This window comes from Kitasatospora sp. NPDC127116 (genome assembly GCF_042677365.1).
GTDB classification, from domain to species: domain Bacteria; phylum Actinomycetota; class Actinomycetes; order Streptomycetales; family Streptomycetaceae; genus Kitasatospora; species Kitasatospora lactacystinica.
In genome coordinates this window covers 1-42914 of sequence record NZ_JBHXTL010000090.1, presented here as the reverse complement: position 1 = coordinate 42914, position 42914 = coordinate 1, and the positions used below count along the sequence as shown (strand labels likewise).

Annotated in this window: 32 protein-coding genes; 19 read left to right on the top strand and 13 right to left on the bottom strand. The window is 74.4% G+C overall.

Features of this window, described 5'->3' with window-relative positions; translation table 11 throughout:
* Nucleotides 1–138: 138 nt before the first annotated feature.
* Entirely contained in the window at nucleotides 139–1908 is a 1770-nt protein-coding gene (locus ACFVHV_RS29945; protein ID WP_380355095.1) for a hypothetical protein, read from the bottom strand.
* A gap of 259 nt (nucleotides 1909–2167) precedes the next feature.
* Between ACFVHV_RS29945 and ACFVHV_RS29940 the strand changes: the two genes are divergently transcribed.
* The 8 genes from ACFVHV_RS29940 (at nucleotide 2168) to ACFVHV_RS29905 (ending at nucleotide 13343) form a co-directional block, all read left to right on the top strand.
* The gene (locus ACFVHV_RS29940; RefSeq protein WP_380355092.1) at nucleotides 2168–6334 is read left to right on the top strand and encodes a hypothetical protein; all 4167 of its coding nucleotides are present in this window, start codon (nucleotides 2168–2170) and stop codon (nucleotides 6332–6334) included.
* 150 nt (nucleotides 6335–6484) lie between these two features.
* Nucleotides 6485–6907 carry a hypothetical protein gene (locus tag ACFVHV_RS29935; protein WP_359905463.1) on the top strand — a complete coding sequence of 141 codons (423 nt, stop codon included), beginning with the start codon at nucleotides 6485–6487 and terminating at the stop codon, nucleotides 6905–6907.
* Nucleotides 6904–7746 (top strand): nucleotide exchange factor GrpE, encoded by an 843-nt coding sequence (locus tag ACFVHV_RS29930; RefSeq protein WP_380355089.1) that lies wholly within the window; start codon nucleotides 6904–6906, stop codon nucleotides 7744–7746. Before ACFVHV_RS29935 ends, ACFVHV_RS29930 begins: the two co-directional genes overlap by 4 nt.
* 31 nt (nucleotides 7747–7777) lie before the next feature.
* Nucleotides 7778–10354 (top strand): Hsp70 family protein, encoded by a 2577-nt coding sequence (locus ACFVHV_RS29925; RefSeq protein ID WP_380355087.1) that lies wholly within the window; start codon nucleotides 7778–7780, stop codon nucleotides 10352–10354.
* Nucleotides 10351–10719, top strand: a complete 369-nt coding sequence (locus ACFVHV_RS29920) for a hypothetical protein (protein ID WP_359905469.1) — start codon at nucleotides 10351–10353, stop codon at nucleotides 10717–10719. The genes ACFVHV_RS29925 and ACFVHV_RS29920 overlap by 4 nt, the downstream gene beginning before the upstream one ends.
* A gap of 99 nt (nucleotides 10720–10818) precedes the next feature.
* Nucleotides 10819–11058 carry a chaplin gene (locus ACFVHV_RS29915; RefSeq protein ID WP_359905472.1) on the top strand — a complete coding sequence of 80 codons (240 nt, stop codon included), beginning with the start codon at nucleotides 10819–10821 and terminating at the stop codon, nucleotides 11056–11058.
* A 140-nt stretch (nucleotides 11059–11198) separates the two neighbouring features.
* Complete coding sequence (locus ACFVHV_RS29910; protein ID WP_380355083.1) at nucleotides 11199–12830, top strand: AMP-binding protein; 1632 nt, start codon at nucleotides 11199–11201, stop codon at nucleotides 12828–12830.
* 81 nt (nucleotides 12831–12911) lie between these two features.
* Nucleotides 12912–13343 (top strand): SRPBCC family protein, encoded by a 432-nt coding sequence (locus tag ACFVHV_RS29905; RefSeq protein ID WP_359905476.1) that lies wholly within the window; start codon nucleotides 12912–12914, stop codon nucleotides 13341–13343.
* Between the two features lie 45 nt (nucleotides 13344–13388).
* Here ACFVHV_RS29905 and ACFVHV_RS29900 read toward each other — a convergent pair whose 3' ends face one another.
* From ACFVHV_RS29900 to lxmK, 3 genes are read right to left on the bottom strand one after another with little or no spacing between them, the layout of a single operon-like run.
* Nucleotides 13389–14402, bottom strand: coding sequence for an LLM class flavin-dependent oxidoreductase (locus tag ACFVHV_RS29900; RefSeq protein WP_380355076.1), 1014 nt, complete (start codon nucleotides 14400–14402; stop codon nucleotides 13389–13391).
* Nucleotides 14403–14412: 10 nt separating this feature from the next.
* Complete coding sequence (locus tag ACFVHV_RS29895; protein WP_380355074.1) at nucleotides 14413–15450, bottom strand: T3SS effector HopA1 family protein; 1038 nt, start codon at nucleotides 15448–15450, stop codon at nucleotides 14413–14415.
* 52 nt (nucleotides 15451–15502) lie between these two features.
* Nucleotides 15503–16675 (bottom strand): class V lanthionine synthetase subunit LxmK, encoded by a 1173-nt coding sequence (gene lxmK / locus ACFVHV_RS29890; RefSeq protein ID WP_380355071.1) that lies wholly within the window; start codon nucleotides 16673–16675, stop codon nucleotides 15503–15505.
* A 300-nt stretch (nucleotides 16676–16975) separates the two neighbouring features.
* Between lxmK and ACFVHV_RS29885 the strand changes: the two genes are divergently transcribed.
* Nucleotides 16976–17143, top strand: coding sequence for a hypothetical protein (locus tag ACFVHV_RS29885; protein ID WP_380355068.1), 168 nt, complete (start codon nucleotides 16976–16978; stop codon nucleotides 17141–17143).
* A 175-nt stretch (nucleotides 17144–17318) separates the two neighbouring features.
* Complete coding sequence (locus ACFVHV_RS29880) at nucleotides 17319–17480, top strand: hypothetical protein (RefSeq protein ID WP_380355066.1); 162 nt, start codon at nucleotides 17319–17321, stop codon at nucleotides 17478–17480.
* 65 nt (nucleotides 17481–17545) lie between these two features.
* Here ACFVHV_RS29880 and ACFVHV_RS29875 read toward each other — a convergent pair whose 3' ends face one another.
* The 5 genes from ACFVHV_RS29875 to ACFVHV_RS29855 all read right to left on the bottom strand — a co-directional run bounded on the left by ACFVHV_RS29875 (nucleotide 17546) and on the right by ACFVHV_RS29855 (nucleotide 23500).
* The gene (locus ACFVHV_RS29875) at nucleotides 17546–19984 is read right to left on the bottom strand and encodes a LuxR C-terminal-related transcriptional regulator (RefSeq protein WP_380355063.1); all 2439 of its coding nucleotides are present in this window, start codon (nucleotides 19982–19984) and stop codon (nucleotides 17546–17548) included.
* 49 nt (nucleotides 19985–20033) lie between these two features.
* The gene (locus ACFVHV_RS29870; RefSeq protein ID WP_380355060.1) at nucleotides 20034–20675 is read right to left on the bottom strand and encodes a TetR/AcrR family transcriptional regulator; all 642 of its coding nucleotides are present in this window, start codon (nucleotides 20673–20675) and stop codon (nucleotides 20034–20036) included.
* A 243-nt stretch (nucleotides 20676–20918) separates the two neighbouring features.
* Nucleotides 20919–21320 carry a YccF domain-containing protein gene (locus ACFVHV_RS29865; protein WP_380355058.1) on the bottom strand — a complete coding sequence of 134 codons (402 nt, stop codon included), beginning with the start codon at nucleotides 21318–21320 and terminating at the stop codon, nucleotides 20919–20921.
* A 177-nt stretch (nucleotides 21321–21497) separates the two neighbouring features.
* On the bottom strand, nucleotides 21498–22466 hold the full coding sequence (locus ACFVHV_RS29860; protein ID WP_380355055.1) for a helix-turn-helix domain-containing protein: 969 nt from the start codon (nucleotides 22464–22466) through the stop codon (nucleotides 21498–21500).
* A 23-nt stretch (nucleotides 22467–22489) separates the two neighbouring features.
* Nucleotides 22490–23500 (bottom strand): helix-turn-helix domain-containing protein, encoded by a 1011-nt coding sequence (locus tag ACFVHV_RS29855; RefSeq protein WP_380355052.1) that lies wholly within the window; start codon nucleotides 23498–23500, stop codon nucleotides 22490–22492.
* Nucleotides 23501–23699: 199 nt separating this feature from the next.
* Between ACFVHV_RS29855 and ACFVHV_RS29850 the strand changes: the two genes are divergently transcribed.
* The 5 genes from ACFVHV_RS29850 (at nucleotide 23700) to ACFVHV_RS29830 (ending at nucleotide 33154) form a co-directional block, all read left to right on the top strand.
* The gene (locus ACFVHV_RS29850; protein ID WP_380355050.1) at nucleotides 23700–26447 is read left to right on the top strand and encodes a helix-turn-helix transcriptional regulator; all 2748 of its coding nucleotides are present in this window, start codon (nucleotides 23700–23702) and stop codon (nucleotides 26445–26447) included.
* 477 nt (nucleotides 26448–26924) lie between these two features.
* The gene (locus ACFVHV_RS29845; protein WP_380355048.1) at nucleotides 26925–27788 is read left to right on the top strand and encodes a helix-turn-helix domain-containing protein; all 864 of its coding nucleotides are present in this window, start codon (nucleotides 26925–26927) and stop codon (nucleotides 27786–27788) included.
* A gap of 177 nt (nucleotides 27789–27965) precedes the next feature.
* Nucleotides 27966–29048: an LLM class flavin-dependent oxidoreductase gene (locus ACFVHV_RS29840; protein ID WP_380355045.1), complete on the top strand. Its 1083-nt coding sequence runs from the start codon at nucleotides 27966–27968 to the stop codon at nucleotides 29046–29048.
* 17 nt (nucleotides 29049–29065) lie between these two features.
* Nucleotides 29066–29689 carry a CE1759 family FMN reductase gene (locus ACFVHV_RS29835; protein ID WP_380355042.1) on the top strand — a complete coding sequence of 208 codons (624 nt, stop codon included), beginning with the start codon at nucleotides 29066–29068 and terminating at the stop codon, nucleotides 29687–29689.
* Between the two features lie 777 nt (nucleotides 29690–30466).
* The gene (locus ACFVHV_RS29830) at nucleotides 30467–33154 is read left to right on the top strand and encodes a LuxR C-terminal-related transcriptional regulator (protein WP_380355039.1); all 2688 of its coding nucleotides are present in this window, start codon (nucleotides 30467–30469) and stop codon (nucleotides 33152–33154) included.
* Nucleotides 33155–33287: 133 nt separating this feature from the next.
* On the opposite strand, the gene ACFVHV_RS29825 is transcribed toward ACFVHV_RS29830, so the two are convergent.
* The 4 genes from ACFVHV_RS29825 to ACFVHV_RS29810 all read right to left on the bottom strand — a co-directional run bounded on the left by ACFVHV_RS29825 (nucleotide 33288) and on the right by ACFVHV_RS29810 (nucleotide 37104).
* Nucleotides 33288–34226 carry an aegerolysin family protein gene (locus ACFVHV_RS29825; protein ID WP_359905519.1) on the bottom strand — a complete coding sequence of 313 codons (939 nt, stop codon included), beginning with the start codon at nucleotides 34224–34226 and terminating at the stop codon, nucleotides 33288–33290.
* Nucleotides 34227–34327: 101 nt separating this feature from the next.
* The gene (locus ACFVHV_RS29820; RefSeq protein WP_359905522.1) at nucleotides 34328–34636 is read right to left on the bottom strand and encodes a hypothetical protein; all 309 of its coding nucleotides are present in this window, start codon (nucleotides 34634–34636) and stop codon (nucleotides 34328–34330) included.
* Nucleotides 34637–34881: 245 nt separating this feature from the next.
* The gene (locus tag ACFVHV_RS29815) at nucleotides 34882–35841 is read right to left on the bottom strand and encodes an aldo/keto reductase (RefSeq protein ID WP_380355034.1); all 960 of its coding nucleotides are present in this window, start codon (nucleotides 35839–35841) and stop codon (nucleotides 34882–34884) included.
* Nucleotides 35842–36003: 162 nt separating this feature from the next.
* The gene (locus ACFVHV_RS29810; protein ID WP_380355031.1) at nucleotides 36004–37104 is read right to left on the bottom strand and encodes a YncE family protein; all 1101 of its coding nucleotides are present in this window, start codon (nucleotides 37102–37104) and stop codon (nucleotides 36004–36006) included.
* Nucleotides 37105–37248: 144 nt separating this feature from the next.
* On the opposite strand from ACFVHV_RS29810, the gene ACFVHV_RS29805 reads away from it, so the two are divergent.
* The 4 genes from ACFVHV_RS29805 to ACFVHV_RS29790 all read left to right on the top strand — a co-directional run bounded on the left by ACFVHV_RS29805 (nucleotide 37249) and on the right by ACFVHV_RS29790 (nucleotide 42869).
* On the top strand, nucleotides 37249–38157 hold the full coding sequence (locus ACFVHV_RS29805) for a LysR family transcriptional regulator (protein ID WP_359905530.1): 909 nt from the start codon (nucleotides 37249–37251) through the stop codon (nucleotides 38155–38157).
* Nucleotides 38158–38271: 114 nt separating this feature from the next.
* Nucleotides 38272–38730: a hypothetical protein gene (locus ACFVHV_RS29800; protein ID WP_380355029.1), complete on the top strand. Its 459-nt coding sequence runs from the start codon at nucleotides 38272–38274 to the stop codon at nucleotides 38728–38730.
* 148 nt (nucleotides 38731–38878) lie between these two features.
* Nucleotides 38879–40576 carry a multicopper oxidase family protein gene (locus ACFVHV_RS29795; protein WP_380355026.1) on the top strand — a complete coding sequence of 566 codons (1698 nt, stop codon included), beginning with the start codon at nucleotides 38879–38881 and terminating at the stop codon, nucleotides 40574–40576.
* Between the two features lie 481 nt (nucleotides 40577–41057).
* On the top strand, nucleotides 41058–42869 hold the full coding sequence (locus tag ACFVHV_RS29790) for an amino acid transporter (protein WP_359905574.1): 1812 nt from the start codon (nucleotides 41058–41060) through the stop codon (nucleotides 42867–42869).
* Nucleotides 42870–42914 lie beyond the last annotated feature (45 nt).

Here is a 42914-nt window from a genome sequence, read left to right as displayed (position 1 = left end):
GGGCCCCCGGGGGCCGTCGGGGCGCGGCGGCGCCGAGGACCCGACCCACCCCCCACCGCCGGGCCGCGGCCCGGTAACCCCGCAACGGGTGCCGGGGCCTCGGCGTCGGTCCGGCCGATCGGGCGTCGGTCCGGCCGATCAGTCCTCCGGCAGCCCCACCGCCTGCCAGCGGTACGCCGCGTCCTCCTGCCACACCTGCAACTCGCCCTCCACCACCGCCGCCAGGCACAGCCGCCAGTCGTCGCCCATGGCCAGCGCCACCCGGGTGGCCGGGCGCAGCGTGGGCCGCCACCAGCGCGGCCGACGGGAGGCGCCGCCGGCCGGCAGCCGCAGCCGTACGCCGCCCGCGCCGGCCAGTGCGACGGTCGGGCCGCCGCGGTGGCCCACCATGGCGATGCCGAGCGAGGGCTCGCCGTCGCCGATCTCGGTGCCCGCCCCGGCCGCGCCGAGGGTGTGCAACTGGACCGAGCCGTCCGCCCGCAGGGTGGCGGCCTGCGGTCCGGCGGAGGTGCGGGCCAGCGCCCCGGCGCGCAGCGGACCGGCCGGGCCCACCGGGACGGGCGGCCGCGCGGCGCCGGGCCGCCAGCTCAGCACCCGCTCGCGGTGCTCGACCAGCAGCAGCCAGGCGCCGGGCCGCTCCTCCTCGGCGGCGAGCACCCGGTCGGCCGGGCAGCCGGGGTGTTCCTGCCCGGTCAGGGTGCGGCCGGGGGCCCAGCGGTAGGAGCGCAGTGCGCCGCCGGCCGCCGTCCAGACCGTCATCTCCCCGGTCGAACCGACCCCGCCCGCCAGGCCGTTGACCCCACGGGCCGCCTCCCACCAGCCGGTCGCCGTACCGACCCACAGGGTGCCGCCGCGGTCCTCGGCGCAGACCACCAGCTCGCCCTGGGGTCCGGCCCAGCCGGCGCTCAACTCCCTTACGGCGGAAAGACCCTGGCCGGCCGGAAGGCGCCGGTCGCGGCTGCCCGGCCCGGCCAGCGCGGTGCCGTCGGCGCCGCCGGTGACCACCAGCGGCCCTCCGGCCGGGTCGGGCAGCACGGCCAGACCCGCGGTGCGCGCCACCGGCCGGTGGCCGCGCAGCAGTTCGCGGCCCCGGGCGGCCCACGGGCCGAGCGGGGAGGGACGGCGGTCCGGCTCGCGGGCCAGCGGCTCGCAGGCCCAGCGCGCCAACTCCTCGCCGTAGCCCGCGGCCAGCAGTTCGGCGCGGGCCTGCTCGGCGGCCAGCCGGTGGTCCAGCCGGCCGTGGTCGGGCAGCAGCAGGGTGCGGGCGAGGGTGCCGACCGCGAACAGGTCCTTGGCGGTGGTCGGGAAGCCGCCCACCTGCTCGGCCTCCGGCGGGACGTGCCCGGGGGTGAACACCGCGACCGTCAGGGTGTGGTCCAGCGGGGCGAGGAAGGTCAGGTCGATCAGCTTGACCTGCCCCTGGCCGTCCACCAGGACGTTGGCGGGGGAGATGTCGCGGTGCACCCAGCGCTTGCGGTGCAGCTCGTCGACGATCCGGCAGAGCCGGGTCAGCACCTCCGCCACCGCCGACGGGCCGCCGCGCTGGCCGCGCGCCCAGGTGTGCAGCGGCGCGCCCTCGACCCAGGGCGAGATCTGGTAGCCCAGCAGCGCCCCGCCGGGCGGGGTTCCGGGCCGGTGCGGGGAGGGGCCGAGCAGGAAGCTGGGCACCACCAGGTCGGTGACGCCCAGCCGGTGCGCGTTGTGCGAGACGTCGTCCCAGCGGCCGAGCCAGCGCCGCACCTCGGTCGGGTCGCGCTCCAGCATGATCTTGGCGGCGACCAGCTCCTTGCGCCCGTTGTGTCCGGTGCGAACCGCCCGCCACACCTCGGCCTCACCGCCCCGGTGGTGGAACTCCAGGAGTTCGTACTGCTCCGGGTCGAACTCCGGCCCGAACCGGAGCCCGGGCACCCAACGCGACTCCGACACACGACCCCCGAAGCTACTGACCGCTGTGGACGCGCTGTTGGCGCGCTGCTGTTGAGCCGCTGCCGTGCTGCCGTTCCGCCGGCGACGCGATGCCCAGGATAGTGCTCTTTCCTGTTCGTCCGTCCGATCGAGGGCCTATTCTGATGGCGCCCGGGCAACATCACGACACGACGTCAACTCATGATCGCCCAAAGGCAGTTGATCATGCGATGGTCGGTGTCCGAACACAGGGGGACGGTGCATGGCACTGATAGCGGTGCTGCTGGTCGTGCTGGCGCTGGCCGGTGTGGCCGCCGTCGTCCTGGCCCGCCGCCGACGGACCCTGGACGCCGCGACGGTGACGAAGGCGCTGGCCGCGGCCGCCGAACGGCTCGCCGCCGGCCGGGCCGCCCAGGCCCGCCGCCGCTACGCCCGGCTGGCCCGCCGACTCGCCGACGCCCCCGAGGAACTGCGCCCGCAGCGCGGCCTCGCCCTGCTCGGCCAGGCCGAGGCCACCGCCCCCACCGGCGACCAGCAGGCCACCTTCGCCCTGCACCGCGAGGCCTACCCGCTGCTCGCCGACCCGGCCCGGCAGCTGCCCCGGTGGAGCCTGCGCCGCCTCGCCGAGGAACGGATGCGGGCCCCCGACGGCGACCTCGGCCCGCTGCTCGCCTTCCTCCGGGCCACCGCCGCGGGCGCCGAGCCCGGCGAGGAGGCCGAAGCCGCCGCCCGCACCGTCGACTGGCTGCAGCACCGCTGCCGCGAAGGCGCCCCCGACCAGCGCGAACACGTCACCGCCGCCGCCCTCGCCGCCCTGCCCGGCCGGGACTGGCCCGTGCTCGCCCGGGCCGCCCTGCTGTGCGCCACCGACCGGGCCGCCGACGCCGAGGCCCTGCTCGCCGCCGCCGCCCCCACCGGCAGCGGCGAACTCTGGTTCCGCTGGGGCGCCCAGCTCTACACCCTGCACCGCGACCGACCCGCCGTCACCGCCTTCGACGAGGCCCTGCGCCGCGGCCCCGGCGAACCCTCCCCGTGGGGGCGCGGCCCGGCCCTGCGCACCGACAGCCTGCTCTTCCGCGGCCTGGCCCGCCAGCGCCTCGGCGCCACCGAGGAGGCCTGGGCCGACCTCGCCGCCGCCGGCGGCGAGAGCCCGACCGACCCCCGCCCCCGCTACGCCCTCGGCCGGCTCGCCCTGCTGCTCGGCGCCGACGAACCGGCCCGGGAGCAGTTCACCGCCGCCCTGACCGTCCGGCCCGACTTCGCCCCGGCCCGGTTCGGCCTCGCCCTGGTGCACGAGCGGGCCGAACGCCCCGCCGAGGCCGCCGCCGACTACCGGGCCGGCCTCGGCGGGGCCCCCGACTGGCGCCCCGCCAGGGTCCGGCTCGGCGCCGCCCTGCTCGCCGCCGGCCAGGCCGAACAGGCCGAGCCGGTCCTGCGCGCCGAGGCCGACACCGAACCCGGAAGCCGCTGGACCGCCGTCGCCGCCTTCCACCACGGCCTCGCCCGCGCCCGCGCCGACGACCCGGCCGGCGCCCTCGCCCGCTGGGAATCGCTCGACGACGAGGACCTGGGCCCCCGCCGGGCCCTGGCCCGCGACCGGCTCGCCCGCACCCGCCTGGCCACCGACCCGACCGCCGCCCGCGAACTCTGGCAGCAGGCCACCGCCGAGCACCCGGCCGCCCCCGGCTACCGGGCCGCCCTGCGCGAAGCCGCCCTGCGCGAGGCCGCCCACCTGCTGGTCACCGGCCGGGACCACGCCGAACCGCGCGCCCGCGCCGCCGCCGCGCTCGCCCTCGCCGACACCCTGCCCGGCGCCCTCACCCACCGCCAGGCCCGGCTGCGGGCCGCCCTCGCCCTGGCCGAGGGCACCCCGGAGCCGGTCACCGCCCTGCTCGACGCCGGCAGCGGCCTGCGCGACCGCTACCACCTGGCCGCCGTCGCCCTGCTGGCGGGCCGCCCGGCCCGGACGATCGCCCTGCTCGGCCCGCCCGACCCGGCCGGCGACCCGGCGACCGCCCGACTGCGCGCCCTGCTCGCCGAACGGGCCGGCAACTGGGCCGCCGCACTGGACTGGTACCGGTACTTCCTGGCCTCGGGCACGGCGGCGGGCGCGGCACCCACCGGCGACTGCGCGCTCTGCGACCGCCCCGCCGCCGGCACCTGCGGCGGCTGCGGCCGCGAGGCCTGCACCGACCACCAGCACACCCCCGAGGCCGCCGGCTCGGCCCGCTGCGTGCGCTGCGCCGCCCCCGCCCTGCGCGCCGTCCTCGACTGCGCCCGGCGGGCCGGCACCCCGGAAGAAGCCGAACCCGTGCTCGCCCGCTGGGCCGAGGCGCTCGGCGAGGGCGAAGCCGCCGCGCCCGTCCGGCTCGACCTGGCCCTGCTGCGCGCCGAACTCGGCCGGCTGGACGACGCCCTGGCCGGCCTGCCCGCGGACGCCGGGACGGCCCGCGCCGCCGTCCTGGTCCGCCGGGCGGGCGCCGCCCTCGCGGCCGGGCGGCTCGGCCCGGCCGCCGTCGACCTGCGCCAGGCGCTCCGACTCGCCCCCGGACACGAGCTGCCGGGCCGCGAGCGGGCGGCCGGCGCGCTCGTCCTGCTGGCCGAGCACGAGGCGCACCAGGCCGCCCTCGACGGCCGCCACCGCGAGGCCTGGGAGGTCTACCGCGAGCTGCTGGTCAAGGACCCGGCCCACCCCCGGCTGCTGCACGCCCTCGGCCTGGCCGGCTACCGGCTCGCCGCCGCCGCTGCCTCCGGCACCCCTGATGCCCCTGATACCCCTGGCGTCCCCGAGGTCCCCGAGGTCCCCGACGCCCCCGGCGAAGAGGTCTGGGCCTGGACGCTCGGCTGCCTGGTCGCCGCCCTGCACCAGCCCGAGCTGTGGACCGAGTCCGCCCGGATCACCGGCCGCACCGCCGAACCCCAGCGGCTGGCCGCCGCCCGCGCCGCCCTGCTCGACCGCCTCCGCGACGACCTGCGCGCCCTGGACCGGGCCGCCGGACGCAGCGGCGACGAGGTCACCGCCTGGACGCTGCGCCTCGGCATGGAGGCGCACTGCGCGGACGCCTTCGCCCAGGAGGACATCCGGATCACCCTGCCCGGCCGCCCGGCCCGCCGTCTCGCGCTCGGCCCCGCCCTCGAAGGGCTGCTCCGCGACGACCCCGAACTCCCGGGCTGGGCCGAGGCCTTCGAACAGGCCGTACGGGCCTGGCGGCGACCCGCCGGCCCCGACGCGCCCGCGCCCACCCGGGCCCTCGGCCTGTTCGGCGACCTCGGCGCACAGCGCTACCTGCAGCTCCAGGGCCGGCAGGCCGCCGCCGTCGCCGCCCTGGACGCGGTGCCCGAACAGCGGCGCGGCGAGGACTGGCAGTCGCTGCTCGGCGAGTCCCTGGTCAGCCAGGCCCGCGAGCACCACCGCAACCAGGACTGGCGCGAGGCCCTGGAGAGCCTCACCCGCGCCCGGTCCGTCCCCGGTGCCAGGCTGCCCGCCGACGCCGCCGCCATCGCCGCCGAGTCCGGCCTGCGAGCGGCCCGCGCGCTGCTCAAGAACAACCTGGACGACCAGGCCGGGGCCGCCGAACTCCTGGAGAAGGCCCTGGCGTTGGCCCCCGACGACCCCGAGGTGCAGGGCGACCTCGGTGCCACCTACGCCCAGTGGGCGCGCAAGATCAACAACGAGGACAAGGACTACCCCCGCGCCCTCGCCCTGCTGGAGAAGAGCCTGGAGCTGGCACCCGGCGACCCGACCGCCCGCCACTTCCTGGAGGCCGCCCTCGGCAACCGGGCCGGCCAGCTCAGCCATGCCGACGCCACCGACGCGGAACTCGTGGAGGCCGCCGAAGCCTGGCGGGCGCTGATCGAACTCAACCCCGATCCGGACCACCGGCTCGGCCTCGCCTTCGTGCTGCGCCAGCTCGCCCGCTCGGCCGCCTTCGCCGACGACCGCCGGCGCGCCGTCGAGTGGATGGCCGAGGCGCTGCGCGCCGACCCGGAATGGGAGGGCGGGGTCGAACAGGAGGCCCCGCGCCGGGTCTCGGTGATGCTCGCCAACCACGTGGTGGACGGCATGGAGGACCAGCCGTTCACCGACCAGGCCGCGATGCTCCAGAAGGCCAGGTCCTACGACGACTCCACCGACATCCGCCGGCTGATGGTCAGCGTCTGGCGCGGCAAGGCCATCAGCCACTACGAGGGCCGCCGCTACCGCGCGGCGATCCGGCTGCTGGAAGAGGCGCTCGAACTGTCCGGCACCGCGGAGGACACCGACAAGCTGCGCCGCGAACTCGGCATCGTCTACGGCTCCTTCGCCGTCCAGCAGGCCAATGCCCGGAAGCTGCGCGAGGCCCGGGACCTGGCCCGCAAGGCCGTCGAGTACAGCCCGGACGACGTCGAGCTGCACGTCATGCAGCGGCGGATCAACTCGCTCTACTGACGGCAACCGCAGGGAAGTTGGCGTCGTCCTAGACCGTACGCCGCAGACCGCAGACCGCAGACCGCAGACCGCAGACCGCAGACCGCAGGCCGCCACCCGGGCCGCCGCCCCGAGCCGTCCCCGACACCGTGAGGAGAGAGACCGCCCGCCATGCCACTGAACGAACCGTCGCCGTACGAGGTCCTGGGCATCCCGCTCACGGCCGGCGTGCGCGAGATCAACCTCGCCGTCGGACCGGCGATGCGGGCCGGCCGGTACACCCGCCAGCAGATCCAGGAGGCCGCCGCGCTGCTGCGCAACCCGGACCGGCGCCTGGAGGCGGACCTCCAGCAGCCCCTCCCGCCCGAGCCGGTCGACCAGGCCGCCGAGCTGCTCGCCCCCGCGCTCGCCGAGCCGCTGCTGGTGATCGAGCGCCCACCGCTGCCGCCGGCCGCCCTGCCCGCCCTCCACCGCGCCGAGCTGGCCGCCGACTTCGCCGAGCCCGCTCCCGGCGGCGCCGACCCCGAACCGCCCGTCCCCGCCCGCTACGCGGCGGACCTGTCCGTGCTGCCGCAGATCGAGGTTCCCGAATGACCGACGCACCCACTCACGTACCTACTGACGCTCCCACTCTCGCGCCCGCCGCAGACCCGCTCGACGGCCGCCGGCGGCTGGAGATCCCGCCCGGCGTCGAGGACGTCGACCTGGAGCAGGCGTTCGGCCGGCTGCTCTTCCGGGCCTCGCTGCTGGGGAGCAAGCTGACGGAGCAGAAGCAGGCCGCCCGGGCCGAGCAGCGCGAACTGCTGGGCATCCTGGTCGAGGTGGACGACGCGCTCGCCGCCCTCGGCCTGGACCGCGAGCTGGTGGCGCTCGGGCGCGGCGCCGGACTGGAGGCCACCCGGCGGCGGCTGCTCGGGCAACTCGCCAAGGCCAGGGTGCGGCCAATGCGGCTGGAGGGCATGACGGCGGACCCGGACCTGACCGAGATCGTGGGCACCGAGCCCCGCGCCGGGGTGGCGCCGGAAACGGTGGTGCGGACGGTGGTGACCGGGTTCTTCTGGGGGGACGAAGTGCTGCGCCGGGCCCAGGTGGTGGTCGCCGCGCCGGAGCCGGATCCGCGGCCGGAGCTCGGGGACGGGCCGGTGGGGGCCGCGGCGGAGGACTTCCCGCCGCCGCTCCCGGAGCCGGAGCTGCCCGAAGCCACCGAGGCCACCGAAGCCGCCGAGACCGCCGGGACCGCCGCACCCGCCGAGACCGAGGCGCCGGACACGCCCGGGGTCGCCGAGGCCGTCCCGCCCGCCATCGCCGCCGCGTTCGCGACCGCGCCCGCCGCCGCCGTCGACCCGATCACCCGGGCCCAGCCCAAGGCGGCCCCGCCCCGGGCCCGCCGCCGGGGCAAGGCCGTGGCCAAGCAGGCCAAGCGCAAGAAGTAGCCAGGACCACGAGGGGCAAGAGGGGAACGACATGTACCGCACACTCGGCATCGACCTGGGCACCACCAACTCCGTGGTCGCCCACCTGCGCCGGGGCGAGCCGGAGATCATCTTCAACCGGCAGAACCAGGAGGCCACGCCCTCCGTGGTCGGCAGCGGCCGCAAGGGCGAGCTGCTGGTGGGCTCCACCGCGCGCAGCCGGATCGCCGTCGACGGCGTCAACGTGATCCGCTCGGTCAAGCGCTTCATGGGCCGCAAGTTCAAGGACTCGCAGGTGCAGGCGGCCCTGAAGGAGGTGGACTACAAGGTCACCGCGGGCACCGACGGCGACGTCAACGTCTGGTTCAACGGCCGCTCGTACACTCCGATCGAGATCTCCGCGATCATCCTGCACCGCCTCAAGGAGGACGCCGAGCAGCGCTTCGGCGAGCCCTTCCACCGCGCCGTCATCACCGTCCCCGCCTACTTCGGCGAGCGGCAGGTCGCCGCCACCCAGGAGGCGGGCCGGATGGCCGGCCTGCACGTGCTGCGGATCATCAACGAGCCGACCGCCGCCGCCCTCGCCTACGGCATCACCTCCGAGGCGGGCGACGAGGGGCGGACCGTCCTGGTCTACGACCTCGGCGGCGGCACCTTCGACATCTCCATCCTGCTGCTGGTGCCCGGCTCGGTCTCGGTACTCGGCATCGAGGGCGACAACCTGCTCGGCGGCGACGACTTCGACCGCGGGATCACCACCGCGCTGCTGGAGGACATCCGCGAGGAGTACGGCGCGGAGTACCAGCCCGACCTGCGCGACCGTCCGAAGATCGCCGCCACCGCCGAGACCATCAAGATCGAGCTCTCCAACCAGGAGTCCTCCGAGGTCATCCTGCCGGGCCTGGGCGCCGGGCAGCTGGTGCTGGAGACGGAGTTCGAGCGGGCCCGCTTCGAGGAGCTGATCGAGGCCCGGATCGAGCGCACCATCGAACTGACCCACAAGGCCATCATGCAGGCCAACCTGACGGTCGGGGACATCGACGAGGTGGTGCTGGTCGGCGGCTCGACCGCGATCCCGCTGGTCGCCCGCCGGCTCGGCGAGGTATTCGGCCCGCGCCGGATCCGGCGCGGCGTCAACCCGATGCAGTGCGTGGCGCTCGGCGCGGCCGTCCAGTCCGCGCTGGTCGGCGAGGTGGAGTGCCCCGAGTGCAGGGCCCCCGGCGACCTGTCCGCCTCCAACTGCGCCAACTGCGCCACCACCCTGCTCGGCGGCGCCCGGGTCTCCTGCCCGACCTGCCACATTCCGGTCGACGCCGACGCCGCCGCCTGCCCCAAGTGCGAGCGGGCGCTGGACGGTTCGGGCGCCACCGGGTCCGGTGCGACGGTCCCGCAGCAGACCCGGGCCACCGCCGTGGTGCACGGCGGCAACTGCCCGCGCTGCGGCACCCCGGCCGCCCCCGGCGTCACCGCCTGCGAACTGTGCGGCGAGCCGCTCAACTCGGCCGCCCCCGGCCACACCAAGGTGGCCGGCACCGCCGCCGAGGACGTGGGCCTGCGCTGCGCCTCCTGCGGCCTGGTGAACCCGCCCGGCTGCGAGGTCTGCCCGGGCTGCGGCGAGCTGGCGCAGGTCACCAACCCGTTCGACATCACCCCGAAGAACCTCGGCATCGAGCTGAACGACGGCCGCCTCGCCGTCATCATCCCCAAGAACACCAGCTACCCGACGAGTTCGCCGGTCAGCCGGGAGTTCGTGGTCTCCGGCAGCGGTCGGCAGCGGCTGGAGATCGCGGTCTACGAGGGCGAGCACGAGATCGCCCAGCAGAACGAGTTGATCGGCCACCTCACCCTGCGGCTGCCCGAGGGCCTGGGCGGCCGCACCCCGGTGGAGGTCTCCTTCGGCCTCGACCGGGACCGCACCATCACCCTGTCGGTGCGGATCCAGGGCGGCGCCGAGAAGACCGTCAAGCTGGAACGGGTCACCCTCGACCCCGAGTTGAAGGTGCAGGTCGAGGAGCAGCAGCGGCAGATCGAGTCCTTCACCGACCGCTGGGGCGGCGAGCTGACCGAGGCCGAGATGCGCGAGGCGCAGCGGCTGATGGACAGCCTGGACGACCTGGCGGCCGGGCAGACCCGGGGCCGGTCGGTGGACGCGGCGCTGGAGCGGGCCCAGCAGCAGCTCAAGGCCCAGCGCTGGGTGCGCGGTTCGGAGGCGTACCTGAGCCTGTTCATCCACTACTGCGAGAAGCACCTCGATCCGAGCGACCTGGACCAGTTGCGGTCGGTGGCCGCGGAGCTGCGGCTGCGCCGTGAGGCCGCCGACTGGGAGGGCGCGGTGCGCGCGGCCCAGCGGGCGGACGAGCTGTGCGACGCGCTCGGGCACACCATGCGGATGCTGACCATGTGCAACGTCTACGTGACCCAGAACATGGTCTCGCCCGCCCTGGGCCAGCTGATCATGGCGGAGCTGCGCGGGCTGGACGAGGCGGTGGAGGCGCCCAACATGGCGGAGGTCAACACCCACATGTCGAATCTGCTGGCCCTGTACGCGCAGGCGCAGCGGGAGCTGGGCAGCGAGCCGGCCCAGGAGTCGCTCGGCCCGGTCCGGCCCGAGGAGGCGGGGCCGCGATGAGCGCCGTGGACGCCTTCCCGCAGGTGCCGGAGGTCCCGGCGGCCCCGGGGGTCCAGGGGATCCCGGTCGCGCCCGAGGTGCCGTGCCCGCTGTGCAGGGTCCCGGCGGATCCGCAGACCCTGCGCTGCCCCTCCTGCCGGGAGGACCTGTCCGTGCTGTTCCGGCTGCGTTACGCCGGACGGATCGACTACAACCGGGCGCTGGACGCCCTGGCGGCCGGGAACGAGTCGCTCGCCCTCGGCCTGCTGCACCGCGCGGTGGCGGCCGAGCCGGGGTTGTATCCGGCCCGGGAGCTGCTGGAATCGCTGAACGTCGCCGCTCCCGCGGTGGCGGCGCGGGTGGGGCGGGAGGCCGACACGCCCTAGGACGGGGCAATCCGGCGTGCGGAGGAGCTGATCGCTTGTGATCGTGGGCGAGGTGTGATCGTCACACTTCGACCCGCTCTGCTCACAAGGAGTGACGCAATGCGTATGCGTACCACCTTCGCCGCCGCCGCCCTCGCCGCCACGGCGGTCCTCGCCGGCGCCGGCACCGCCTCCGCCGGCGAGGCCACCGCCAACGGTGCCGCCATCGGCTCGCCCGGCATCCTGTCCGGCAACGTGATCCAGGTGCCGATCAACCTGGAGGCCAACGTCTGCGGGAACTCGATCGGCATCATCTCGCTCCTCAACCCGGTCACCGGCAACACCTGCATCAACAAGTGACCCCGTGCGCTGGGGCCGCCCGTCGACCGCGACGGACGGCCCCAGCGCCGCGTGCGCACCCCCGTTCGGGGGTGGCGGCGCGGGGCCGGGGCCCGCGACCATGGTCCCCGTCCCGCACCGCCGTCCCCAGGAGCCAGCCCGTGCCGACCACGCCGACCCCGCGCAGCTACGCCTCCGGCACCTCGGACGTCCCGCTGCTCGGCGACACCATCGGGGAGAACCTCGACCGCGCGGTGCGCGCCTTCCCCGAGCGCGACGCCCTGGTCGACCGGGCCACCGCCCGCCGCTGGACGTACGCCGAACTCGCCGCCGACGTCGACGCCCTGGCGCTCGGACTGCTGGAGCTCGGGATCGCCAAGGGGGACCGGGTCGGCATCTGGGCCCCCAACTGCGCCGAGTGGACGCTCACCCAGTACGCCACCGCCAAGCTCGGGGCGATCCTCGTCACGGTCAACCCGGCCTACCGGTCGCACGAGTTGGAGTACGTGCTCAACCAGGCCGGCATCCGGCTGCTGGTCGCCGCCGAGCGCTTCAAGACCTCCGACTACGCCGGGATGATCGAGGAAGTCCGCCACCGCTGCCCGGAGCTGGAGCGCGTCCTGCTGCTCGGCAGCCCCGCCTGGGAAGCCGTGACCGCCACCGGCAGGCGGGCCGACCCCTCCCGACTCGCCGAGCGTCAGCGCGAGTTGGCCCCCGACGACCCGATCAACATCCAGTACACCTCCGGGACGACGGGCTTCCCCAAGGGCGCGACGCTCTCGCACCACAACATCCTCAACAACGGCTACTTCGTCGGCGAGCTGCTCAACTACACCGAGCAGGACCGGATCTGCATCCCGGTGCCCTTCTACCACTGCTTCGGCATGGTGATGGGAAACCTGGCCGCCACCTCGCACGGCGCCTGCACGGTCATCCCCGCCCCCTCCTTCGAGCCCGGCGCCACCCTGGCCGCCGTCGCCGCCGAACGCTGCACCTCGCTGTACGGGGTGCCGACCATGTTCATCGCCGAGCTGGCCGACCCGGACTTCGACCGCTACGACCTCGGCAGCCTGCGCACCGGCATCATGGCCGGCTCGCCCTGCCCGAGCGAGGTGATGAAGGAGGTCATCGGCCGGATGGGCATGACGCAGGTGTCCATCTGCTACGGCATGACCGAGACCTCGCCGGTCTCCACCCAGACCCGGGTCGACGACCCGGTCGAGCGCAGGGTCGCCACGGTGGGCCGGGTCGGCCCGCACCTGGAGGCCAAGGTGGTCGACCCGGCCACCGGCCGCACCGTCCCGCGCGGCGAACCCGGCGAGCTGTGCACCCGCGGCTACTCCGTCATGCTCGGCTACTGGGGCGAGCCCGAGCGCACCGCCGAGGCCGTCGACGCCGCCCGCTGGATGCACACCGGGGACCTCGCGGTGATGGACGAGGACGGCTACCTCGCCATCACCGGCCGGATCAAGGACATGGTGATCCGCGGCGGCGAGAACCTCTACCCGCGCGAGATCGAGGAGTTCCTCCACGCCCACCCGGACATCCTCGACGTCCAGGTCATCGGCGTCCCCGACACCAGGTACGGCGAGGAGCTGATGGCCTGGATCCGGATGCGGGAGGGCGCCGAGCCGCTCACCGCCGAGACCGTCCGCGCGTACTGCGCCGGCCGGCTCGCCCACTTCAAGATCCCGCGCTACGTGCACGTGGTCGAGGAGTTCCCGATGACGGTCACCGGGAAGATCCGCAAGGTCGAGATGCGGGCGGAGGCCCAGCGGATCCTGGGGCTGTAGACCCCGCGCCCCGGCCCGGGCGCCCCTCCGCCCGGGCGCGTCCGGGGAGCGCGGTGGCCCGCCCGGCGGGAGAGTGTGATCATGCCCCTCGACGTCACAGTGGAACGCCTGATCCCCCTCCCGCCCGCCACGGTCGCCGCCTACGCGATGGACTGGCGCCACGACCCCGAGTGGACCCAGGGCATCCGCGACGCCACCCTCACCCGGGAGGCCGACACCGGCGGCTTCGGCGCGGGCGCCGAGATCACCCGGACCGCCCGCTTCCTGGGCCGGACCTTCTCGTACGTGCTGCGGGTGGCACGCCACGACCCGCCGACGCTCCTCGACATGGTCTCCGTCGCCGGACCGATGCCCATGCGCGTCACCTGCACCTTCGAGCCCACCCAGGCCGGCACCTTCGCCCGCATCCGCGTCCGCGGCGGCTTCCGCCTGACCGGCCCGCTGCTGTCCCACCGGGTGCGCACCGCGCTCACCGCGGACCTGCGGGCCCTGGAGGGACGGCTCACGGGGTGACCGCCCTCCCGTACGGACCTGTGCTTCCCCTCCCGCCGCGGGCCCTCAGGGGGTGTGCCTCAGGGACCGGTCCGGGGTGCCGCCCTCCAGGATCTCCTGCAGGTCGGCGACCGCCGCCGGGACGCCGTAGGACTCCGCGACAGCGACCGGGTTGATCACCACTTCGTCGATACCGGCCTCGAAATGGCGCTCGATGCCCGCCCGGATCTCCCGGAGACCGCCGAACAGGAAGACGCCCTCCTCGACCAACTCCCGGGCGGACGAGACGGGGTCGGACACATCGAGGTCCAGACCCGCCCGGCGCAGCATGTCCACGTAGTGGGGCGCGCACAGATGAAATCTGGTCCCGCGCTGGGCGAGCACCATCGCATTGCGCCCCGGCCGGTCCAGCACGGCATGGACGACGGTGACGATCCGCGGCCGCTCCCGCCCGGCGTCGCGGGCGCCCTTCTCCAGGGCCGGAGCCAGGACGTCCCGCACATAGGCGGGCGGCGTCAGCCAGGTGATCGCCGTGTCGGCCACCGAACCCGCCGCCCGGGCCATGCCGGGGCGCAGCACACCCGCGCCGACCTCCGGCGGCGCGGTTCCGGCCGGCGCCGACATCCTGGGCAGCACCACCCCGCGCATCGGGAACAGCGGCCCCGAGTGGTGGTCCAACCGCCCCTCGTGCAGCAGCCGGCGCAGGACGTCCAGGTACTCCGCCACCGCCGCCGCCGGACGGGCGTAGGGCGCGCCGCGCAGCGCGGCCACGAAGCCGGGCTCGCCCGCCCCGTAACCCACCACCGGCGGATGGCCCGTCAGCGCGCCGAGCGTGCGGGCCTGCACGGCCGCGTCGTACGGATGCCGGAGCGCCGTCAGCGCCACGGACAGGCCGACCGGGATCCGGTAGCCCGCACCCGCCAGATACGCCAGCACATGATGCGACTCCAACGCCACCGACTGGCCCAGCCAGAGCCGCGCGGCGCCCCCCTCCCGGACCAGCTCGGCCAGCGGCAGGACATCCCGTGGGTCCTGGACCTGGACGGGATACAGCACCGAGACCTTGCGCGAACTCGTCATCCCCGCCACCTCAGACCAGCACTTCCGCATCCGGCACATCCGCAACCGGCACGGCCGGTGCCGGCAGGGCCGGCGAACCGAGGTTGCGGGCCGGCTCGGCGGGGGACGCCGACGCCTCGCGCAGGGCCTGGGCGACCTGCTCCTCCAACGGCGGGCCCGCCGGATCGGTCGCACGGCGCACGACACCGTCGGCGACCGCCGCCGCCCGGTGCTGGCCGAAGCTGCGCCCGCCCCAGCCGTCCCGCTCGTCGCGCGGCTCCCAGGCGAGCGCGACACCGGGGCGCAGCGGGGAGGCGAAGACCGACGCGTCCCCGGCGACTCCCGGAAGGCCCGCCACGGCGTCCGCGAGCACCGGCGCGACGGCCGCGTCCGCGGCGCCGAGGTACACCACCACGGCGTCCCGGCGCGGATACGTCCACGGACGGGACAGCACCTTCGCCCGGTACCGCACACCCAGGCCAGCCAGCCGCTCCAGCAGTGCCCGCCACACCGGCGGGGCGGCACCGGGTTCCGCCAGGTGCACGTACAGCCGCAGCACCTCGCCGGACCGGACCGGCGAACCGTCGGGCCCGTCGACCAGCAGGAAGCCGGGCGACAGCGCCGGACGCACCGCCGGAAGCTCGACCACGCAGGGCCGGCCGACGGCCGGCGGCCCGTCCGAGCGCACCGCGCCGGGCCGCACGCCGACCAGCACCCGGCCCAACTCGACCCGCACCGGACCGTCCGCCCCGCCGTCGGCGGCCTCGACCGGCGAGCGGAGCACACCCGCCGCGACGGTCCGGGTGTGGCCGGTGGCCGCGATCAGCTCGCGCTCGAAGGTCTCGCTGCGCCGCGGCATCCGGGCCGGGCCCTCCTGGCGCACGATGCCGGCGTGCCAGCGTTCGTACAGCAGGCCGGCCAGCGCCGAGCGCAGTTCGCCCCAGGTGTCCGCGGCGACCACCAGGTCGTCGTCGACCTCGACCCGCGGCGTGCCGTCGGTGATCCGCAGGCCGCCGAGCGCCGCGCGCAGGGCCGGGGAGAGCGGGGCCGGGGAATGCTGATGGGACACGATCGTCTCCTGATCCCGTTGTCGATCCGTACGAGTGGGCGTGGGCCCGCGGTCAGTCCTGGACGAGGCCGAGCACCTCGGCGGACCGGAGCGGGTCGAGCAGCGCGTTGCGGCCGACCCCGGCGGCCCCGCGGAGGACGGCGGTGAGGCGGTGGGTGAGGGCCGCCGTGGCGATCGTGCGCTCGAACAGGTGCCAGCCCGCGTACCGGGTCACCCGAGCGGTGAACTGCCTTTCGTCGGCGGCGGGTTCGGAGCGAACCCGGCGGTAGCCGGACCAGAACGCGGCGATCTGCGGACGCACCGCGTCGAGCTGCTCGGCGCCGCTGCGCATCAGCGCCTCGTGGACCTCGGCGGGCGGGACCGGGGTGTCCGGCCCGAGGCCCGCGAACATTCCGACGGCCGCCCGGTGGAGCCATTGCCCGACGTACGCGCCGACGTCCCGGGCCGGGTCGGCGATCCGGAACTCCTCCCAGTCCGTCAGGTACAGGTCGTCGCCGGACAGCAGGAACTGGTCGAGCCGCAGGTCGCCGTGGATCGGCACCGCGGGCGCGGCCGCGCTCGACCCGGCCAGTTCCCGCAGGGCGGCCCGGACCCGCTTGTCGTGCTGCAGCATCGACCACACCTCCAACTCGCCCCCGCTGGCGGCGGCGTAGTCCTCGGCGGTCAGCTCGGCCAGCCGGGCGGTGGACCCTTCCCGCCCTCCGGTGGCGGGCTCGGGCAGGTCGGCGGGGTGGACCGGCATGCGGTGCAGTTCCGCGAGCGCCAGGCCGGCCCGGTGCGAGAGCGCGGCGTCGAAGCGGCCCTGATCGGCGAGCAGGTTGCCCGGCACCGCGTCGACCAGGCGCTCGTGCACCAGCAGCAGGGCCCCGGGGTCGGCGCCGAGGAAGGCCGGCGAGTGCCAGTGCTCCGGAGGGCGACCGGCGGCCAGCACCTGTTCGAACGCGCGGGCCCGGTCGAAGCGTTCGGCGGCGAGCGGCTGCGCGAGCCGCTTCACGAAAACCTCCCGGCCGTCGGCGGTCGGGCCCGCCCAGTTGTCGTTCCGTCCGGGCCGGCTGATGGGCGTCCGGTCCGCGAACGGTGCCACGCCCAGGCGTTCGAGAGCCTGGACGACATCGGGGACGTGGTCGAGTGGAACCGGTGCGAAGACGCCGGTGGGGTCCGTGGCGGGGACCGGCCCCGTCGGCGTTCCGGCCGTGTCCCGGATCGCGGTGATCGTCGCTGCCATGGGAGCCACGGTAGGCGGCGGCACCCCCTGACGGGCAGCCGCACGGACCTGCCGGGCACGGCCCGCGGCGGGGGTGGCAGGGCCCTGCCGGACGGGGTAGTGCGCCGCACGTCCCTGCCGGACGGCGGGCGCAACGGTGAGGTTCCGACCGGACGTCGGACGTGCCGGCAGGGAACTGGCGGGAGATCCGGATTCGCCTTCCCGGGGGCGCAGTTGTCTGCCTCTGGGCGGGTGGGGGCGGCGGCTGGTGTGCTGATGGTGCTGCAACCGGCAGCGGACGTGTGAGCGAATGGAGTCAGCATGGACAGCAGTGACCTGATGGGTGGTTACTCCGCCTACACCACGCCGGGTGCGGCGCGGAACGACCTGGTGTCGATCCCCGACGGGACGGAGGGGTTCACGCCCGTCGTCACCTTCATCTCGGTGATCTCGATCATCGTGAGCCCGGCCACCATGTCCCTCCTGTAGGAGGGACGCTCCGAGCGTCCGGCTCGGGCTCCCACGGCACGGACCCCGCGCCGCCGCGATCCCGTGGCGGCCGGGCTCCGCGCCCCGTACAGCCCGCCTACCTGACCGAGCCCGAAGGGGCGGGGTCCCCGTGGTGCTGCGACCGGCAGCGGATGAGTGAGCGAATGGAGTCAGCATGGACAGCAGTGACCTGATGGGTGGTTACGCCGCCTACACCACGCCGAATGCGGCGCGGAACGACCTGGTGTCGATCCCCGACGGGACGGAGGGGTTCACGCCCGCGATCACGGTCTCGATCTCGGTGTTGGTCACCGTCATCGTGAGGGGTTGCAACTGAGCGTTCGGCTCCGTGTCGTGGCGCCGGCACGGGCTTCGGGCCGTGCCGGCGGCGGCGTTCGGCGCTCAGCGCTCCCGGGGGGTCGACGCGGTGCGGTGGACCCAGCCGGCGATCGCCACCCGGGAGGAGCAGCCGAGCTTGCGCATGGTCTCGCGGATGTGGTTCACCACGGTCCATTCGGAGATGGTCAGTTGCCGGGCGATCTGCTTGTTGCTCAGGCCCTCGGCGATCAGCCGGGCGACCTCGCTCTGACGAGGCGTCAGTATCGCGTCGGCGGACGGCTCGGCCGCCGTGGCCCGGGGGGACACGGCGGGCCGGTCCGGAACGGGTTCCGACGGGTCGCCGGGCGTCCGCGCGGCGACGCAGCCGAGCGCGAAGTCACGTATCAGGTCCGGGAGTTCGACCACTGAACCGGCCGCCATGGCGGCGAGCGACTCGCGGTCGCCGAGCAGCAGCCGCCGCTCGACCCGGCCGACGGTGAAGTCGGGTTCCGTCGGGTCGTCGAGCAGGTGGCGCCGGACGGTGTGGAAGCAGCCCAGCGCCCGGGCGACCGCGGCGGCGCGCGCGGCGGGGCCCGGCAGCAGCGGGCTGCCCATCAGGGCGAGGAGCGCGCCGAGCGCGGCCGGGGCTCCGAGCGGGCGCAGCGTGGCCAGTGCGCGGTCGAGGTAGTTGGTCGAGTCGGCCGCTCGTCCCGCCGCCGCCGCGAACGCGCTCAAGTGCAGCAGCGCGAGGCCGGCGACCAGGTTGTCCCGGGCCTGGATGGCCTCGGCGAGCGCGCGGGTGGCGAGCGCGGCCGCGGTGCCCGCGGAGCGGTGGAGGAACTCGGCCAGCGCGGTGTCGAGCAGCCGGCGACGGGCCAGATGGCCGCCGTCGGCGCCCGGTTCGATGGCCCGGTGGAGCAGCGCGAGCCCCTCGTCCGGGCGGCTCGGGGTGATGGCGATCCCGCGCAGGTGCGTGATCCTGACACTGAACCCGCCGTCCGCCGGGGCCTCGTGTCCCGCGTCGCCGGGCTGAACACCGTCGAGGATGGCCAGCGCCGCTTCCGGCTCGTCGTTGCGGACGGCGGCCTCGGCCAGCAACAGGGCCGCCCGCCACCGGCTGTCCCGGTCGGCGTCGGGGCCGCCCAGCGAGGCCAGTCCGGCGGGCCAGTCGAACGGGGTGCCGATCGCGTAGTGGTACACCCGGGACAGCTCGGCGAGGTCGAGCGCCTCTTCCGCGAGCCCGGCGGCGACCAGTGTGTCGAGCGCCCGGCGGATGTTCCCCTCCTCGCTGCGGAACGCGATGATCCCCCCGGCCTGCGGGCCGCCCGTCATGAGGCGGACGGTGGATCCGGCCAGCCGGGCGTGGTGCCGGGCGTGGGCGAGCCGGACGTCCTCCAGCCCGTTCGCCGACTCACCCGTCTGCTTGTCCGGTCGGTACGACCAGCGGCCGAAGGAGAGGTGCAGCCGGGTACGGGTGTAGCCGTCGAGACGGCCCGAGGGAAGCGCGGAGAGGCTGAGCAGGTGCCGGCCGAGCAGTGACTCCAGGGCGGCCGGGTACTCGTCGAGGCCGACCCCGGAGATCTGCCGGAGCGACTCGGGTCCCGCGCCGCCGCTGAACACGCGGGCGCAGGCGAGCAGTCGGCGTCCGGCGTGGCTCAGGCCGCGCAGCGCCTCGGGCTCGGTGTCGTCCGGGCCGTACGCGTCCAGTAACCGGGCGAGGCCGTCGATGGCGGGCCGGGGCCGGTCCGGAAGCGCTCCGGCCCGGGGGGACTGGCCGTCGAGCGCGGCCCAGAGGACCTCCGGCCCCTCCAGGGCCGCGATCCGTGCGGCCAGGCCGATCGCCCCGGGGTTGCCGTGGAGTTCCACGCAGGCGCGGGCGACGGCCAGTTGGTTGTGGCGCTCGACCTGGAAAGCGGGGTTGAAGGCGCGCAGGCAGGCCACGAAGAGCTCGACGGAGGGCACCGAGGCCAGCGCCTCGACGTCGATGGCGCAGCAGTCCAGCGGCACCGGGAGCGGGGGAACGCTCCGGTGTGCGAAGCCGTCCTGCGCCACCGGCCGGCGCGCGGTGACCAGGGCCTTGACGCCCGTCCCGGCCAGCGCCCGGGCCAGCCGGGCCAGGACCTGCCGGTCGGGGTCGCGTCGCGCGCCGTCCAACAGCAGCACGGACGGGGCGTCCTCGGATTCGCGGGTCCGGGTGATCCAGCGGCGCAGGCCGTCCGCCCAGCCGTCCCCGGGCGCCGGCGCGATCCGGCCGATCGTTCCGCCGGTGCGGGTCCGGTGGGCGAGCGCGACCTCCTCGGCGAGCCGGCTCTTGCCGATCCCCGGCGCCCCGGACAGCAGCACGCCGTCGACGTCCGGCCGTTCGAGCACGGCCAGTACCTCGGCGAGCTCGCCCGCCCGCCCGACCGTCTCCACCGGGAACGGGCCGGTGACGGCGGGCGGTCGGGCGACGGTCGGCGGTCCGGTTCCGGACAGCCGGTCGGCCGCCGTCGCTGCCGCGACGGCGAAATCAGCGGACGTCATACGCGTCTCCAGAACGTGCCGGCGCGGTGGGTGACCCGGCCGTGTGGGTTCACTGCGACGGGCCGGTCGGCTCGGGCGTCGCGCCGGTGGCGCGCATCGGCCCGGCCGGCCTGGGGTGATGCTCGATCAGATCAGTTGTCGGGCACGGGAGTTGGTACATCGCAAGGATCCGGCGGCGGATCGGCTCCAGTGGGTACTGGTCGGCGTAGATGACGAGTTTGACCGTCACGCCTTCCAGCAGGCTGCGGAGCATGATCCCCTCCAGATGGGGGTCCTCGGCGCCGCGGGCGTGGAACAACTCGCGGAGCCGCTCCTCCAGTTCGGCGAGCAGCCGGTCCTTCCTGGCCTCCGCCGCCGCGTACAGCTGATGCGTCCCCGGATCGATCATGAGGCCCAGGGCCATCTGCTGGATGTGACGCGTGCGGTGGGCCGCCAGCAGTGCGCGGTCGATGATGGCGGACAACCGCTCGTCCGGAGTGCCCTCGACGTCCAGGACTTGGTGGACGCCCTCCAGGTAGCGGTCCAGCAGCTCGTCCGCGAGTGCGTGCTTGGTCGGGAAGTAGTAGCTGATCAGCCCGCGCGAGACACCTGCCAGCTCGGTGATGTCGGAGACGGTGGCCTGATGGAAGCCCTTCCTGGCCAGGACGTCGATGGCGGCGGTGACGATCCGCTCGCGGGAGGCTTCCCGCAACCGGGCGTTGACAAGAGGTGAGCGAGGTGACACGCGGGCTCCAGGGCTTCGGCCGCCATGGCGGTTGACTGTACAGACATCCAGTCAACGGGACCAGACCGCGTGCTCGTTCGCCCTGGAAGTACTTTCGACGAGCAGGTTCACCCCTCCGCCTCCGCCCGGCGCCGCCACGGGCCCGACCGGCGCAAACAGCGATGGCCGACGAGGATCTCCGTCCTCGCCGGCCATCGGTGCTCGTGGCGGTTACCGCGCGCCCCACTCCTGGTCGGTCGGCACGATCTCGCGGCCGAGCGGCATCAGCGAGATCGGGATCATCTTCAGGTTGGCCCAGCCGAAGGGGATGCCGATGATCGACAGGAACAGCGGGATGCTGGTGATCAGGTGCCCGATCGCCAGCCACCACCCGGCGAAGACCAGCCAGATGACGTTCCCCACGCACGACGCCGGCCCGGCGTCCGGCCGTTCCACCGCGGTGCGCCCGAACGGCCACAGGATGAAGCCGGCGAGCCGGAACGAAGCAATGCCGAACGGGATCGTGACGATGAGTACGCAGCAGATGATTCCGGCGAGCGTGTAGGCAAGCGCCATCCAAATGCCGCAGAAAATCAACCAGATGACATTGAGGATGAACCTTATTGCGCTCATGCTTGGTACCTTCTCACGACCGATGGCGTTGCCCTACGACCGTGCCATGCCCGCTGGTGGGCGTGTCTACGCCCTTAGGGGTTGTTCCTCAGGGTCCGGTCCGGGCTGAAGCCTCGGGTGGGGATTTCTTCGGATTCGGCTTCGAGTGGCAGCGCGGAGCCCTTCGAAGGAGACGAATCAGCCGTTCCGGCGCATGTGATGGGCGCCGGCCTGCCAGTCACGCGGCGTTATGCCGTAGGCCGCGCGGAAGGCGCGGGTGAAGTGGCTGGAGTTGGCGAAGCCCCAGCGCCGGGCGATCCCCGCCACCCCGAGCTCCCCCGCCATCGGCCGGAGCAGGTCCCGGTGGCAGCGCTCCAACCGCTGGGTCCGGATCCACCCGCCGACCGTGGTGCCCCCCTCCTGCTGGAACAGCTTGTGGAGGAAGCGGACGGACATGAAGTTCGCCGCCGCGATCGTGGACGGTGACAGGTCCGGATCGCGGAGGTTGCGCAGGATGTACTCCTTGACCCGCTCGAAGGAGGCCGCTGTCCGTGAACCCTGCGGCCGGGCGCGCCCGGCCCGGTCGTCGACGAACAGCGCCAGCAGGTCGAGTGCCGTGGCCGCGGCCCGGCGCCCGACGGCCTCGTCCAGCTCCGCCGCCTCGTTCGCCATCCTCGACAGGTAGTCCGTCAGCAGCGCGGCGCTGCCCTCGGCGCCGCTGAACGCCGTGGCGGTGAGTGCCCGCAGGTCCTTCTCCCGCACATCCAGGTCGGCGCGGGCGAAGTGGAAGGAGGTGAAGACGAACTCCTCCTCCATCCTCGTCCGGAAGACCCGGGAGGTGTCGGTGATGGAGAACCCGCCGGGCCGGATGAGCGTCTCCCTGCCGTCCTGCTCCTTGAGGGCGGTGCCCCGTTCCTGGAGGCTGAGGACGAGCGTCGGCGAGTCGCCGTCGGCGATCAGGCGCCTGCAGCGGGTCGCCATCTGGGGCCCGGCCTGGACCCTGGAGATCCGCAGGCAACCCAGTCGGTCGCCGACGATCTCCCCGGGCGACGGCTCCTCCTCCAGGAAGTCCACGGTCATCGGCACGAAGGTGCGGGACACGGCGTCCCGCCAGCTCTCCGCCCGGTCGGAGGCGGACAGCGACGCGGTGGATAGAGAGGCGGACATCGGGTTCCCCTCGGGTCGATCGGTCACCGGGACACCCGGCCCCGGGGGGCCCGCGGCTCGGACGGCCCGGTGCCGCCGCGGGTGTCGCGCCACTGGCTCGGTGAGACGCCGTACGAGGCACGGAAGAGCCGGCTGAAGTGGGCCGGATCGGCGAAGCCCCACCGCTGCGCCACGCCGGAGACCGTGCTGTCGCCGCTGTCCTCGCGGGAGAGGTCCTCGGCACTCGCCTGGAGCCGGCGGCGCTGGATCAGGCGGCTGACGGTGGTCCCCTCCCCTTCGAAGAGCTTGTGGAGGGAGCGAACGGACATGCGGTGCGCGGCCGCGATCGTCTGCGGCCCGAGCACCGGATCCTTGAGGTGCCGGTCCACGTAGGCGTGGATCTCCCAGATCCGGGTGTGGCGGGAGTCCGCCGCGGCCGGCGCGTCACGGGCGGCCTGCTCGGTGACGAGGACGGCCACCAGGTCGGCGAAGTTGCACGCCAGTCGACCGGCGACGAGCGCCGGGCAGTCCTCGGCCGTCTCGACCAAGGTCAGCAGGGACTGCTTGACCAGGGCGGCCACCGGGCCGCCGGCGTCGGCCGCGGTGGCCGTCACCCGTTCCAGCTGCTCGTCGCGCACGCCGAAGGCCCGGCGGGGAAGCAGGCACACCCTGACGTCCACTCCGTCCGGGTAGTCGACCACATGGGGGGTCTCCGTGTACCAGAAGGAAACCGCTCCCGCGGGGACCTCGGCCGTCCGGCCGTCCTGCTGCACCACGGCACCGGTGGCCCCCATGACGGCGACCACGACGTACCCCTCGGCCTGCCGGGTGCCGCGGGCGATCTCTCGCAGGCCGCGGGTGAAGCGGCGAGGGCCGGCGTGGGTCGTGATGAAGAGCAGGTGCCCCAACTGCCGGGTCGTCATCCGGCCCGGGGCCGACGCAGCCTCGTACGGGGCGACCGTCACGGGCATGGCGGCGATGGAGGCGGCCCGGCTCCGGCGATGACCGGTGTTCCCGTCCTTCGGGAAACCGGCCGGGTCGGTCACGGATGTCATGGGTCCTCTCCCTTCGCTCGGTACGGCATCCAGCATGGAACACGGGATGACTTACGTCGGCGGCTGAATGACTGTGAAGCGACTGCGGGCGGTGTGTCGCCGGACACATGACTCTCAGCGCATTCCAACCGTGCAATGTGTGCACCTACACTGCAACGGTCCAGGTCAGAGCACTGGCTCAGGCACAGAGGAAGATCGGATGTCAGGCACCACACTGTTCGGCCGGGACGAGGAGCTGGCGGCCGTCGACGCACTGGTCGACGCCCTGCCCGAGCGCGGCGACGCGCTGCTGATCCACGGCGCCCCCGGGATCGGCAGGTCCGCCCTCCTGGACCACGCCGCCGCCCGGGCGCGCGCCTGCGGATTCACCGTCCTCAGGGCCTCGGGTGTCCGGGCCGAGAGCGACCTGCCGTTCGCGGGGCTGCACCAGCTGACCCACACCGTGACGGACCTCGTCGCGCGCCTGCCCACCCCCCAGGCGCGGGCGCTGCTGGGGGCCTTCGGCATGGCGGAGCCGACCCCCGGTGCCTCCGGGCCCCAGCTCTTCGTGCTGTCCCTGGCCACCCTCGGCCTGCTCGGCGCGGCGGCCGCCGAAGCCCCCGTTCTGCTGGTCGTGGACGACGCCCAGTGGCTGGACGGGCCGACCCTGGACGTCCTCGCGTTCGTCGCACGCCGCGTCGGCGCCGAACCCGTCGGCCTGCTCGTCGCCGTCCGCGAGGACCGCACGGTGTGGCGGGGCACCCCCGGCATCCGCGAACTGCGCCTCGCGCCCCTGGCGCCGGTCGCGGCCGACGCCCTGCTGGACGCCCGCCACCCCGCTCTCGCCCCGGGGACGCGCCGCCGGGTGGCGGAGCTGTCGGTCGGCAACCCCCTCGCCCTGACCGAGCTCCCGCTCACCCTGGGGGTGGACGGGGCACCCGCGGACTCCAGGGTGCTGCCGGAGCTTGCGCTCACCACCCGGTTGGAGCGCGCCTTCTCCGTTTCGCTGGCCGACCTTCCGCCCGACACGCGGCACGCGCTGCTGGTCGCGGCCACCGCCGACGACGGCGCGCTGACCGAGGTGCTCGCCGCGGCCTCGGCGCTGACGGGCACCGAGATCTCCGTACGGTCCCTGGAACCCGCCATGGCCGCGGGTCTGGTGCGCGTCGACGGGTTCCGGATCGACTTCACCCACCCGCTGGTGCGCTCCGCCGTCCTGGGCTCGGCCCCGCTCGCGGACCGTCTCACCGCCCACGACGCGCTCGCCCGCACCCTCCAGGGACAGCCCGACCGGCAGGCGTGGCACCGGGCCGCGGCCGGCGGCCGTCCCGACGAAGCGGTGGCGCGGCAACTGGACCGGGCCGCGTTCAGCGCGAAGGAGCGCGGCGCCGCCGCGGCCGCCCTGACCGCGCTGGAACGCGCCACCGCGCTGAGCGAGGTGCCGTCGGGCAGTGTGGCCCGCCTCCTCGGCGCCGCGGAGCTGCGCTTCGAACTCGGGCAGGCGGACCGCGTCTCGGAGCTGCTCCAGCAGGCCGAATCGCTGGGCCCGGACGTGCTGGAACGGGCCCGCGTGGTCCTGCTGCGCGAATGGCTGGAGTCGGAGTCCGACACGAGCACGTCCCGGATCCACCTGCTGATCGCCACGGCCGAGCAGGCCGCCGAGGCCGGCGATCCCGAACTCGCGCTGCGGCTGCTGCGCGTGGCCGCGTGGCGGTGCTGGTGGGCGGACCCGGGGCGAGAGCTGCGGGAGCGCGTCGTGACGGCCGCCGAGCGGCTACCCGTCCCGGAACTCCACCCGGACCTGGTGTGCACGCTGGCGGGGGCCGCCCCGCTGGAGGCGTCGGCGACGGTGATCGACCGGCTGCGGCGCCTCGAGCGTGAGGGCGGGTACGACGTCGTGACCGCCGCCACGCTGGCCAACGCGGCCATCATGGTGAACGGGTTCGACCAGGTCACCGGATTCGCCCGCCACGCGGCGAACGGACTGCGTCGCCAGGGGCGCCGGGGCCCGCTGACCAAGACACTGGTGCTCCTCGCCCTCGCCACCGTGCACACCGTCGACTGGGAGACCGGACTCCCGGCGGCGGCCGAGGCCGCCCGGCTGGCCGAGGAGACCGCACAGCCACGGTGGCTGACCGGTGCGCGGGTGGCGAAGGCCCAGTTCGCCGCGCTGCGCGGGGACCTGGACACCGCGCTGGTCGCGATCGGCGAGGCGGAGGGCCAGGGGCTGACCGTGGTCGACCCCTCCAAGCTCGCGTACATCCAGATCACCCGCGGCCTCATCGGCCTCGCCGCAGGCAATTTCACCGAGGCGTTCTCCTGCGTCTGGCGGGTCTTCGACCCGGCCGATCCCTCCTACCACCCGTTCATGCAGACCATGGCCATCACCGAGTTGGCCGAGGCCGCCACCAGCGACGAGCAGCGCGCCATGGCGAAGGCCGCCCTGCGACAGCTCCTCACGTCCGCCGGGACGAGCGAGGTCCAGATGATCCGGGTGAGCCTGGGATTCGCCCGGGCGCTGCTCGCCGACGACGAGCACGCCGAGGAGCACTTCCGGGCGGCGTTCGACCTGGACATGTCCCGGACCCCCTTCGTCCGCGCCCGGCTGATGCTCGCCCACGGCACCTGGCTCCGGCGGCGCCGCCGGGTGATGGAGGCCCGCACCCCGCTGCGGATCGCCCGGGAGTCCTTCGCGGCCATGGGTGTGGAGCCCTGGCGCGAGCGGGCGGCCCAGGAGCTCCGCTCGGCGGGCGAGGGCAGCAGGAGCCAAGGCCGCCCCGACCGGGACCTGCTCACGCCCCAGGAGGTCCAGATCGCCCGGCTGGCGGCGCAAGGGCTCTCCAACAAGGAGATAGGCCGGCAGCTGCACCTGTCGCCCCGGACGATCGGCACGCACCTGTACCGGACCTTCCCGAAGCTCGGGATCACCTCCCGCAGCCAGCTGAGCGAGAAGCTGGGCGCGGACTGAGCGCGACCCGTTCGCGGGGATGTTCCGGTGGTGCACGGCGACGTGACAACCTGTGCACCTTGCGGCCGCCGGGCCGGCCGGGAAGGGCGTTCGTCGTGGCCGTGCCCGGTCTCGGCGAGGGGCGCGGTCAGGCGGTTCCACCGACCGCCGCCGCTCCGGTTCACGTGGCCTAACTCCTGTGTCCTGCAGGCTATTCGGTCTTCAACCCGAGGTGTCGTCAAGGCCTTCTCCGAGGAGTGGGCGCCACTCGGGACGAGCACCGTCCGGGTCGGGCGGAGCCGCCGGAACCTCGGTTTGTTGAACGTTTGTCCAGCCGTTCCGCTCCTTGTATGAATGGCGCCAGAAGAACGTCCTCCCCTGAGCGCCCCGTTGCCGGCCCCGCCGCCCCGCCGTCCGGCGAGCCGCCCCCGCCGGCATCCGCACAGCACCACCTCCAACCGGTCGGAGTCCCCCGTGAACCAGTCGGGTCCCTCGCCCATGCTCGAAACCCCCGCGCCCGAAGCCGAAACCCACCTGCTCGACCAGGCCGCCCGCGGCGGGGGCAACGGCTGCATCGACATCCTCTCCCCGCCGCCCGGAACCGATCCCGAGGACTGTCTCTACGTCGCCCTGCACGTCCACGGTGCGGCCTCCGTCCGACGCGGCGGTGTCAGCAGCGTGCTGGCGCCGGGGGACCTGCTGATCAGCGCCACCCCGTACCCGGCGGGCCTGTTGCAGGACTCCGAGTGCCGGATGGTCCGCTTCCGTGTCCCCTGCTTCTACCTGGACGTCCGGCAGGGCGATGTCCGGCGCGCGGGTGGGCTGGTGGCGCGCGGGAACAAGGGGATCGGTTCGCTCGCGTTCCAGTTCCTCCACGCCCTGGCCACCCAGGCGCGGGACCACCGGGCCCGGCCGGACCACCTCCTCGCGCTCAGCGCCTCCGACATCGTCGCCGTCCTGGTGGCCGAGCTGCTCGACCGGAAGGACCCGGAGCACCCCAACGGCGCGGCCGAGCTGCTGTCCCGGATCCGCGTCCACATCGAGCAGAACCTCGCCGACCCGAACCTCTCGCCCGGATCGATCGCCCGCTCGCAGCACATCTCGGTGCGCTACCTCCACAAGCTCTTCCAGCAGGACGGAATGACCGTGGGCCAGTGGGTGCGACGGCGTCGGCTGGACGCCTGCCGTCGGGAACTGGGGCGCCCGTCCCGTCGGCAGGCCAGTGTGGCCGCCGTCGCGCACCGCTGGGGCTTCGTCAGCCACTCCCATTTCAGCCGGGCGTTCCGCGACGCCTTCGGAATCTCGCCCCGTGAGTGGCAGGCCTACGCCGCCCGGACCGAGGGCAGCCACCCCGCGTCCTGATCGCGGACGGCCGCGGTCGGGGGAGCGCGGCCGTCCGAACCGGGCCTGCCGGCCGCTTCAGTGCGCTGCAGGGCCACTGGTCATGCGCTGCGGAAGTCCTTCGCGCACCGCCGGTTGCCTAGGTTTCGCCGGGTGGCCCCGTCGGGCCGCGATCAGTCAGTGGAAAGGCAACAGCCCATGCAGTTCGGGATATTCAGCGTCGGCGACGTGACGGTCGATCCGACCACGGGACGGGCGCCGAGCGAGCGCGAGCGGATCAAGGCGATGCTGGCGATCGCGCTCAAGGCCGAGGAGGTCGGCCTGGACGTCTTCGCCATGGGCGAGCACCACAACCCGCCGTTCGTCCCGTCCTCGCCGACGACCATGCTCGGCTGGATCGCCGCGAAGACCGAGCGGATCGTCCTGTCCACCGCGACCACGCTGATCACCACCAACGACCCGGTGAAGATCGCCGAGGACTACGCGATGCTGCAGCACGTCGCGGACGGCCGCGTCGACCTGATGCTCGGGCGCGGGAACACCGGTCCGGTCTACCCGTGGTTCGGCCAGGACATCCGCCAGGGCATCCCGCTCGCGGTCGAGAACTACGCGCTGCTGCACCGGCTCTGGCGCGAGGACGTGGTCGACTGGGAAGGCCGCTTCCGCACCCCGCTGCAGGGCTTCACCGCCACGCCGCGCCCGCTGGACGGCGTGCCGCCGTTCGTCTGGCACGGCTCGATCCGCAGCCCCGAGATCGCCGAGCAGGCCGCCTACTACGGCGACGGCTTCTTCCACAACAACATCTTCTGGCCGCAGGAGCACACCCGGCGGATGATCGAGCTCTACCGCGAGCGCTACGCGCACCACGGCCACGGCACGCCCGAGCAGGCCATCGTCGGCCTCGGCGGGCAGGTGTTCATGCGGAAGAACTCCCAGGACGCGGTGCGCGAGTTCCGTCCGTACTTCGACAACGCGCCGGTGTACGGGCACGGGCCCTCGCTGGAGGAGTTCACCGAGCAGACCCCGCTGACCGTGGGCAGCCCCCAGGAGGTCATCGAGCGCACCCTCGGCTTCCGCGAGGCCGTCGGCGACTACCAGCGCCAGCTGTTCCTGATGGACCACGCCGGCCTGCCGCTGAAGACGGTGCTGGAGCAGCTCGACATCCTCGGCGAGGAGGTCGTGCCCGTGCTGCGCGAGGAGTTCGCCAAGGGCCGGCCCGCGACCGTCCCCGACGCCCCCACCCACGCCACGCTCCGGGACACCGTCCCCGCCGCCTCCTGACCAGGATGGAGTCCCCCATGGAACCGAACTCGCCGATCACCCTCGCCGTGATCTCGGGCGGGCTCAGCCTGCCCTCCTCCACCCGCCTGCTGGCGGACCGCCTCGCCGAGGCCACCTCCGCCCACCTGGCCGACACCGGCCGTGAAGTCCGGGTGCGCCTGCACGAGTTGCGCCCGCTGGCCACCCCCATCGCGCACCACCTGCTCTCCGGCTTCCCCTCGCAGGCACTCGGCGACGTCCTGGAGGAGGTGGGCACGGCCCACGCGCTGATCGCCGTGTCCCCGATCTTCTCCGCGTCCTACAGCGGCCTGTTCAAGTCGTTCTTCGACCTGCTCGACCCCGGAGCCCTGGCGGGCAAGCCGGTGCTGATCGGCGCGACCGGCGGCACCGCGCGCCACTCGCTGGCCCTGGAGCACGCGCTGCGCCCGCTCTTCGCCTACCAGCGCGCCTTGGTGGCCCCGACGGCCGTCTTCGCGGCCTCCGAGGACTGGGGCGGGGCGGGTGACGCGCGCACCGACAGCCTGCCGGCGCGGATCGAACGGGCCGGGGGAGAGCTCGCTGCGCTGACCCTCGCGGCTCTGGCGAATCCGCGGCCCGCCGACCGGCCGGCGGTGACGCCCTCCGCGCTCGGCTTCCACTGACCCGACGGACGCCGTTCCCCCCGCGCCTGCGAGTCGGCGCGGCCTTGCGTCCGGGGCGTCGTCGCGTCGCGCCCGCGTTGTCGCGTTCTCGTGCCCGTCGTCGTCCGACTCCCGCCGTCACCCTCGCGACGGCGGGAGCGTCGGCGCCCGGTGCGCTCCACCCGGCCGGGCCGGTCCGGGGCGCAGTCCCGGGTAGGGGGCCGGGTGGCGTCAACTCTCCGTGAGGATTGTCCGGGTGCGTCGCGACGGACTGTCGGATATCGCTTTTCCCTTTGTGGTGCTGCCCGGTGGCGGAGTGCCGATGACGGGGGACTCGTCGTGGGCGAACCGGTGAACTCCCGGTTCCCCCGGCTCTGCCGGTCCGGCGGGCGAAAGGCGGGCCGGGGGAATCGATCCGGATCGGCGCGAACCGGTGGGCGCGCGGTGGCAGGCGGGAGCGGGTGGCGGTCCGCCGCCTCGGCCGCTGCCTGCGCGGGGCCGGTCCCGGATGCGGCCGGACGGGTTCGGGGTCGGTGTGCTCCGTTGTCGCGGGCGGAAAGTTCGTGCGTGAAACGTGATAAAAGCGGCTGGATCAAGCTCTGCCACAATCGTGATCGCGCCGTTTTCCGCGCGGTGAGTCGGTTCGTGTCGCTACTGGGTGAGGATCGGACCGGGAAGGGAAACGCCACGGTATTACCGCGGAAATGCGGATCCGGTGGCCGCGGGCGGCGACGTCCGGGCGGGGGAGGCGGGCCCGGGCCGGCGCCGAGGGTGGACAGGACGAAGGGACGGGATCGGATGCTCCTGGAGCGCGACGAGGTTCTTGGCATGGCTGCGACAGCAGCGGCGGCCGTACGGACGGGCAGCGGGCGCTCGGTCCTGCTCTCGGCGCCGGTGGCCGGCCGGGGGCGGACCGCCGCGTTGGAGGCGATCGTCCGGCAGCAGGCCGGCGGCGACGCCATGCGCGTCGGACGGGCGCGCGGCGTACCGGAGGAGACGGCGTTCCCGTTCGGGCTGGTCCGGCAGCTCTTCGCGGACGACGAGGCCGTTCCCTTCTCGGCACCGGGCGGACCGGACGAACAGCGGCTGTTCCACCGGCTGGTGACGCGCCTGGCCCGGTCGGCCGCCGAGCGGCCGGCGCTGCTCGCGGTGGACGACCTCCACCACGCCGACGAGCCGTCCCGCCGCTGGATCGGCTACCTCGCCCGCCGCATCGCCGACATCCCCGTGCTGCTGGTGGCCACCGAGTGCGCCGACCGGTCCGGTCCGGCCGCCTTCCCGCCCGCCACGGGGGCGTCCGTCGCCCTGCACCCGCTCAGCGTGTCGGCGGTCATCCGCATCGCCCGAGCCGCGGGCCTCGACCAGAAGGCCGCCGCGACCTGCGTCGAGGCGGGTGCCGGCAACCCGGCCCTGGTGCGGGCGCTGATCGCCGACCTCGGTGACGGGCCGCTCCCTCGCCAGTCGTCCGCCCGGTCGCACAGCCGCTACCGCGACACGATCGCCGACTGGCTGCGGAGGGCGGACCCCTGCCTGCGCCACGCCTGCCTCGCCCTCGTCGTCGCGGTCGAGGAGGGGATGCCGGCCGGTCCCGGCCTCCTCCGCCGGCTCTCCGGCCTCTGCACGCCCCGGCGTCCCCCGGGCGAGCGGTCGGTGCGCCGCCTGAGCAGGTTGCTGAGCCATCCCCTCGCGAGGGAGGCCGTGCTCGCCGCCGCCGAACCGGAGGAGGTCGCCGAGCTGCACACGCGCATGGCGGAACTGCTCGACGAGAGCGGTGCGCCGGCGACGGCCGTGGCCTCCCGGCTCCTGCGGGTGGACCGGCCGAGCGAGGTGTGGATGGCCCGTTCGCTGGCCGACGCCGCCGAGGAGGCGATGCGCGCCGGCCAGGTCGCGGAGTCCGCCGCGTATCTGCGCCACGCGCTGAGCGGCCCGCTCGATCCGGACCGGCGTGCCGCCCTCTGCCTGCGCCTCGGCGCCCTGGAGCTTCCGAACAACGCGACCGCCGGCATCCGCAGGCTCCACACCGGGCTGGAACTGCACACCGATCTGCGGGAACGGGCGACCGCGGCGACCGCCCTGAGTGCCGCCCTCGTCGCGGGCCGGGATCCCGACACCGCGCTGCGGGTCCTTCACCAGGTGAGCCGTGCCGCCGACGACGACGAGCTCGTCCAGGTGCTGCAGGCCCTCGGCGCGCTCGTCTCCTCCCACGACGGCGACGCCTGGCGCGGCGCCGTCGCGGGCCTGCGCGCGCTGGCGCCGACAGTACCCCCGGCCATCGAGCCGCTGGTGTGCGGACTGATCACCGAGTACGAAGCCGGGGCCGGCCTCCGCTCGGCGGCCGAGGTGCTCGCCCGGGTCCGGCCGCGCCTGGCGGTGCCGGTGGACCCGCGGCTGCGGACCGCCTGGCTCGGCAGCGCGGCCACCCTGCTGCAGTGGGCGGACCGCCTGGAGGAGGCGCGTGAGCTGACCGGCCTGTGCCTGCCCGTCCCGCCCGTCCCCCCGGACCTGACGGACGTGGGTCTGCAGTGTCTGCTCAGCGTCCGGGCCGAGGCGGCGCTCTGGGCGGGGGAGTTCGACCGCGTCATCGCGGAGAACGCCGCCCTGGTGGCGGCGACCGCAGGACAGGGGGTGCGACTGCCGCATCTGGCGGCCATGGTGGCGACGGCCCTGTGCGAGACGGGCCGGCGCGCCGGGGCGTGGGACGCCGTGGCCCTCGCCGGCCAGTCCGGCAGCGACAAGTCCTGGGAGTGGAACGAACTCGGCTACACCCGGGCCCTGCTGCACGCGGCGGACGGCGACTGGCAGGCCGCCCTCGACGACTACCTGCGCTGCGGAGCCGGCCAGAGCGCCCGTGACTTCGTCAGTCCGGTCGCCACGCCGTGGCGTTCCGGGGCGGCGCTCGCCCTGGTGCGGCTCGGGCGGCGGGAGGAGGCGCGCGAACTCGCCGAGGAGGAGCTGCGCCACGCCCGGACCTGGGGCACCGCGCGCACCGTCGGCCGGGCGCTGCGGGCGTACGCCGCGACCGTGGGCGGCAGGCTGGCCCTGTGTTCGCTGACCGAGGGCGCCGAACTGCTCAGGCCGGGTTCCGCTCCCGTGGAACTCGTGGAGGTGCTGGTCGATCTCGGCCGGGCCCACCTCGAAGCGGGCAACGGCCGCAAGGGGCGCGACACGCTGCGCGAGGCACACGCCGTGGCCCGGCGGCTGGCCGCACCCGTTCCGGAGGCCGGGGGGCCGGCCGCCGTCGGCCGTCTCCTCGGCCTGACGCAGGAGGCGTTGCGCGAGGGCGGGGTGCGGAACAGGGACGGCGGACACGCCCTGACCCCCGCCGAACGGCGCGTGGCCGAACTGGCGGCGGCGGGGCACACCAACGCCCAGATCTCCTCCGCGCTCTGCCTCACCCGCCGCACCGTGGAGACGCACCTCACCAACGCCTACCGGAAGCTGCGGATCGCCCGGCGCACCCAGCTGGTGGCAGTGTTGGAGCGGTAGCGACCGAGCGACCGGGGGCGGGTCCGGGGCGGGGCGGGGCCGGACCCGCGGCGGGCCGGGGAGCGCGCCGCCCCCGCCCGGGGTGCGGATGCACCCGGCCCGGACGGGGGCGGCGCCGGTTCATGCGGCGCGATCAGGACTTCGAGAGGGTGAAGGAGACCGCGGCGTTGTCACCGCCGCCCCCCTGCCAGGTGCACTTGTACCCGGCCGGGGCCTCGCAGCTGTAGCTGTTGCTGCCGGTGTAGGGGTTGTTCCAGTGCACCTTCACCTTGTTCTGCTCCCCGAGCACGTCGAAGGTGACGTCGCCCTCCGTGCCGGTCATGAAGCCGTCCGACTCGCTCGCCCACTTCGCGGTGATGCCGGACTGGACCATGGACGGGGGCATCCCGCCGTCCGACCAGATCCCCCACTGCAGGCTCGCGCCGGAGCGGGTGAGCAGCTTGCCGGAGTTGTTGGTCAGGTTGACGGACGTGCTCCGGGCGGCGGAGAGGAGGCTGGGCGACTCCGCGGCGGCCGGGGACGCGGCGGCCAGGGACGCGCGCCCGATGCTGAACGTCACCGAGGTGTTGTCCCCGCTGCCGCCGCTCCGGGAGCAGGTGTACCCGTACGGGACGGAGCAGCTGTAGTCGTTGCTGCCCCAGTAGGGGTTGTTCCAGTGCAGCTTGACCTCGCCGCCGTCGGCGAGCGTGTAGGTGATGTTCCCCTCGGTCCCGGTCGCGAAGCCGCAGGACTCGCTCTGCCAGCTGGCCGACTTGGTGTTGGGGACGTAGTCGGACGGCAGCATGTCGTTCGTCCAGCAGCCGTGGTCGAGCTTCTCCCACGTCTTGGTCAGGCCGGACCCGCTGTTGTTGGAGAGGGTGACCTTCGTTGAACGGTCCGCGGTGATCCGCGGCACGCTCGCCGACTCGCTCTCGGCGGCCGGGCGCTGCGCCGCGGACGCCTGCGGCCCGGTCTGTCCGGCCGCGGCCTGGGCGGACGGGGCGAGGGCGACCGCTCCGGCCGCCATCAGCAGGGCGGTGAGGGCGCCGGCGGCCGTGCGGCCCAGACCGGTGATGGACGTCGTACGCTGCATGGGTCTACCAACTCTCTTCGAGGCCGGGCGAGCGGACGTGTCTCACGCTCGCCTTGTTTCCATCCGGAGGGCGTCACGGCTCGATGCCGGCGCCGGGGGACTCACTGGATGTAGAGGTCCCACCGGTACGCGCCGTCGACCACGACCTGCTCGATCTTGTCCTTGATGGCGCTTCCGAGGCCGTAGAGCACCCAGTAGGCCGCCTGCGCCGCGACGAAGGAGTCGTACCGGCCGGCGTAGCGCCAGATCTCGATCGCCTGCGTCGAGGCGCCTTCCTGGACGGCGGGCGTCGCGGCGGCGTGCGCCGGGGCGGGGGAGGCCGCGGCGGCGTAGGCCTGGGCGGTGCCGCCGACGAGAACCGCGGCGGCGAGAGCGGCGCAGAGCGAAGCCGCGCGAATTCGCCTGTTCATGACAAGTCCCTCCTGGTGTTCCACGTGAACGGCCGGTCACCCGTGGCGGATCGGTCCCGCCCCGGCCCGGCCGTGGGGTGCGGTGGTGGTCACAGACTGGCACGCGACCGCCACGCTCGGGCATCGTGGAAAACCGCGAACTTGGCACGGAGCGCGCCACGCCCACGGGTGCGGACGGGGCGCGGGTCGGTCGGCGCGGGCCGGGGCCTGTCCCGCACGACAGGCCCCGACGGCGGGGCGGAGGGTCAGGCCGCGGTGTCCAGCCGCCGGCGCTGCTCCTCGTCGAGGACGAGGTCCAACGCGGCCAGGCTCTCGTCCAGTTGGGCGACGGAGCCGACGCCGAGCACCGGCACGGTCGGCACGGGGTGGCCGATCAGCCAGGCGAGCACCACCTGGTTGACGGTGGCGCCGGTCTCCTCGGCCACCTCCGCCAGCGCGGCCAGCTGCGCCCGCGCGGCCGGCCACCCGTACTGCTCGGGCAGTGGCCGGTCGGGGCGGCAGTACGAGCCGCCGAGCAGCGGGGAGTAGGCGAGCAGCGTCAGCGCCGGCCGGGCCGCGAGGTGGGAGAGCAGGGCCTCGTCGGCGTGCCGCTGGATGCCGAAGCCCGCGCCGGGCCGCGGCCGCAGATAGCTGTGGCGCTGCTGGACGCACCGGTAGCCGGGCCAACCCCGTTCGGCGGCGAGGTCGTTGGCGGCGGCCAGGTCGGCGGCGCGGTGGTTGCTGCAGCCCAGGGCGGCGACCTTGCCGTCGGCGACCAGCCCGGCGAAGGCGCCCATGGTCTCTTCGAGCGGCGTCGCCGGGTCGGTCACGTGCGCGTAGTACAGGTCCAGCCGGTCGGTGCCGAGGCGGCGCAGGCTGCCCTCCGCGGCCTCGCGCAGCGCGCGGGCGGACAGGCCCTCGACGTGTTCGGGGAAGGGCAGCCCGGGCACCGGGCGGGCGCCGGCCTTGGTGGCGAGCACCAGGTCGTCGCGGTTGCCGCGCCGGGCCAGCCAGCGGCCGAGAAGTTCCTCGCTCTCGTAGCCGTTCGCGCCGGTCGCCCAGAAGGCGTAGTTGTTCGAGGTGTCGATGAACGTTCCGCCGGCTTCGGTGAACCGGTCGAGGATCGCCGTCGCGGTCCGTTCGTCGATGGTCGTGCCGAAGGTCATCGTGCCGAGACAGAGCGCACTGGCGGACCGTCCGTCAGGTCCGAGGCTGCGAAAGCGCATCGGTCTTCCCTCCAGGGGTGTCGTCCAAGGGGTCGCCGGTGGTGAACCGGTCACCGGAATCATGACGCGGCGCAGCCGCCGGGCGGCCGCCGGTCCACCTCGACCGGACGGCGGCTGCCCGGCGGCCGCATCCCGGCGGTCACCTCCCGGCCGCTCGGAGGCTCACTCGGCGCGGGGGAGGTAGGCCAGGCCGTGGGCGCCCGGGTCGGCGAGCTTGGGGACGGTCAGGCGGGAGACGGGGGTGAGAGTGGCCAGGTCGATGACGTCGACGGTGGAGGAGACGACGCCGGCGACGTAGGCGAGGCCGCCGTCCGGGGAGGAGGTGATGGTGAGGGGGAAGAGGCCCACCTCGACGGAGCCGAGGCGGCGGTGGTCGTCGGCGGCGAACACGGTGAGGCGGCCCGGGAGTTGGCGCCCCAGGGCGGAGCCGGGGGCGGGGGCCGACCGGACTTCGCCGGCCAGGAGCAGGCCGGTCGAGGTGAGGTGGACCGGCAGGGCCGGGAAGTCCGTCGGGAGGACGTCCGTGACGGTCGCGGTCGGGACGTCGATGACGCGGATGCCCGGCGCCGCGGCGGGGGCGGCGGAGGTTGAGAAGTACGGGCCGGCGGCGTAGACCCGGGTGCCGTCGGGGGAGACGGCCAGGCCCTCGCTGCCGGGAACCTCCACCTTGGCGGTCAGCGTGCCCCGTTCGAGGTCCACCACCGAGACGAAGGGCGCCTCCTTGTTGGTGGCGAAGCCGGTCCGGCCGTCCGGGGAGACGGCGAACCAGTGCGGGCCGGGGGCGTCGGTGTCGATCCGGCCGAGCGGGCGCCGGGTCGCGGTGTCGATGACCACGACGCCGCCGGGGCGGTCCTCGCCGCCCTCCACGCTGACGTAGAGGCGGCCCCGGGCGGTGTCCAGTGCCAGCCCGTGCGGGCCGTGCTCGGGGGCGAGGTCGATCACCTCGACGATCCGGCGGGTGTCGGCGTCGATGACGGTCAGCTCGGTGCGGCGGCCGCTGTTGGCGTGGTAGTAGCCCGAGTGGTAAGCGCTGCTGCACCAGAGCAGCCGCTGGGTCGGGTCGAAGCACAACTCGTGCGGCTCGGCGAGGACTTGGAGGGTGTCGAGGTGCCGGTCGGTGGCGGCGTCGAAGAACGAGACGGTCGGGCCGCTCTGGCTGACGACGGCGAGGACGTCGCCGGCGCGGGCGGCGCGGGAGGCGTGGGCGGCACGGGAGGCGCGGGAGGCGCGGGAGGCGTGGGCGGCACGGGAGGGCTGGGACACGAGGGCTCCGAGGGGCGGTCGAGGAGTGACAGGTGATCACCTGTCACCTCCACCTTCGGGGCCCGGTGCCGGTGGGAACAATGCAAGGATCGGCATCGGATAGTTGCGCGAAACGCAAAGACACAGCTCAGGAGCGTGTGATCGATGGACCTCAACCTGCTGCGGGCCCTGGACGCCCTGCTCCAGGAGAACAGCGTGACCCGTGCGGCCGAGCGGCTCGGCACCTCGCCGGCGGCGGTCAGCCGGATGCTGGCCCGGCTGCGCCGCGCCGTCGAGGACCCGCTGCTGGTGCGCGCCGGGCAGGGACTCGTCCCGACCCCGCGGGCGCTCGAACTGCGGGAGGAGGTGGGCGCGTTGCTGCGCGGCTGCGACAGCGTGCTGCGCCCCGGCGCCGGGTTCGACCCCGTGCACCTCGACCGCACCTTCACGGTGCAGGCCGGTGAGCTGATGCTGGTGCGGACGGCCGGCGCGCTCGCCGAGCGGATGCGGGCCGAGGCGCCGCGGGTGGACGTGGTGTTCCTGCCGGAGACCCTGGAGGGCGGCCCGGCGCTGCGGCAGGGCCTGGTGGACGTCGAGCTCGGCGTGCTCGGCCACCTGGACCCCGAGGTCCGCACCCGTCGGCTGATGAGCGTCCCGCTGGTCGGTCTCGCCCGCGGCGGCCACCCGCTGTTCGACGGCCGCCGGATCACCGCCCGTCGCTTCGCCGCCGCCGACCACATCGGCGTCTCCCGGCGCGGCAAGCGCCTCGGCCCGATCGACACCGCGCTGGCCGCGCTCGGGCTGAAGCGCAGGGTGGCGGTCGTCGTGCCGAGCCACACCGGTGCGATGCTGCTGGCCCGGGACAGCGACCTGATCACCCTCGTCCCGGCGGACTGGCTGCCGGACACCATCGCCGCACTGGGCCTGCGCACCTTCCCGATCCCGCTCGAACTCGCCCCGCTGGAGCTGGGGATGGCCTGGCACCCGCGCAACGCGGCCGATCCGGGCCACCGCTGGTTCCGCGAGCACGTGGCGGCGGCGGTGCTGGGTGCGGGCCCGCACGCCACGGAGTGAACAGGAGGGCGGGCGTCGCGGCCCGGTCCGGCGCGGCCTGGCCCGGCCGACGGCGTAAGGTCGGGATACCCTGCGGGGGTACATCTGGCGGGCGTCGGGGACGGGAGGCGGAGGATGGCGCGGTTGCGGCCGTTCGGTCCGCCGGTGCCGTGGGCCCTGCGCCTGCTGCTGCTCGCCGCGCTGCTGCTCGGCGTCGTGACCATGCACACGCTCGGCCATCCGGGCGGCGGGCACGGCGGGTCCGTCGGGCACGACGGCCCGGGGATGCACGCCTCCGCGATGCACCAGTCGGGCGCCGTCCACCACAGCCCGGCCGCCGAACCCGTCCACGCCGCCGCCTCCGCCGTCGGCACCCTCGACCCCGCCGTCCCCGGTGGCATGGACCCGATGGCGGTCTGCCTCGCCGTCCTGGCCGGCTGGACCCTGGTGCTGCTCCTCACCGGCCCGCTGCTGCGCCGCAGCGGCGATGCCGCCGCCGAGGTACGGGCCCGGCTGCTGCGGGCCCTCCGCGCGCTGCCCCCGCCCGGGGGCGGGCGGATCCTTCTCACCCGGCTTTCGGTGCTGCGTCAGTAGGCGCGTGCCCGCCGTCCCGTGCCCGCGCCCGCTCGGGAGCGCCCGCGCGCACCTCCATGTGCCCGCTCGCGCCCCGCAGCGCCCGCGCACGGAACGGCCGACGCGACGCCCTGTACACACCCACCCACCGCACGAGGTGCACTCCGCCATGCGCACACCCACCCGTCGTACCGTCCTCGGCGCCGCGCTCGCCGCCGCCGGGACCGGCCTGCTCGCCGCCTGCTCCTCCGACTCCATGCAGGGCATGGACCACGCGTCCATGAACCACGGCTCCACCACCGGAGCGACCGGAGCGACCGGAGCGACCGGCCCGAGCGGCTCGGCCGGCCCGTCCGCCACCCCGGCCGGCTACCTCGCCCCGAACGGCCCCGAGGTCGCCGCGGCCGAGGCCGCGCGCAACCCCGGCCCGGAGCGCAGGATCGCGCTCACCGCCACCGAGGCCACCCTCGACCTCGGCGGCCGCACCGTCCGCAGCTGGGCGTACGGCGACCGGCTGCCCGGCCAGGAGGTGCGCGCCACCCTCGGCGACACCCTCGCCGTCACCCTGGCCAACCACCTGCCGCAGTCCACCTCGCTGCACTGGCACGGCCTCGCGCTGCGCAACGACATGGACGGCGTGCCGGGTGTGACCCAGGCCGACATCAGGCCCGGCGGCTCGTTCGAGTACCGCTTCGCGCTCTCCCACCCGGGCACGTACTGGGTCCACCCGCACTCCGGCGTCCAGCAGGACCGCGGCCTGTACGCGCCGCTGATCGTCGAGGACCCCAGGGAGCCGCTGGCCTACGACAAGGAGTGGGTCGTCGTCCTGGACGACTGGGTGGACGGCGTCGACGGCAGCAGCCCGGACGCCGTCCTCGCCGAACTCGCCAAGGGCATGGGAGGGATGGACCACTCGGGCGGCTCCGGACACGACATGACGGGTATGCCGGGAATGTCGGGGATGTCGGGCCGCGACATGCCGGGGACGCCGGGGACGCCCGGGACACCCGGGACGGGAGGCGCCCCGAGCGGCGCGGCCCCCGGCCGGATGCTGATGGGCGCCCGGAGCCCGCTGCTGGGCGGTGACGCCGGCGATGTCGCGTACCCGTTCCACCTGGTCAACGGAAGGCTCGCGACCGCGCCCGAGACCTTCGCCGCCAAACCCGGCGACCGGATCCGGATCCGGCTGATCAACGCGGGCGGCGACACCGCCTACCGGGTCGCCCTCGGCGGCCACGAGCTGACCGTCACCCACACCGACGGCTTCCCGGTCGAACCGGCCACCACCCAGGCGCTGCTGCTCGGCATGGGCGAGCGCTACGACGTGCTGGTCACCGCCGGGGACGGCGTCTTCCCGCTGACCGCGCTGGCCGAGGGCAAGAACGCCACCGCCCTGGCCGTGCTGCGCACCGGCGGCGGTGCCGCCCCCGGGGCCGCCGTCCGCCCGGCCGAGCTGGACGGCCGGCTGGTCACCGCCGGGCAGCTCAGGGCGGCCCCGGGCGTGCGGCTGCCCGCCAGGGCGCCGGACCGCACGGTGAAGCTGGAGCTCACCGGGGGGATGGCGAAGGCCGACTGGGCGTTCAACGGCCGCAGGTACGACCCGGCGCAGCGCCACCCGGTGGCGGCGGGCGAGCGGGTGCGGCTGGAGTTCCGCAACAGCACCACCATGTGGCACCCCGTCCACCTGCACGGCCACAGCTTCGCGCTGCCCGGCGACGGTCCGCGCAAGGACACCGCGGTCGTGCTGCCGGGCGCGACCCTGGCCGTCGACTTCGACGCGGACAACCCGGGGCTGTGGATGGTGCACTGCCACAACGTCTACCACGCGGAGACGGGCATGATGACCGTCCTCGGCTACCGGGCCTGACCCGGGGCTCCCCCCCCCCGAGGAAGGGGACGCCGGACTTGACCCCCGAAATGACCCCGAACCGGCGGAACGGTTCGGGGTCATTTCCTCCCCGGCACCCGTCCGGTCGCGCCGTGCCACCCCGTGCCACCCCGGCCACCCGCGCCGACCTGCGCCGTAATGACGTTTTCTTAACGCGGCCCGATGACGGATCCTTAACGGCCGTCGCATAGCGTTTCGCACGGCCGTCGCCCGACGGCGTTTTACGGGGTCTTTAAACAAGAGGTGCAAGGTGGTTTCGTCGGGTACGACGGGGACGGCGGAGACGGACGCGCCGTCGGCGCGAATACGCCTCCGCAGCTGGCTGCTGGAGGACGTGACCGCGGAGAAGCCCGCGCAGCCGACCGCGGCGGAGGGCGGCCCGGAGGCGTCGCCCGAGGGCCCGGCGGCGGGGGACTCCGCCGGGCACGGTGCGCAGGCCGGCCAGCGCTGGTGGCGGGTGATGTGCCTGACCGGCCTGGACTACTTCTCGACGCTCGGCTACCAGCCGGGCATCGCGGCCCTCGCCGCGGGCGTGCTGTCGCCGATCGCCACCATCGTGCTGGTGGTGGTCACCCTGCTGGGCGCGCTGCCGGTCTACCGGCGGGTGGCCAAGGAGAGCCCGCACGGCGAGGGTTCGATCGCGATGCTGGAGCGGCTGCTGTCGTTCTGGAAGGGCAAGCTGTTCGTCCTCGCGCTGCTCGGCTTCGCGGCCACGGACTTCCTGATCACCATCACCCTGTCCGCCGCCGACGCGAGCGCGCACCTGGTGGAGAACCCGCACCTGACCGGCTTCCTCGGCGGCAAGCAGGTGGTGATCACGCTGGTCCTGGTGGCGCTGCTCGGCGCGGTCTTCCTCAAGGGCTTCAGCGAGGCGATCGGCCTGGCGGTGTTCCTGGTCGGGACCTACCTGGTGCTGAACGTGGTCGTGGTGGCCGTCGGCCTCTGGAAGATCATCGAGGCGCCGCACGTGGTCACCGACTGGTCGCACGCGCTGACCCTCCAGCACGGCAACCCGATCGTCATGGTCGGCGTGGCCCTGGTGACCTTCCCGAAGCTGGCGCTCGGCCTGTCCGGCTTCGAGACCGGTGTCGCCGTGATGCCGCACATCAAGGGTGACCCGACCGACACCGAGGCCGACCCGGCGGGCCGGATCCGCGGCACCCGCAAGCTGCTGACCACCTCCGCCGTGATCATGAGCTGCTTCCTGATCGCCACCAGCTTCATCACCACGCTGCTCATCCCGGCCGACCAGTTCAAGCCCGGCGGCGACGCCAACGGCCGTGCCCTGGCGTTCCTGGCGCACGAGTACCTGGGCGGCGCCTTCGGCAGCGTCTACGACCTCTCCACCATCGCGATCCTCTGGTTCGCCGGCGCCTCCGCCATGGCGGGCATGCTCAACCTGCTGCCCCGCTACCTGCCGCGCTACGGCATGGCCCCGCACTGGGCGCGCGCGGTGCGGCCGATGGTGATCGTGCTGACCCTGATCGGCTTCCTGGTCACCTGGATCTTCGACGCGAACGTGGACGCCCAGGGCGGCGCGTACGCGACCGGCGTGCTGGTGCTGATCAGCTCCGCCGCCATCGCGGTGACCATCGCCGCCTACCGCAAGCGCGAGCGCGGCTGGACCGTCGCGTTCGCGGTCATCTCGGCGATCTTCCTCTACACCACCGTGCTGAACGTGCTGGAGCGGCCGGACGGTCTGAAGATCGGTGCCTGCTTCATCGCCGGGATCATCCTGGTCTCGCTGCTCTCCCGGCTGCGCCGCGCCTTCGAGCTGCGTGTCACCAATGTGGTCATGGACGATGTGGCGGAACGTTTCATCAGGGACTACGCGCACCGCCCGCTGCGACTGATCGCCAACGAGCCGAGCCACCGCGACGTCGCCGAGTACCGCGACAAGATCCGCCAGATCCGCGCCGACAACGACATCCCCGGCGAGGACGACCTGGTCTTCGTCGAGGTGACCGTCCGCGACGCCTCCGACTTCGAGGCCGAGCTCACCGTGCGCGGAGAGGTGCTGCACGGCCGCTACCGGGTGCTCACCCTGGAGAGCTCCAGCATCCCGAACGCGCTCGCCGCGCTGGCGCTGAACATCCGGGACCGCACCGGGCAGCAGCCGCACCTCTACTTCGAGTGGACCGAGGGCAGCCCCTTCGCCCAGTTCCTGCGGTTCTTCCTGTTCGGGCAGGGCGAGGTCGCGCCGGTCACCCGCGAGGTGCTGCGCGAGGCCGAGCCGGACCGCTCGCGCCGCCCGCGCGTGCACGTCGGCTGACCGGGGCCCGTCCGCCCCGTCCGCCCGGTCGATACGCCGACGGCC

Bases quoted from the DNA above. Each gene is read 5' to 3' on its own strand.
- ACFVHV_RS29840 (WP_380355045.1), top strand. From the start codon at position 27,966: ATGCAGTTCGGGATATTCAGCGTCGGCGACGTGACGGTCGATCCGACC.
- ACFVHV_RS29805 (WP_359905530.1), top strand. From the start codon at position 37,249: ATGGACCTCAACCTGCTGCGGGCCCTGGACGCCCTGCTCCAGGAGAAC.
- ACFVHV_RS29930 (WP_380355089.1), top strand. From the start codon at position 6,904: ATGACCGACGCACCCACTCACGTACCTACTGACGCTCCCACTCTCGCG.
- ACFVHV_RS29855 (WP_380355052.1), bottom strand. From the start codon at position 23,500: ATGACATCCGTGACCGACCCGGCCGGTTTCCCGAAGGACGGGAACACC.
- ACFVHV_RS29865 (WP_380355058.1), bottom strand. From the start codon at position 21,320: ATGAGCGCAATAAGGTTCATCCTCAATGTCATCTGGTTGATTTTCTGC.
- ACFVHV_RS29815 (WP_380355034.1), bottom strand. From the start codon at position 35,841: ATGCGCTTTCGCAGCCTCGGACCTGACGGACGGTCCGCCAGTGCGCTC.
- ACFVHV_RS29850 (WP_380355050.1), top strand. From the start codon at position 23,700: ATGTCAGGCACCACACTGTTCGGCCGGGACGAGGAGCTGGCGGCCGTC.
- ACFVHV_RS29800 (WP_380355029.1), top strand. From the start codon at position 38,272: ATGGCGCGGTTGCGGCCGTTCGGTCCGCCGGTGCCGTGGGCCCTGCGC.
- ACFVHV_RS29795 (WP_380355026.1), top strand. From the start codon at position 38,879: ATGCGCACACCCACCCGTCGTACCGTCCTCGGCGCCGCGCTCGCCGCC.
- ACFVHV_RS29875 (WP_380355063.1), bottom strand. From the start codon at position 19,984: ATGACGTCCGCTGATTTCGCCGTCGCGGCAGCGACGGCGGCCGACCGG.
- ACFVHV_RS29880 (WP_380355066.1), top strand. From the start codon at position 17,319: ATGGACAGCAGTGACCTGATGGGTGGTTACGCCGCCTACACCACGCCG.
- ACFVHV_RS29935 (WP_359905463.1), top strand. From the start codon at position 6,485: ATGCCACTGAACGAACCGTCGCCGTACGAGGTCCTGGGCATCCCGCTC.
- ACFVHV_RS29830 (WP_380355039.1), top strand. From the start codon at position 30,467: ATGCTCCTGGAGCGCGACGAGGTTCTTGGCATGGCTGCGACAGCAGCG.
- ACFVHV_RS29835 (WP_380355042.1), top strand. From the start codon at position 29,066: ATGGAACCGAACTCGCCGATCACCCTCGCCGTGATCTCGGGCGGGCTC.
- ACFVHV_RS29905 (WP_359905476.1), top strand. From the start codon at position 12,912: ATGCCCCTCGACGTCACAGTGGAACGCCTGATCCCCCTCCCGCCCGCC.
- ACFVHV_RS29920 (WP_359905469.1), top strand. From the start codon at position 10,351: ATGAGCGCCGTGGACGCCTTCCCGCAGGTGCCGGAGGTCCCGGCGGCC.
- ACFVHV_RS29900 (WP_380355076.1), bottom strand. From the start codon at position 14,402: ATGACGAGTTCGCGCAAGGTCTCGGTGCTGTATCCCGTCCAGGTCCAG.
- ACFVHV_RS29915 (WP_359905472.1), top strand. From the start codon at position 10,819: ATGCGTATGCGTACCACCTTCGCCGCCGCCGCCCTCGCCGCCACGGCG.
- ACFVHV_RS29925 (WP_380355087.1), top strand. From the start codon at position 7,778: ATGTACCGCACACTCGGCATCGACCTGGGCACCACCAACTCCGTGGTC.
- ACFVHV_RS29940 (WP_380355092.1), top strand. From the start codon at position 2,168: ATGGCACTGATAGCGGTGCTGCTGGTCGTGCTGGCGCTGGCCGGTGTG.
- ACFVHV_RS29825 (WP_359905519.1), bottom strand. From the start codon at position 34,226: ATGCAGCGTACGACGTCCATCACCGGTCTGGGCCGCACGGCCGCCGGC.
- lxmK (WP_380355071.1), bottom strand. From the start codon at position 16,675: ATGGCAGCGACGATCACCGCGATCCGGGACACGGCCGGAACGCCGACG.
- ACFVHV_RS29845 (WP_380355048.1), top strand. From the start codon at position 26,925: ATGCTCGAAACCCCCGCGCCCGAAGCCGAAACCCACCTGCTCGACCAG.
- ACFVHV_RS29820 (WP_359905522.1), bottom strand. From the start codon at position 34,636: ATGAACAGGCGAATTCGCGCGGCTTCGCTCTGCGCCGCTCTCGCCGCC.
- ACFVHV_RS29790 (WP_359905574.1), top strand. From the start codon at position 41,058: ATGTGCCTGACCGGCCTGGACTACTTCTCGACGCTCGGCTACCAGCCG.
- ACFVHV_RS29885 (WP_380355068.1), top strand. From the start codon at position 16,976: ATGGACAGCAGTGACCTGATGGGTGGTTACTCCGCCTACACCACGCCG.
- ACFVHV_RS29860 (WP_380355055.1), bottom strand. From the start codon at position 22,466: ATGTCCGCCTCTCTATCCACCGCGTCGCTGTCCGCCTCCGACCGGGCG.